The 57,671-nt window shown below is 42.0% G+C and carries 54 protein-coding genes (1 of these 54 cut by a window edge); 15 read left to right on the plus strand and 39 right to left on the minus strand.

The features are described from left to right. Positions 1–488 precede the first annotated feature (488 nt). The 5 genes from AC4CS8_RS06640 (at position 489) to AC4CS8_RS06660 (ending at position 5,824) form a co-directional block, all read left to right on the plus strand. Positions 489–1,934 (plus strand): UDP-N-acetylmuramoyl-L-alanyl-D-glutamate--L-lysine ligase, encoded by a 1,446-nt coding sequence (locus AC4CS8_RS06640; RefSeq protein WP_493892484.1) that lies wholly within the window; start codon positions 489–491, stop codon positions 1,932–1,934. 129 nt (positions 1,935–2,063) lie between these two features. Further along, complete coding sequence (locus tag AC4CS8_RS06645) at positions 2,064–2,849, plus strand: ABC transporter ATP-binding protein (RefSeq protein WP_493892485.1); 786 nt, start codon at positions 2,064–2,066, stop codon at positions 2,847–2,849. A gap of 24 nt (positions 2,850–2,873) precedes the next feature. Continuing rightward, entirely contained in the window at positions 2,874–3,788 is a 915-nt protein-coding gene (locus AC4CS8_RS06650) for an iron-hydroxamate ABC transporter substrate-binding protein (RefSeq protein ID WP_493892486.1), read from the plus strand. Positions 3,789–3,801: 13 nt separating this feature from the next. Then, entirely contained in the window at positions 3,802–4,857 is a 1,056-nt protein-coding gene (locus AC4CS8_RS06655) for a FecCD family ABC transporter permease (protein WP_493892487.1), read from the plus strand. Beyond that, positions 4,847–5,824 (plus strand): FecCD family ABC transporter permease, encoded by a 978-nt coding sequence (locus AC4CS8_RS06660; RefSeq protein WP_493892488.1) that lies wholly within the window; start codon positions 4,847–4,849, stop codon positions 5,822–5,824. The genes AC4CS8_RS06655 and AC4CS8_RS06660 overlap by 11 nt, the downstream gene beginning before the upstream one ends. Positions 5,825–5,830: 6 nt before the next feature. Here AC4CS8_RS06660 and AC4CS8_RS06665 read toward each other — a convergent pair whose 3' ends face one another. Further along, a complete protein-coding gene (locus tag AC4CS8_RS06665) occupies positions 5,831–6,319 on the minus strand; it encodes a glutathione peroxidase (RefSeq protein WP_493892489.1) in 489 nt (162 codons plus the stop codon). Between the two features lie 10 nt (positions 6,320–6,329). Beyond that, positions 6,330–7,046, minus strand: coding sequence for a pseudouridine synthase (locus AC4CS8_RS06670; protein WP_493892490.1), 717 nt, complete (start codon positions 7,044–7,046; stop codon positions 6,330–6,332). Between the two features lie 130 nt (positions 7,047–7,176). Between AC4CS8_RS06670 and AC4CS8_RS06675 the strand changes: the two genes are divergently transcribed. Beyond that, complete coding sequence (locus tag AC4CS8_RS06675; protein WP_493892491.1) at positions 7,177–8,139, plus strand: glutathione S-transferase family protein; 963 nt, start codon at positions 7,177–7,179, stop codon at positions 8,137–8,139. A gap of 388 nt (positions 8,140–8,527) precedes the next feature. Continuing rightward, a complete protein-coding gene (locus AC4CS8_RS06680) occupies positions 8,528–9,643 on the plus strand; it encodes a low temperature requirement protein A (RefSeq protein WP_493892492.1) in 1,116 nt (371 codons plus the stop codon). An 80-nt stretch (positions 9,644–9,723) separates the two neighbouring features. Here AC4CS8_RS06680 and AC4CS8_RS06685 read toward each other — a convergent pair whose 3' ends face one another. Beyond that, a complete protein-coding gene (locus AC4CS8_RS06685; protein ID WP_493892493.1) occupies positions 9,724–10,428 on the minus strand; it encodes a glucosamine-6-phosphate deaminase in 705 nt (234 codons plus the stop codon). Between the two features lie 103 nt (positions 10,429–10,531). On the opposite strand from AC4CS8_RS06685, the gene AC4CS8_RS06690 reads away from it, so the two are divergent. Genes AC4CS8_RS06690 through AC4CS8_RS06700 form a run of 3 tightly spaced genes read left to right on the plus strand, consistent with a single transcriptional unit; the run spans position 10,532 to position 12,248 of the window. Beyond that, positions 10,532–10,705 carry a hypothetical protein gene (locus AC4CS8_RS06690; protein ID WP_493892494.1) on the plus strand — a complete coding sequence of 58 codons (174 nt, stop codon included), beginning with the start codon at positions 10,532–10,534 and terminating at the stop codon, positions 10,703–10,705. 9 nt (positions 10,706–10,714) lie between these two features. Next, complete coding sequence (queA, locus tag AC4CS8_RS06695) at positions 10,715–11,743, plus strand: tRNA preQ1(34) S-adenosylmethionine ribosyltransferase-isomerase QueA (protein ID WP_493892495.1); 1,029 nt, start codon at positions 10,715–10,717, stop codon at positions 11,741–11,743. A 22-nt stretch (positions 11,744–11,765) separates the two neighbouring features. Next, positions 11,766–12,248, plus strand: a complete 483-nt coding sequence (locus AC4CS8_RS06700) for an arginine repressor (protein WP_493892496.1) — start codon at positions 11,766–11,768, stop codon at positions 12,246–12,248. Between the two features lie 28 nt (positions 12,249–12,276). On the opposite strand, the gene AC4CS8_RS06705 is transcribed toward AC4CS8_RS06700, so the two are convergent. The 13 genes from AC4CS8_RS06705 to AC4CS8_RS06765 form a co-directional block, all read right to left on the minus strand. Beyond that, positions 12,277–13,617, minus strand: coding sequence for a dipeptidase (locus tag AC4CS8_RS06705; protein WP_493892497.1), 1,341 nt, complete (start codon positions 13,615–13,617; stop codon positions 12,277–12,279). 70 nt (positions 13,618–13,687) lie between these two features. Then, entirely contained in the window at positions 13,688–15,190 is a 1,503-nt protein-coding gene (locus tag AC4CS8_RS06710; protein ID WP_493892498.1) for a YfcC family protein, read from the minus strand. A gap of 249 nt (positions 15,191–15,439) precedes the next feature. Further along, positions 15,440–16,387 (minus strand): carbamate kinase, encoded by a 948-nt coding sequence (gene arcC / locus AC4CS8_RS06715; RefSeq protein WP_493892499.1) that lies wholly within the window; start codon positions 16,385–16,387, stop codon positions 15,440–15,442. 202 nt (positions 16,388–16,589) lie between these two features. After that, entirely contained in the window at positions 16,590–17,603 is a 1,014-nt protein-coding gene (gene argF / locus AC4CS8_RS06720) for an ornithine carbamoyltransferase (RefSeq protein ID WP_493892500.1), read from the minus strand. A 48-nt stretch (positions 17,604–17,651) separates the two neighbouring features. Next, the gene (gene arcA / locus AC4CS8_RS06725; protein WP_493892501.1) at positions 17,652–18,881 is read right to left on the minus strand and encodes an arginine deiminase; all 1,230 of its coding nucleotides are present in this window, start codon (positions 18,879–18,881) and stop codon (positions 17,652–17,654) included. Positions 18,882–19,288: 407 nt separating this feature from the next. Next, positions 19,289–20,218 (minus strand): permease-like cell division protein FtsX, encoded by a 930-nt coding sequence (gene ftsX / locus AC4CS8_RS06730; protein WP_493892502.1) that lies wholly within the window; start codon positions 20,216–20,218, stop codon positions 19,289–19,291. Next, positions 20,211–20,903: a cell division ATP-binding protein FtsE gene (ftsE, locus tag AC4CS8_RS06735; RefSeq protein ID WP_493892503.1), complete on the minus strand. Its 693-nt coding sequence runs from the start codon at positions 20,901–20,903 to the stop codon at positions 20,211–20,213. Before ftsE ends, ftsX begins: the two co-directional genes overlap by 8 nt. 47 nt (positions 20,904–20,950) lie before the next feature. Beyond that, a protein-coding gene (gene prfB, locus AC4CS8_RS06740) for a peptide chain release factor 2 (protein WP_493892504.1) occupies positions 20,951–22,046 on the minus strand; the annotation gives its coding sequence in 2 pieces (ribosomal slippage) (positions 20,951–21,973 and positions 21,975–22,046; 1,095 coding nt in all). Between the two features lie 38 nt (positions 22,047–22,084). Continuing rightward, positions 22,085–23,212 carry a tRNA epoxyqueuosine(34) reductase QueG gene (queG, locus tag AC4CS8_RS06745; RefSeq protein WP_493892505.1) on the minus strand — a complete coding sequence of 376 codons (1,128 nt, stop codon included), beginning with the start codon at positions 23,210–23,212 and terminating at the stop codon, positions 22,085–22,087. A 39-nt stretch (positions 23,213–23,251) separates the two neighbouring features. Next, the gene (locus AC4CS8_RS06750; protein ID WP_493892506.1) at positions 23,252–23,743 is read right to left on the minus strand and encodes a VanZ family protein; all 492 of its coding nucleotides are present in this window, start codon (positions 23,741–23,743) and stop codon (positions 23,252–23,254) included. A 116-nt stretch (positions 23,744–23,859) separates the two neighbouring features. After that, on the minus strand, positions 23,860–25,011 hold the full coding sequence (locus AC4CS8_RS06755) for an alpha/beta hydrolase family protein (protein ID WP_493892507.1): 1,152 nt from the start codon (positions 25,009–25,011) through the stop codon (positions 23,860–23,862). Positions 25,012–25,075: 64 nt separating this feature from the next. Continuing rightward, positions 25,076–25,474, minus strand: coding sequence for a TM2 domain-containing protein (locus AC4CS8_RS06760; RefSeq protein WP_493892508.1), 399 nt, complete (start codon positions 25,472–25,474; stop codon positions 25,076–25,078). Positions 25,475–25,560: 86 nt separating this feature from the next. After that, positions 25,561–26,247 (minus strand): TM2 domain-containing protein, encoded by a 687-nt coding sequence (locus tag AC4CS8_RS06765; protein WP_493892509.1) that lies wholly within the window; start codon positions 26,245–26,247, stop codon positions 25,561–25,563. A gap of 133 nt (positions 26,248–26,380) precedes the next feature. Here AC4CS8_RS06765 and AC4CS8_RS06770 point away from each other — a divergent pair, with 133 nt between their 5' ends. Beyond that, a complete protein-coding gene (locus AC4CS8_RS06770; protein ID WP_493892510.1) occupies positions 26,381–26,767 on the plus strand; it encodes a hypothetical protein in 387 nt (128 codons plus the stop codon). 20 nt (positions 26,768–26,787) lie between these two features. On the opposite strand, the gene AC4CS8_RS06775 is transcribed toward AC4CS8_RS06770, so the two are convergent. Both AC4CS8_RS06775 and AC4CS8_RS06780 read right to left on the minus strand, forming a co-directional pair. Beyond that, positions 26,788–29,475 (minus strand): cation-translocating P-type ATPase, encoded by a 2,688-nt coding sequence (locus tag AC4CS8_RS06775; RefSeq protein WP_493892511.1) that lies wholly within the window; start codon positions 29,473–29,475, stop codon positions 26,788–26,790. 371 nt (positions 29,476–29,846) lie between these two features. Further along, on the minus strand, positions 29,847–30,233 hold the full coding sequence (locus AC4CS8_RS06780; protein WP_493892512.1) for a YwiB family protein: 387 nt from the start codon (positions 30,231–30,233) through the stop codon (positions 29,847–29,849). A gap of 158 nt (positions 30,234–30,391) precedes the next feature. On the opposite strand from AC4CS8_RS06780, the gene AC4CS8_RS06785 reads away from it, so the two are divergent. The 3 genes from AC4CS8_RS06785 to AC4CS8_RS06795 are packed head-to-tail and all read left to right on the plus strand — an operon-like array spanning position 30,392 to position 31,758. Next, positions 30,392–31,141 carry a tRNA1(Val) (adenine(37)-N6)-methyltransferase gene (locus tag AC4CS8_RS06785; RefSeq protein WP_493892513.1) on the plus strand — a complete coding sequence of 250 codons (750 nt, stop codon included), beginning with the start codon at positions 30,392–30,394 and terminating at the stop codon, positions 31,139–31,141. After that, entirely contained in the window at positions 31,131–31,400 is a 270-nt protein-coding gene (locus AC4CS8_RS06790; RefSeq protein WP_493893875.1) for a GIY-YIG nuclease family protein, read from the plus strand. The genes AC4CS8_RS06785 and AC4CS8_RS06790 overlap by 11 nt, the downstream gene beginning before the upstream one ends. After that, a complete protein-coding gene (locus AC4CS8_RS06795) occupies positions 31,387–31,758 on the plus strand; it encodes a potassium channel family protein (RefSeq protein WP_493892514.1) in 372 nt (123 codons plus the stop codon). The genes AC4CS8_RS06790 and AC4CS8_RS06795 overlap by 14 nt, the downstream gene beginning before the upstream one ends. A 40-nt stretch (positions 31,759–31,798) precedes the next feature. Here AC4CS8_RS06795 and AC4CS8_RS06800 read toward each other — a convergent pair whose 3' ends face one another. The 12 genes from AC4CS8_RS06800 to metK form a co-directional block, all read right to left on the minus strand. Continuing rightward, positions 31,799–34,342 (minus strand): G5 domain-containing protein, encoded by a 2,544-nt coding sequence (locus tag AC4CS8_RS06800; RefSeq protein ID WP_493892515.1) that lies wholly within the window; start codon positions 34,340–34,342, stop codon positions 31,799–31,801. 290 nt (positions 34,343–34,632) lie between these two features. Next, positions 34,633–35,244, minus strand: coding sequence for an FMN-dependent NADH-azoreductase (locus AC4CS8_RS06805; protein WP_493892516.1), 612 nt, complete (start codon positions 35,242–35,244; stop codon positions 34,633–34,635). 119 nt (positions 35,245–35,363) lie between these two features. Continuing rightward, complete coding sequence (locus tag AC4CS8_RS06810) at positions 35,364–35,774, minus strand: GNAT family N-acetyltransferase (protein ID WP_493892517.1); 411 nt, start codon at positions 35,772–35,774, stop codon at positions 35,364–35,366. Between the two features lie 140 nt (positions 35,775–35,914). Further along, a complete protein-coding gene (gene cshA / locus AC4CS8_RS06815; RefSeq protein ID WP_493892518.1) occupies positions 35,915–37,486 on the minus strand; it encodes a degradosome RNA helicase CshA in 1,572 nt (523 codons plus the stop codon). A gap of 341 nt (positions 37,487–37,827) precedes the next feature. After that, the gene (locus AC4CS8_RS06820; protein WP_493892519.1) at positions 37,828–38,532 is read right to left on the minus strand and encodes a hypothetical protein; all 705 of its coding nucleotides are present in this window, start codon (positions 38,530–38,532) and stop codon (positions 37,828–37,830) included. 13 nt (positions 38,533–38,545) lie between these two features. Then, positions 38,546–39,424: an ATP-binding cassette domain-containing protein gene (locus AC4CS8_RS06825; protein WP_493892520.1), complete on the minus strand. Its 879-nt coding sequence runs from the start codon at positions 39,422–39,424 to the stop codon at positions 38,546–38,548. Positions 39,425–39,583: 159 nt separating this feature from the next. Then, on the minus strand, positions 39,584–40,162 hold the full coding sequence (locus tag AC4CS8_RS06830) for a YitT family protein (RefSeq protein WP_493892521.1): 579 nt from the start codon (positions 40,160–40,162) through the stop codon (positions 39,584–39,586). Positions 40,163–40,259: 97 nt separating this feature from the next. Continuing rightward, positions 40,260–40,643: a PH domain-containing protein gene (locus tag AC4CS8_RS06835; RefSeq protein WP_493892522.1), complete on the minus strand. Its 384-nt coding sequence runs from the start codon at positions 40,641–40,643 to the stop codon at positions 40,260–40,262. A gap of 69 nt (positions 40,644–40,712) precedes the next feature. Then, positions 40,713–42,308: an ATP-binding cassette domain-containing protein gene (locus AC4CS8_RS06840; protein WP_493892523.1), complete on the minus strand. Its 1,596-nt coding sequence runs from the start codon at positions 42,306–42,308 to the stop codon at positions 40,713–40,715. A 322-nt stretch (positions 42,309–42,630) separates the two neighbouring features. After that, entirely contained in the window at positions 42,631–44,175 is a 1,545-nt protein-coding gene (locus tag AC4CS8_RS06845; protein ID WP_493892524.1) for a peptide chain release factor 3, read from the minus strand. A 175-nt stretch (positions 44,176–44,350) separates the two neighbouring features. Then, the gene (locus AC4CS8_RS06850) at positions 44,351–45,046 is read right to left on the minus strand and encodes a YwaF family protein (RefSeq protein WP_493892525.1); all 696 of its coding nucleotides are present in this window, start codon (positions 45,044–45,046) and stop codon (positions 44,351–44,353) included. Positions 45,047–45,434: 388 nt separating this feature from the next. Continuing rightward, positions 45,435–46,625 carry a methionine adenosyltransferase gene (gene metK, locus AC4CS8_RS06855; protein WP_493892526.1) on the minus strand — a complete coding sequence of 397 codons (1,191 nt, stop codon included), beginning with the start codon at positions 46,623–46,625 and terminating at the stop codon, positions 45,435–45,437. A 327-nt stretch (positions 46,626–46,952) separates the two neighbouring features. On the opposite strand from metK, the gene AC4CS8_RS06860 reads away from it, so the two are divergent. Next, a complete protein-coding gene (locus AC4CS8_RS06860) occupies positions 46,953–47,876 on the plus strand; it encodes a hypothetical protein (protein WP_493892527.1) in 924 nt (307 codons plus the stop codon). Between the two features lie 189 nt (positions 47,877–48,065). On the opposite strand, the gene AC4CS8_RS06865 is transcribed toward AC4CS8_RS06860, so the two are convergent. From AC4CS8_RS06865 to AC4CS8_RS06905, 9 genes are all read right to left on the minus strand, one after another. Further along, entirely contained in the window at positions 48,066–48,533 is a 468-nt protein-coding gene (locus tag AC4CS8_RS06865; protein WP_493892528.1) for a deoxycytidylate deaminase, read from the minus strand. Beyond that, entirely contained in the window at positions 48,523–48,969 is a 447-nt protein-coding gene (locus AC4CS8_RS06870) for a CoA-binding protein (protein ID WP_493892529.1), read from the minus strand. The genes AC4CS8_RS06865 and AC4CS8_RS06870 overlap by 11 nt, the downstream gene beginning before the upstream one ends. Before the next feature lie 11 nt (positions 48,970–48,980). Further along, complete coding sequence (locus AC4CS8_RS06875) at positions 48,981–49,247, minus strand: hypothetical protein (RefSeq protein ID WP_493892530.1); 267 nt, start codon at positions 49,245–49,247, stop codon at positions 48,981–48,983. Between the two features lie 15 nt (positions 49,248–49,262). Continuing rightward, a complete protein-coding gene (gene polA, locus AC4CS8_RS06880) occupies positions 49,263–51,899 on the minus strand; it encodes a DNA polymerase I (RefSeq protein WP_493892531.1) in 2,637 nt (878 codons plus the stop codon). 154 nt (positions 51,900–52,053) lie between these two features. Next, positions 52,054–55,416 (minus strand): ABC transporter permease, encoded by a 3,363-nt coding sequence (locus AC4CS8_RS06885; RefSeq protein WP_493892532.1) that lies wholly within the window; start codon positions 55,414–55,416, stop codon positions 52,054–52,056. A gap of 9 nt (positions 55,417–55,425) precedes the next feature. Further along, on the minus strand, positions 55,426–56,127 hold the full coding sequence (locus AC4CS8_RS06890; RefSeq protein WP_493892533.1) for an ABC transporter ATP-binding protein: 702 nt from the start codon (positions 56,125–56,127) through the stop codon (positions 55,426–55,428). A 90-nt stretch (positions 56,128–56,217) separates the two neighbouring features. Then, positions 56,218–56,553, minus strand: a complete 336-nt coding sequence (locus AC4CS8_RS06895; protein ID WP_493892534.1) for a helicase BlpT — start codon at positions 56,551–56,553, stop codon at positions 56,218–56,220. 95 nt (positions 56,554–56,648) lie between these two features. Then, on the minus strand, positions 56,649–57,134 hold the full coding sequence (gene tpx / locus AC4CS8_RS06900) for a thiol peroxidase (RefSeq protein WP_493892535.1): 486 nt from the start codon (positions 57,132–57,134) through the stop codon (positions 56,649–56,651). An 82-nt stretch (positions 57,135–57,216) separates the two neighbouring features. Next, on the minus strand, positions 57,217–57,671 hold the 3' end of the coding sequence (locus tag AC4CS8_RS06905) for a heavy metal translocating P-type ATPase (RefSeq protein WP_493892536.1). It continues 2,002 nt past the right edge of the window; only the last 455 of its 2,457 coding nucleotides appear in the window; its start codon lies off the right edge, out of view; its stop codon occupies positions 57,217–57,219.

Below are 57,671 nucleotides of genomic sequence, written 5' to 3' on the forward strand. Positions count from 1 at the left end.
TTTAAGATAGTTTGTGAAAATTGCCTTGAAAATGGATATAGAAAATTTCCTAGGAGTCTTATAGAAAATCCTTATAACCTAACTTATATTTCCTTGCTCCTTCTTTGTCTTTGATATATAATCATATAGAAAGGAGGTTTACTATGTTCCAGCAGTTCAATCGTCAATTTTACCGAAATTTCTATTTTTACAGTGGTATTTTTTGGACCATAATGGCAATAAAACAGGAATTTTATCTCTCCAGTTTTGGACTATTGGTGTGCTTACTCACCCTTCTTCATTACTATTACGCCTTCTTTCAATCTAAGCACAATATAGAGGAAACTTGGAAACTGGCTTTGGTAATCGCCTTTACTCTAGTTTTTTCTATTTTTATTTTCTGGCCATAGTCCGATATTCCAGTCTTGAATGTTGCCCTCTCGTGCATTTCCGAGAGGGTTTTCTTGTCCTGACTTGTCAAATGTCTCTGATAGGTTTACAATAGAAACATGATAAAAATTGAACGTGTAGTAGACATCTTAAAAGCGGATGACAACTTCCGCTACATTCATCAAAAAGAGCAGGCTGACAACACTTGGACTGAGGTGCAATTTGACGCCCTCAGCTATGACAGCCGGACTGTTACCCCAACGACCCTCTTTTTTGCCAAGGGCTTGGCCTTTAAGAAGGAATTTCTGGAAAAGGCTATCGAGGCTGGTCTTGCTTTTTACGTGTCTGAAATCGACTATGAGGTCGGCATTCCTGCTATCATCGTCCAGGACATCAAGCAGGCTATGAGCCTGATTGCTATGGATTTTCATGGTCATCCCCAGAAACAGCTCAAACTCCTGGCTTTCACCGGCACCAAGGGTAAGACAACGGCGGCTTATTTTGCTTTTAACATTCTCAAAATCAGCCACAAGCCTGCCATGCTTTCGACCATGAACACCACACTGGACGGTAAGACCTTTTTCAAGTCCACCCTGACCACGCCCGAAAGTCTGGACCTCTTTGCCATGATGGCGGAGGCGGTCCAAAACGGCATGAGCCACTTGATTATGGAGGTGTCCAGCCAAGCCTATCTGGTCAAGCGGGTTTACGGGCTGACCTTTGATGTCGGAGTCTTCCTCAACATCAGCCCTGACCATATCGGACCGATTGAGCACCCGACTTTTGAAGACTATTTTTATCACAAACGTCTCTTGATGGACAATAGCAGAACAGTTATTGTCAATGCTGGCATGGACCATTTTCAAGTGGTGAAAGATCAAGTTAGCTCCAAAGACCATGACTTTTATGGGCCGACTTCTGAAAACCAGATTAGCCAGTCAGCAGGTTTTGACTTCACAGCGACTGGAAAATTAGCTGGCCATTACGACATCCAGCTGATCGGTGGCTTCAACCAAGAAAATGCTATCGCAGCTGGACTGGCCTGTCTTCGTTTGGGAGCAAGTCTGAAAGATATTCACACAGGAATTGCCCAGACCAGTGTTCCTGGTCGTATGGAAGTTCTGACCCAGCAAAATGGTGCAAAAGTCTTTGTGGACTATGCTCACAATGGCGATAGTGTGAAAAAACTGATTGATGTCGTTTTGGAACATCAGACTGGCAAGGTTATCTTGATTTTAGGAGCACCGGGTAATAAGGGGGAAAGTCGGCGCAAGGATTTTGGCCTCCTATTAAATGACTATCCGCAGGTTGAGGTCATTCTGACTGCCGATGACCCCAACCGTGAAGACCCTGCTGAGATTGCTGAACAAATTCGTTCTCACATGACTCGTCCAAGTGACTTTATCTTGGATCGGGAAGAGGCCATTCAAACAGCGATGAGCCTAACTAGTGCTGCGAAAGATGCAGTCATCATCGCAGGTAAGGGAGCAGATGCCTACCAGATTGTCAATGGGAAAAAAGACGCCTACGATGGCGATTTAGAAGTGGCGAAAAAGTATTTATAATAAATGGTCCTTGTTCACAGAACGAGGACTTTTTATAACTATTCTTATTAAATTAAAATTGTCAGAAAACTCTTTGTTTCTTCTAAAAAATATGCTATAATGGGTGTCAATGTGAGTAAAGGAGTACTTATGGTAGCCATCTCAGCCAAGGATTTGGCCGTTTCTTATGGAGAGAAAACAATTCTATCTGATTTATCTGTTACCTTTCCTACTGGAAAAATCACCAGCATTATCGGTGCCAATGGTTGTGGAAAATCTACACTCTTAAAAACCCTTAGCCGTATCTTACCAACAGAAAAGGGAGTTGTTTACTTAGATGGAAAAGATATCCGAGAAGTTCCGACAAAAGAAATTGCCAAACAACTAGCCTTACTTCCACAGCTACAGGAAAGCTTAGACGGAATTCGGGTTTATGACTTGGTATCCTACGGACGTTTTCCTCATCAAAATGCCTTTGGAAGACTGACAGACTTGGATAGAGAAAAAATTTCCTGGGCAATGGAAGAAACTCAAACAATGGAGTTTGCGCATCTCCCAGTCCAATCACTGTCTGGAGGACAGCGACAACGAGTATGGATTGCCATGGCTCTAGCGCAAGATACGGATATCATCTTTTTAGATGAGCCTACAACCTATCTAGATATGCACCATCAGTTAGAGGTTCTTCAATTGTTGAGAAAGCTCAATCAAGAAAGCGGGAAAACAATTGCCATGGTTCTCCATGACATCAACCATGCCACCCGCTTCTCTGACTATCTCATTGCAATGAAGGATGGGCAGATTATTCAAAGTGGAAGTGTTGATGAGGTCATTACAAAAGACAATCTGAGGCAGATTTTTGATATTGAGGCAGATATTCTTCCATCTAGTCATTATGGTTACCCAATTTTAGCTACCTATACTCGCACACACTAATGTAAATAAATTTAAGGAGTTTTTATGAAAAAGTTCATTCTTTCACTTAGCCTTGCTCTGTCAATCCTTGTCTTGACTGCCTGCTCTGCTATTTCCCAAAAGGAAAGCCAGACAAGTCTTTCAAGCATGCCGACCATCGAAGGAGTAGCCTACTATGGTGATATTCCTGCTCAGCCTAAAAAAGTGGTCAGCCTAAACTTTGCCAACACTGGTTATTTGTTGCAACTGGGCTTTGATGTTGTTGGGGCAACTTCCTATGATTTGGAAAATCCAGCCTTTACAGATAAACTTGAAGGTGCTACTGCCGTTACCAGTGAAGATTTGGAAGCCATCGCTGCGCTTGAGCCAGATTTAATCGTAACAGGCTCTACAGACGAGAAAATCGAGCAACTAGCTGAAATTGCTCCTACAATTTCACTTGAATATGGTAAACACTCATACGCTGAAACCTTGACAGTATTCGGTCAAATCTTTGGTCAAGAAGCAAACGTAGAAAAATGGCAGGCTACTTGGAAAGAAACAGTTGCAAGTGCTGCGACAGATATCAAGGCAAAAACTGGAGATACAGCAACCTTTACTATTATGGGCTACCTTGGTCAAGACCTCTACCTCTTCGGTAATAACTGGGGACGTGGTGGTGAAATTATCTACCAAGAACTTGGTTATGCTGCACCACAAAAAGTAAGGGATGAAGTCTTCGGACCAGGTTTCCTTGCTGTATCACAAGAAGTGCTACCAGAATATGCTGGAGACTATATCATCCTTGCTGTTGAAGACGAAAGTGTCGCAGCTGGACTATTGAACAGTGATGTATGGAAAAATCTTCCAGCTGTTCAAAACAATCAAGTTATCAAAGTAGACAGTAAGGTATTCTACTTCAATGACCCAATCTCACTTGACTACCAATTGAACGTTCTCAAGGAAGCTATTACAAAATAAGGATTCTTTCTCTATGTTTCAAAAACAATTAGGGAGAAAAAATAGGGAACTGGTTTCAACTAGTCTAAAAGCTAGTTTGGCACCTTTCCCTCTTTTTTTCCTCCTTCTGCTATTTCTACTAGCCGGTTGCTACTGGGGCTTGCGCTTAGGAGCTATCTCCTACTCTCATAACCAAGTACTCTCTATTCTTAAAGAACCCCTAGTCCAGTCCGATCTTCAAGATATTTTAATTGATTTGCGTTTACCGCGCATACTTGCTGCTGGGCTGGTTGGGGCAAGTCTTGCAACTTCAGGAACCATCATGCAGGCTGTTACGCGCAATCGTTTAGCTGACCCTGGGCTACTTGGAATTCCCGCAGGAGCCGGACTTTTTCTCATTTTAAAAATGATTTTCTTTCCCGACTCATCTGAGTGGTTAACCATATTTGCCTGCTTACTGGGAGCAAGTCTTGCTGCCTTTCTAATAATCTACCTGAGCCAGCAAAATCGGAAAAATAAAGGACCTCTCCATCTAATTTTGGCTAGTATCATGGTAACTGCCATAATGCAAGCCTTGGGACAAGGCATTGCCGTACTACATGACATGTCCAACCATATCGTAGGTCTTGAGGCAGGTAGTCTGACGTCGATTAGCTGGAAAAGCCTATTCTTACTAGCTCCATTCATTTTCATAGGACTTATGTTGGCACAGATTTTTGCACATTCTCTGACCATTTTGAGTTTGGATGATACCGTAGCTACTGCTTTAGGGCAAGACACTCAAAAAATGACCGTATTTTTCTTAGCTATCGTCGTTCTCTTATCAGCTTCTTCTGTTGCCCTTGTTGGCTCACTGTCCTTTGTCGGCTTGATTATTCCTAATCTTTTGACCGCCCTTCTACCAAAAGATTATCGGTATATTTTACCTTTTTCATCCTTGGCTGGTGCTGGCTTTCTAATCTGGGTGGACTTGGTCAGTCGAACACTCCATCCTCCTTATGAAACACCCTTAAGCACTCTAATTAGCTTTATCGGACTTCCAATATTTCTCTTACTTATCCGAAAGGGGAATTTCAGCTATGAAAAATAAAGGTTTATTTCTCCTTTTCTCACTCCTTCTAATCCTTTTATCCTTACTATCTGTCATTGTCGGCTATAGTAAGTTAGGATGGACAGACCTTTTGGCTACAATGACTGGTCACGCAACTGCAGCAACTCAACTATTTTTTTTGAAAATCCGCCTACCTCGCCTCCTTGTATCTATTCTTGCTGGCGGTGCTCTTGCTATCAGTGGTCATCTATTTCAGACCCTGACACGTAATCCTCTGGCAGATTCTGGCATTCTTGGTGTCAATGCGGGTGCGGGGCTCCTACTAACTCTTGCACTCACTTGGAATATCAGCACCCCTACTTTACAGCCCTTGCTTGCTCTTACAGGGGGATTTATGGCAACTGGCCTCGTCTACCTATTGGCTTATAAAAAGGGAAAGGGACTGGAACCTACTCGCCTTGTATTAACTGGGGTGGGGCTCGCTACTTTATTTTCAAGTTGCATGATTAGTTTGATGGTGCGCTTTGACCGCTACAAGTTGGATAGTATTATTGGTTGGCTATCTGGAAGGTATGTCGGTGATGATTGGCAAACCATCAGCCTTGTTGGTCCCTTCTTACTTCTAATCTGTGTTTTCAGTATCTTACGCTTTCAAACGCTCAATATCCTGCAATTAGATTCTAGTCTTGGAATTGGATTAGGATTAAATCGCAAAAGAGAGAATCTGATTGCCTTGCTACTGGCAACAAGTCTTGCTAGCCTAAGTTCTTTGCTGGTCGGAAACACTGCTTTCATCGGCTTGCTTGCAGGTCACTTAGCCAAACAATTAGTCGGCAAGCAGCACCAATATAGCTTACCTCTTTCTTTCCTAATTGGTAGCATTCTAATGATCATGGCTGATATCCTTGCTCGATCATTCTTAGTGGGAACGGGTATCCCAACTGGTCTGGTCGTGATCGTCATCGGTGCTCCGTACTTTCTATACTTACTAAAACAGCAAGGCTAGCGTACACTAACCTTGCTGTTTTAAACTTTCCTCTATATCCTGCTTCAACTTACGCGGACTGGTCGTTGGTAAATAGCGTTTAACCACGCGCCCCTGTCTATCCACCAAAAACTTGGTAAAATTCCATTCGATACGACCTCCTAATAAGGTCGTTTTTTCTTTCTTAAGATAGCGATAAAGCGGACTGGCTCCGGACCCATTTACAGCAATCTTAGCAAATCGTGGAAAAGTTGTTCCGTAGTTCAAACTGCAAGTTTGATTGATTTCTTGAGCAGAACCGGGTGCCTGATTTAAAAATTGGTTACAGGGAAAATCTAACACTACAAATCCCTGGTCTTTATAGGTATCATATAATTCCTGTAATTCCTTGTATTGAGGCATCAAGCCACAGCCTGTTGCCGTATTGACAATCAAGAGTACCTGTCCTTGAAAGTCTGCCATAGACTGCTCTCTTCCATCTTGTTTTTGTACCGTAAAATCATAAATGCTCACCATACAATTCTCCTTAATCAAAATATGTTTTTAAGAGTTCACTTTCTTTCGGAGTGAGCGTTCGGTAGGTTCCACATTCTAAATCTCCTAGTTCAAATCCTCCAAAGGAAATGCGTTTGAGGTAGGTGACTTTGACACCATAGGCTAAAAACATCTTCTTGACCTGATGAAATTTCCCTTCTGCCAGCTTGATGGTCGCTCTGCTATGTTCCAAAGAAGACTCCAAAATCGTCAAATCGGCTGGCTGGCAGCGAGTGCCGTCCAAGAAGGTCACACCAGAAGCGAAAAAATCAGGAGCGTCCTCAGCTAAAAGCCCATTGACCTCAAGGTAATAGACCTTATCTACATGGTGGCTGGGGTGGAGCATGCGGTAGCCGAGCGGACCATTATTGGTCACCAGAACCAAGCCTTCAGTATCTCTGTCTAGTCGTCCTACCGGATATAGACCTTCTTTTCGGTCTTCTAAGGCAATAAGGTCAATCACAGTCTGATGTTCTTTGTCTGTTACTGCTGACACTAGACCAGCTGGTTTATGGAGTAAATAATAGACTGAACCTGCTAGCTCAATCTTCCGTCCAGAAACTTGTATGTCTTGTAAGTCAGGGTCTACAATCTGATTGAGGGCTTGAGCAAGTCTGCCATCAATTGTAATTTGTTGAGTTTTGAAGAGTTTTTTTACTTGCTTGCGTGAACCAATCTTGGCATTTTCTAAACACTTGTCTAATCTCATACATGTATTCTATCATAAAACATTTGACTTGACTTTATTTTAAAAGAAACTATAATACTAATTAGTGATATGCAACATGGAATTCCATCATCAAATGGATTTCCGGCATTTTCAGCAAAGGAGAAATTTTATGGGACTTTTACAAGATGGAAAATGGGTGGACCAATGGTATGACACCAAATCCACAGGTGGAAAATTTGTCCGCACAGTGACACAATTTCGCAACTGGATTACACCTGATGGACAAGCAGGTCCAACAGGAGAGGGTGGTTTTAAGGCAGAATCTGGTCGCTACCACCTCTACGTTTCTCTAGCTTGCCCTTGGGCCAGTCGGACATTGATCATGCGAAAATTGAAGGGCTTGGAAAATCATATTTCCCTATCGATTGTTCATCCCTTAATGTTGGAAAATGGTTGGACCTTTGCGGACGGACCTGGTGTGATCAAGGATACTATTTTTAACAGCGACTATCTCTATCAAGTTTATTTACAGGCTGACCCAAACTACACAGGTCGTGTCACTGTTCCTGTCCTTTGGGATAAGCAGACCAACACTATCGTCAGCAATGAATCGGCTGAAATCATGCGTATGTTTAATACTGCCTTTAATGATATCACTGGTAACTACGACGATTATTACCCAGAAAACTTACAAGCTGAGATCGATGCTATGAATGACTTTGTCTATCCCAACATCAACAACGGTGTGTATAAGGCTGGTTTTTCAACTAGTCAGGAAGTGTATGAGGAAGAAGTCAAAAAACTCTTTTCTGCTTTGGATAAATTAGAAGCCCATTTGGGGAATAAAGACTATCTGGTTGGCAATCAGCTAACCGAGGCAGACATTCGCCTCTTTACCACCTTGGTGCGTTTTGATTCTGTGTACTTCGGACATTTCAAGTGTAATATCAAGGCTCTGGTATATTATCCAAACTTGTGGAACTATACCAAACGTCTTTACAATCATGCTGGGATTGCGGAAACGGTTGATTTTGATCATATCAAACAACACTACTACGGTAGTCACAAGACCATCAATCCGACAGGAATTGTACCTATCGGACCAGACTTGGATTGGTCACTTGAAAACTAGGGACAAGTGTGTTATACTGATAGTGCTTAAAAGTTCAAAGAGATAAGCGCATAAAGAAAAACACCCATGGTTGCAGCCAAGGGTGTTTTTTGTGCTTGCTTAAGGCACTCAGGCTATTGTTTTTATTTGTCGCATTTGTCTGCTAATCGGATTAGCCATTCCGAAATCATGTTTGCCAGTACTGACACTAGCAAAGGTAGCAAGACAAGTTCAAAGAGAATACGCATAAAGTTCTCACCTCCCAACTTGCGCTGTTTAGTGAATGCGACTTAGATATTATACCATGAAATCAACAAAGTCTGTTATTAGAAAAAACTTTTGAGAGGTTTGCAGCCTCTCTTTTTCTATGGTATGCTATTTTAGATTTTCAAAAAGGAGATGTGATAACATGTCAGCAATCATCGCCAAACATGTATCTAATTATGAACTATTTTATGATTTGATCTTTGTCCTTGCTACCTCGTCACTGACGGGACTTTTGCACGGTGACCATGTTGGCTTTAAGGAAATTCTTTCCTTCATCACCGCCAATATCATTATTATGACCCTGTGGAGCAATGAAACCATCTATCTGAATAAGTACGGTGAACGAGATTTTCTGGATATTTTCACCATTATTCCAGCCATGTACTTGATTGGTAATCTGTCCCTTAATTTCAATAACGAATTTGAGCTGACTGCTCTGCCATTTAACGCCTTCTTAACACTGTCCTATGTCCTTATTTTCCTTCAATACTTTCTGAGAGGACGTAAAATTGGTTTTAATGAAGACATAAAAGCAACTATGCACATGCTAATCTATTATATAGCAACCTTTGCGATTGCAACCCTTCTGGTCAGCTTAAATCTATGGAGCTTTGATGAGCGCATACTTTGGGTTTATTTTATTCCAATGGGGATTTCCTATCTTTTCCAAGGTAAAATTAGTCACGACCCCATCAATTTCCCTCATATTGTTGAACGGTGTCAGTTGATTACTATCATCACTTTTGAAGAAACCGTTATTGCCATCATTAAAAACTATCCCTTCGCAGATCTTCCAATAGAGGGTATTTTACTCTTCCTCGCTATGGCGACACTTTTCATTTTCTATATCTCACAAACCTATCTGAACATTGACCATCATCGCAAGGTTGATGTCACAATTTTGCTCTATGCTCACTTGATTATCATTCTCGGATTAAACTTCTTTACCGTAGCTATGGAGATGTTTCCTTCTAGTCACGGTGAATTGGCAACACCTCTTTTAATTGCAGGAAATCTTCTCTTTTATGGTGGGATTTTGGCAACTTCTCTCTATAATCAGGAACTCTACCGAGTGGATACCAAAACCTTGATAATCTATGGATTGTTACTTGTAGTCGGAAATCTAGCAATTTATCTATCCAGCCATCACCATATCATTTTATTCATTTTCCTCAACCTCATGACACATGCCATCATCTTAATCAACGCACGACATCATCGCTTAGCTAACCAATCTATGGTAGGAGAAGGGCAATAAAAAATAGCTTAGAATCAGCGTTTCTAATAACGCAATTCTAAGCTATTTCTATTATTAATACTTAAAATCTAGCCTTATTTCTATGCTAATTTACTCGCTGCCGCCTCATCAATGATAAGAACCACATCTTCATGGTTTTGTAGGACACTTGCTGGAACTTCCTCAGTCACTGGTCCTTCCACCGTCGCCTTAATGGCGTCAGCTTTTTCAGGACCGTAAGCCATAAGGACAATCGTTTTAGCTGCCATGATATTGGCAATTCCCATAGAGATAGCCTGCTTTGGCACATCTTCTGGATTATCAAAGAAGCGAGCATTGGCCTCAATCGTAGATGGTGCTAAGTCAACCAAGTGAGTCTGTCCATCAAATGGGGCACCTGGTTCATTAAAGCCGATATGGCCATTACGTCCAATCCCTAGAATTTGGAAATCGATGGGATGCTTTGCCAATACTTGATTGTAGCGTTTCGCTTCTTCTAAAACGTCACTTGCCAAACCATTTGGCAAATAGTTCTTCTTAAATGGCTTAGCATTAAATAGATGCTCTTTCATAAAATAAACATAGGATTGGTCACTTTCTTCACCTAATCCAACATACTCATCCAAGTTAACAGATGTTACTTCAGAAAAATCCAAATCGCTTTCGCGGATTTTTTTGTAAAATTCGATTGGACTAGAACCAGTTGCCAAGCCAAGAACCTGAGCACCAGTTTGCAATTTATTTTTTAATATTTCAAAGGCAATTGCTGCCCCTTCTTGTTGGTGTTTAACGACATGAATTTTCATAAAAACCTCCTTTTGGTCTATACCATTCTTCTATGATTCTATTATATGGTATAGACCGATTGTTGTCAACCCTAAATTCTCGCAAATATGCTATAATGGAAGTATGTTACAACAATTATTTTTATTATTTTTCACAGGGCTCGTGCTCTGTCTGATTGCTTACTTCTTAAAAGAACAAAAGGTTCTCCGGCGCATCCTCTTTGCAGTAGGTGGTTTGCTTATCGCTCTGCCATTTCTCCTACTCATCTACTTTATCGTCATCATCGTAACTGCTTAAGGAGAAATTATGAATACTGCAGATTTTGATTTTTACTTACCGGAAGAGTTGATTGCTCAAGTCCCTTTAGAACAACGGGATAGCTCGCGGCTTTTAATTGTGGATAAAACCACAGGTAATATGATGGATAGTCACTTCGATCACATCATCGATGAGTTGGAACCCGGTGATGCCTTAGTCATGAATAATACCCGCGTACTACCAGCCCGACTGTACGGCCACAAGCCCGATACGCAGGGACACGTCGAATTGCTTCTTTTGAAAAATACCCAAGGTGACCAATGGGAGGTTCTTGCTAAACCAGCTAAGCGTCTGAAAGTCGGCGCCAAAGTCGCCTTCGGAGACGGTAGACTAATGGCTACTATCGTAGAAGAACTGGAACACGGTGGACGGATTGTCGAATTTTCTTACGAAGGTATTTTCTTAGAAGTCCTTGAGAGTTTAGGCGAAATGCCCCTACCGCCTTATATCCACGAGAAACTAGAAGATCGCGAACGCTACCAGACCGTCTATGCTAAGGAGAACGGATCTGCTGCCGCACCAACAGCTGGTTTGCATTTCACCCAAGAACTACTGAAAAAAATTGAGGCCAAAGGCGTCAAATTGGTCTATTTGACTCTGCACGTTGGATTGGGTACTTTCCGTCCTGTGTCAGTCGATAATGTCGAAGAACATGAAATGCACTCAGAATTTTACAGTCTATCTGCTGAGGCTGCCCAGACTTTAAATGATGTCAAAGGAAAAGGTGGTCGCATCGTTGCAGTTGGAACAACATCTATTCGCACCTTGGAAACTATTGGGAATAAGTTCGATGGTCGTCTAGAGGAAGATTCTGGTTGGACCAATATCTTTATCAAACCCGGCTATAGCTTCCGTATTGTTGATGCTTTTTCAACCAATTTTCACCTTCCAAAATCAACCTTGGTTATGTTGGTTTCTGCCTTTGCTGGGCGGGAATTGACTTTATCAGCCTACCAACACGCTGTAGAGGAGCGCTATCGTTTCTTCAGCTTTGGAGATGCCATGTTTATCAAATAGACTGCGATATGAGGAACTTGTCATGAATAAGATTGAAAGTCGTCATCAATTGATACTCTCCTTAATTTTGGAAAAGAAGATTCACACCCAGCAGGAATTGCAAAATCTGCTTGAAAAAAATGGAATTTTCGTCGCGCAATCAACTCTATCGCGTGATATCAAGCTTCTCAATCTCGTCAAGGTCAATGACAATGAATGTTCACATTATGTCATCAATCCTATCGCACCTTCTCGTTGGGAAAAGCGCCTCAGACTCTATATGGAAGATGCCCTCATCACCATGCGTCCCGTTCAGCATCAAGTTCTATTAAAAACTATGCCCGGACTTGCTAGCTCTTTCGGCTCAATCCTCGACGCTATGGAAATTCCTGAAATCATTGCAACTCTCTGCGGTGATGATGTCTGCCTTATCATCTGCGAGAATCAGGTTGCCGCCCAAGCCTGTTTTGACAAACTCAAAGAATATGCTCCTCCATTTTTCTTTAGCAACCAAAAACTTCCCTAGTTTAGTAGATTAGGGAAGTTTTCATATTTTATTGACCTGCCAAGCGATAGACTGCTTCAGCATATATGTCCATAGTTTTATAAAGATCATCTAGAGGCATACATTCGTTTTCTTGGTGTTCAGTCTGGGGCGTGTTTGGGAAACAAGCTCCGAAAGCGACACAATTTGGCATAGTGCGCGCAAAGGTTGCCCCACCTGATGAAATCGGTTGACTGGTCAGGTCTCCCGTCTTTTCCTGATAGACAGCCATAAGAGTAGAGACCAACTCACTGTCTAATGGGACATAGAGCGGTGCTAGATAGTCATACTCTTCATAGGTCAAGCCAAGGGATTCTGCTACTTGTGTCAGACGGGCCACCAGTCCTTCCTTGTCTGCCAAGACTGGTATGCGGATATCCAGACGGATTTCAGACTTGTGATGGTTAAGCGTCAAGCCTGCAATATTAAAACTGAGGGAACCAGATGGTTGATCTGAAACATCCCCAAATAACTTCCTTCCTGTAGTATCTTGGCCAATTGTTTTTGCTATAAAAGCTAGGGTTGGATGGTCTGTCAAAGCCTCGAGGGCTGTTGCCAAGCGAACAAGGGCATTGATACCTTCTGCCGCATCTTTGGAGTGTCGCGATAGTCCTAAAACAGTAACCAGATCATCACTGCTTTCGTAGACAAAACCTTGTTTTTCCAGCTCTGCTATGACCCCTGCAACCAAATGTCCTGAATAACTAGCTTTAGCGGGAACAACATTGTAGGCTGTACCGACTTCCAAGTGTAAGGCAGGGTCCCCAGGTCCATGTAGCTTAGCCTGTAAGAGACCTTTTTCTGCATAGGTCAATGGGAAGGAGGAATCTGGTGCAAAGCCCATTGTAGCTGTTTCTTCTAGCTGGTTATAGCGATTCATGCAGCGCCAGAGGTTTTCTTCGTCTGTTCCGAAAATAAACCGAATTCGTTTTGTGAAGGTCACACCTGCATCCATGAGGGCTTTTACAGCAAAGAGGGCTGCCATAGAAGGTCCCTTATCATCTTGAACGCCTCGACCATAGAGTTTACCGTCTTTGATAACTGCCTCAAACGGTGGGTTCTGCCATTTTCCTAGGTCTCCTGCAGGAACCACATCTAGATGACAAAGAATCGCTAACAATTCATCACCTTGACCAATCTCTGCATAGCCATAATAACCTGCCCTGTCTAAGTAGGTCCTGAAACCCAAGCTCTCCGTCAAGGCAAGTGTCTGTTCTAAAACTTCTTGAATGGACTGCCCAAAAGGAGTCTGTCCACCTTGCTCCTGTAAAACAGAGGGATAGGAAACCAAATCTTGAATCGCTGCCAGACAGGCCTGTTTGTGCTCTTCCTTTATAAAGGTTTGTGCCATAATATTTCCTTTTCTGAAATCAAAGAGGAAAAACCAATATCCGAGCTACAGTAGCTCGGATTTGGATTTTCTAAAAGAAAGTAGCAACGACAAGAATGATTATACTTGCTACTATAATGCCCGCAATCAGTTTTCCAACAAACTTGTACCATGTTCCGATTTCAATACGACCAAGTGCCAGAGCCCCCATGACAATTCCTGAAGTTGGAGATACTAAATTCAGTACACCTGACGCTGCTTGGAAAGCAGTGATAATTAAGCTAGCTGGTACATTGACAAATTCACCCAGTGGCGCCATAATCCCCATGGAGGCACCTGCTAAACCTGATGACGATGGAATAAGGAAGGACATTGGCAGATAGAAGATATAGGTTAAAGTAATAAAAATTTGTGGGGAGAGTCCTTTCAGTCCCACTTCACCCCAATGTAAAATAGTTGCAGTGATCATACCATCATTCATAACTACTTGGATACCACGCGCCACTGCACAAATAAGAGCTACACTAAGCAAATCTGCTGCTCCAGCCATGAAGGATTTGACCAAACGTTGTTCTCCCATACCATAGACAATACCAATGGCCACTCCCGCAACCGCAAAGAGCATAGCACCTTCTGGGAAATACCACCAACCAAATGGGTAGGTCGTTATCCCAACGATTTGACCAAGAACAGGAATAGAAATCAACCATTCTTTTATCTCAGTAAATAGTGTAATCCCCAAATCTTCCCACGGGATAAAACTCAATACCATAAAAACGAATGTCAAGAAAAACAAGACTAATACACGTTTTTGAGCTAGAGATAAGGTCGCGTTGATTTCACGATCTGCATGTACTTTGAAATGTTCCATGTCTGCTTCACGTTGTTTATAAACTAGTGATTTGGTCGGATCTTTTTTAACCTTGTCGGCATAGTTTGCTACAAAGAACATACCTAAACCAAGAATTACGACAAAGAAAACCAAACGCCAGATCATACCATCTGCAATACTAACACCTGCTGCCGCAGAAGCTACACCTGTTGCAAACGGATTGACAGTGGAAGCCAAACAACCTATCTGTGAACCAAGAAGAATAATAGCTACTCCAGTAATACTGTCATATCCTACCGCCATCATCACTGGTATGAGGAGCGGGAAGAAAGCCATTGTTTCTTCGCCCATACCATAGGTGGATCCACCCAAGGCAAAGAGGAACATAAGGATATAAATGAGCCACTTTTCATGCCCTTCAAAGCGTTTCACAATAGAAGCGATCCCTACATCTAGAGCACCTGTTTCATTGACAACACCAAGAAAGGCACCAACCATCAGAATAAAGAAGGCAACATCAATAGCAGCTGACGTCGCTCCATGTCCTAACATAGCTCGTACAGGTGCCATAAACACATCCCAAATCCCCTGAGGATTTTGATTAACTGTTTCATAAGTTCCTGTGATAAAGTTACCAGCATCGTCCACCTGGTACTGCCCCGCAGGAATAACCCATGTCATCACAGCCATAAAGGCAATAATAAGCATCAATATGGTATAAGATGATGGCATCTTAAACCCGGTTTTGTCTTTTTTGCTCATAGCAAAACCTCCTAAAATTTTTTCGATTGATTTATGTCCTTATAATTTATAACCCCTTATATTTTATTTTTTAGAAAAACCTGCCCAACAAGTATTCCTTTCCTACTCTTTGAAAATCAATTTAACTATTAGACAACAATAATTCTCAAAGAGAGGTGTTTCTTGAATGAAGGAAGGACGATAATTCCTTCAAAAATTTTTTACTATTGTTTTTTCTTACGATACTTATTCAATTAAATACTATAAAATTCAATATTTACTGATAATCGTACCTCTTTCAGAGGAAAGTAGCTCTCCTAGGTTTTCAAGGGAGGTAATCACTGCTTTAGCTCCTGGTTTATTATTTACAAAGGAGATAGCAGCTTCTACTTTCGGTAACATAGAGCCTGGAGCAAATTGTTCTTGTCTGATATACTCTTCCAATTGCTCAACTGTCACATGTTCGACTTTTTCTTGATTCGGTTTATTAAAGTTGACATAGACATAGTCGACTCCTGTCAGGATAATGAAAATATCTGCATCAACCATTTTTGCTAAACATTGAGAAGCGAAATCCTTGTCAATAACAGCTTCTACACCCGTTAAAGTACCATCACTTTCTTGCACAACTGGGATCCCTCCTCCACCAGCTGCCACAACGACTTCCCCAGCCTGTAGCAAGGTGCGAATCGTGCCGATTTCCTTGATACCAATCGGTTTTGGTGAAGCAACAACTTTCCGCCATCCTCGTCCAGCATCTTCTTTGAAGGTCGCTCCTGTTTTTTCGATTTCGATCCTCGCCTCTGCTTCGGTGTAGAAAGGACCGATCGGTTTTGTGGGGTTATCAAAAGCCGGATCGTTCTTATCAACAATCACTTGAGTCACAACAGATACTACATCTTTTTCAATCCCTTCTTTTACTAATTCATTTTCTAAGGCACTTTGTAACCAAAATCCAATAGAACCTTCCGTCATAGCTACAAGACTATCCAGTGGAAGAGCTGGATTTTTTTCCGAATTAGCTGCTAGATTCTGAAGTAAGAGATTACCAACCTGAGGGCCGTTTCCATGTGTAATAATGAGATCATCACCATTTTTAATCAATTTTACCAAATGCTTGGCCGTGTTGACCAAAGCTTTTTTCTGTGCTTGGGCTGATGGGTCTGAAGATAGAATCGCATTACCGCCCAAGGCTACAACTACTTTACGATTTGCCATAATTTCTCCTATCAAGAGGAAGGGAAACAGGGTGCCCCCTTCCCATAGTCCGCTATCTTATATAGTCTTTTAATTTACTTTTACTACTAACTCTAACTGTCTTAGAGGTTGGAAATGAAGCGAAGAAAATCCGTATCAAAAACTGCTGTACTAATGTACGGCGAAGCGAAGTTAAGGCAGTAATAAAAGATAAACTAAATGACTATACTTTTGGAATGAATAGATCGCCCAAAGTCACCGCCATCACTGCTTTAATAGTGTGCATACGGTTCTCTGCCTGATCAAAATGACGAGCATACTTGCTACGGAAGACCTCATCTGTTACTTCCATTTCTTCTACACCAAATTTCTCAGCAACATCTTTTCCGTAAATGGTATTTGTATCATGGAACGCTGGTAAACAATGTAAGAAAATCAAATCTTCATTGTCTGCTTTTTTCACCAGGTCCATATTCACTTGATATGGTTTGAGTAAGTTGACACGTTCTTCAAACTTAGCTTCTTCACCCATAGAAACCCAAACATCTGTGTAGAGTACATCTGCTCCCTTAACTGCTTCGTCTGCATTGTCCGTAATCAAGACACGCGCTCCGCTTTCTTTTGCAAAACCTTCTGCTAGAGCAACAACTTCTGGATCAGGGAAGAGTTCTGTTGGTGAGAAGACATGCACGTTGACACCCAAAATTGCACCTGTTACCAAAAGACTATTGGCCACATTGTTACGACCGTCCCCACAATAAACTAGGGTCAGTCCCTCTAATTTACCGAAATTTTCTTTGACTGTCAGGTAATCAGCCAACATTTGAGTTGGATGCCAAGCATCTGTCAGACCATTCCAAACAGGAACACCTGAAAACTCTGCTAACTCTTCTACCATGGCTTGACTGAAACCACGGAACTCGATACCGTCAAACATACGTCCTAAGACTCTGGCAGTGTCTTCTGTAGATTCTTTCTTACCTAGTTGGATATCGTTGGCACCAAGATATTCAGGATGGGCACCCAAATCAATTGTAGCTACTGTGAAAGCTGCCCGTGTTCGAGTCGATGTTTTCTCAAATAAGAGGGCAATATTTTTTCCTTCCAAATAGCGATGTGAAATATTGCGTTTCTTCAAATCTTTCAAATGGGCAGCAAAATCGATCAAATATTCTAATTCTGCTCGTGTAAAGTCTTTTTCTGCTAGAAAATGTCTACCTTTGAATACGTTTATCATCTCTTTATCCTTCTATTTATCTTTTTATACTAACAACTTGTCTATCCATCACAAATCTTCCCGTTCGAACGGCATAGACATGCAACGCGGTCCACCACGGCCACGAACTAGCTCGCTTCCACTAATTTTTATCAAACGAAGACCTTTGGATTCAAGAATCGCATTTGTAATAGTATTGCGCTTGTAAACAACAACGACACCGGGTGCAATAGTCAAGGTATTAGAGCCATCATTCCATTGCTCCCGACCTGCCGCAACAAGGTTATCACCGCCACAACGAATTAGCTCAACCTTTTCAAGGCCTAGATTACTTGCTAAGACTTCCGCTAATTCCCCATACTCTTCTTCAATATGCAAGGTTTCATTTTCATAAGTCACAGAGAATACTCGTAAGGTTCCCTCAATTTCCGGGTGAATAGTAAACTTATCATAGTCCACCATGGTGAATACTGTATCTAAGTGCATGAATTTACGACTATTTGCGAATTCAAAAGCCAAAACTTTCTTGAAACCTACTCCTCGTTCAAAGATATTCACCAAGAGTTTTTCAATAGATGCCGCATCTGTCCGTTGCGAAATTCCTACTGCCAATAAGTCCTTAGAAAGAATTAGCTCATCACCACCTTCGATACGAGTAGACTCATCACGGTTATAGACCAATGGTACCTTACCTGCATAGTCTGGATGATAAGTGAAGATATACTTACCATACAAAGTCTCTCGGTTACGAGTTTCAGCATACATACGGTTGAGCGAAACCGCATTTCCAATCGTCGCAAATGGATCCCGAGTAAAATAAAGATTAGGCATTGGATCAATTGCAAATGGATAACTAGACTCAACTAGATCTGTCAATCCAATTTCTTCGGTAGGAAGAGCTGGTAATTCTGATTTTTGTACCCCTGCCATTGTCTTTTCAATCAATGCTTGATCATCATCAATGGCCAACAAGAGCTTACGAATTGCTTTCTTGGTAGCACGCCCACGAATATTTGCCTCATTCAAGTATTCATCAATGAATTGCTCACGTACTTCTTGATTAATAAGTGATTCCGCAGCCAAAGTTTCCAAGTAAAGGACTTCCACCCCTTCGTCACGCAGAGCCTGAGCAAAGGCATCGTGCTCACGCTGTGCTTCTTCCAAAAAAGGGATATCATCAAAAAGCAACCGATCTAGGTAGTCAGGCATCAGGTTTTCAATTTCCTTTCCTGGACGGTGTAACATAACTTTTTTCAGCTTGCCAATTTCTGAAAAAACATGAATTGGATGTTGTGACATCTCAATACCTCCTTTATTTTTTTGTGATTTTTTTACAGTTCTCTTTACAATACGATTATATCATCTACAACCTAGACATTTAGGAAGAATCATACAAATCAAATGATAATTTTTTCACATTTTCCTAGAAACAAAAGAATACTTATTAAATATTTTGATGTTTAAATTGATATTTTTTCATATAATAGTCATTCTATGAATAAATATTTTCTAACAATAAAACAAAAAACTCTTTCGAGCTTCCGAACGTAGGTATACAAACTAATGATTTGGATAAATCTTACATGAGGTAGTAAACTATAAAATTAGTAGATACAATAACTTTTTTAAATTTCAAATAAAAAAGATTGAAGGAAATTATCCAAAATGGACTTTTTCTTCAATCTAAAAATTCTTTTGGACGCTTCTTATATCTTCAAGAAACGACGCATGGAAATAACTGATCCAAGAGAACCAATAACGATTCCAATAAGGAATAAACTACCAACCATCAGTGGTACAAATAATTTGATGTCAATCAAGGATAGATTTTGTGTCGCTAATCCTTTATTGAAAGAAGCATAAATCATCTGGTAGATGAAATAAATGAGAGTTGCCGGTGCAATAGCTCCTAGTAAACCAACCCAAGCTCCCTCCAAGAGGAATGGACCACGAATATAACTGTTCTTAGCTCCAACTAGACGCATAATCTGAATTTCTCGACTACGAGAGATAATCGTAATACGGATCGTATTCGAAATCAAGAAAACAGCTGTGAAAAGAAGTAAGCCAGTTGCGGCTAATCCCCATGTTTGAATCAGATCTGAAATTTGGAACAAACGCTCTGTCTGTACTTCACCATCTCGAACCTCTGTAACACCATCGATCTTTTTAACCGCTTCTCCAACAGTTTTCACATATTCTGGACTTGTCGTATCGATAATATAGGCATCGTAAAGTGGATTGGCATCACCTTTGAAAAGGTTCCAAGTATCACCCATCGTTTCTGTTAACTTGGTCAACTGTTCATCTTTACTTGAGAAAGTTACGGTGGATACATTATCAACTGCCATAATTTGGTTATACACCTTTTGGTAGTCTGGATTATCCACTGTCTCCCCCTGATCATTTACGATAGTAGCTAAATGATCTGTCGAATTAGCACGTAAATAAACCGTAATCCGAACATTTTCTTTTAAATCAGATGCCAACTTCGTTGTATTCAAAATAACAGAAGCAAAAATTCCTACAAGAGTAAGAGTAATAGTTACTGAAGAAATCGCTGCAAGGGTCATCCAACCATTTCGTTTCAAACTCTTCAGTGACTCTATAAAGTGTCTAAAAAATCGTCTAATCATCGTATCCGTATTCTCCTTCTACTTCATCGCGTACCACTCGACCGTCTTCAATTGCGATTACGCGGTGGCGAAGGGTATTTACAATCTGGCTATTATGGGTTGCCATTAGAATTGTTGTACCTTGAAGGTTGATGCGCTCCAAAAGATTCATAATTTCCCATGAGTTTTCCGGGTCTAAGTTTCCAGTTGGTTCATCCGCAATCAAAACTTTAGGATTGTTCACAATCGCACGCGCAATCGCAATCCGTTGTTGCTCACCACCAGAAAGCTCATTTGGGAAAGAACGAATCTTATGTTTCAAGCCAACCAAGTCCAAGACTTCCATCACACGTTTTTTTATATTGCGTGGTTTTTCACCGATAACTTCCATAGCATAAGCAATGTTCTCAAAAACAGTCTTCTTCGGTAGAAGTTTGTAGTCCTGGAAAACAACTCCTACGCTACGACGTAGCATTGGTACATCTTTTTTCTTGATACGAGCCAGGTCAAATTTCCCAACTTTTAAACTTCCCTTATCTAGTTTTTCCTCACGATACAAGAGCTTGATAAAAGTTGATTTCCCGGCACCAGAAGGTCCTACGATATAGGCAAATTCGCCTGGTTCCACATTGATGGACACACCACGAAGTGCAGTTGTTCCGTTTCCATATTTTTTGGAAACGTCTTTCATTTCAATAATTCCCATAAGGTCTTCTGTCTGACGACAGTCCTTTCTTTAAATTTTCAGTAAGTCTAGCTAATGCGCCACTTGAGGTAAGCATCGATAAAGCCATCCAAATCGCCATCCATGACCTTGTCCACTTGGGCAACTTCATGACCGGTTCGGTGATCCTTCACCATGGTATAGGGTGTAAAGACATAGGAGCGAATTTGGCTACCCCAAGTAATCTCCTTCTTGTCGCCCTTAAGTGAATCTACCTCTGCTGCTTTTTTTTCCTGCTCCAACTGGTACAATTTGGCTTGAAGCAGTTTCATCGCGCGATCACGGTTACCATACTGAGTACGGTCAACTGTTGATTGAGTTACAATCCCTGTCGGAATATGGGTCAAGCGCACACCTGTAGAAACCTTGTTGACGTTCTGTCCACCTGCTCCACCACTTCGGAAGGTGTCCATCTTGACTTCATCATCACGAATCTCAATCTCAATGGTGTCATCCAACTCTGGCATGACTTCCACTGAAGTAAAGGATGTGTGGCGACGCTTGGCTGAGTCAAATGGAGAGATTCGCACCAATCGATGCACACCCATTTCTGACTTGAGTAGACCATAGGCATTTGGACCTGTAAAGCTAAGCGTCACAGACTTAATCCCTGCCTCATCACCAGCTTGGTAATCCAGTGTTTCTACTGTAAAACCTCTGGCATTACCAAAACGTTGGTACATCCGTAGGAGCATTTCACCCCAATCCTGCGCCTCTGTCCCGCCTGATCCTGGATGAATCTCCAAAATTGCATTGTTGTGGTCATAAGGCTCTGATAGGAGAAGCGTCATCTCATAGCTGGTCATGAGTTTGTCCAGCTCGGTCAACTGTTCGACCAACTCATCACGAACAGACTCATCTTCTGCTAGAAAGTCAAGTAAGATTTCTGCCTCGTCGTAGGTATCAATCATCTTATGAAAATTTCCATAAGTTGCCTTCAGTTCGTTTAGTTCCTGCGAGGTCTTTTGAGCTGCCAAATTGTCATTCCAGAAATCTGGCTCGGTCATCTTGTTTTCCAAGATAGCAATTTCTTCTTCTAAGCCCTCTAAGTCAAAGAGACCCCCTAAATGAATTTAGTTTAGTGTTTAATTCTTCTAATTTCTGTCGAATTTCTGCTGTATCCATATTATCTTATCCTATCTAAAGACTTTCTCATTATTGTATCATATTTGCAGGCTTTTCGCCATTTTAATAAATTCGGTTTGCTCGTGTAAAACATCTGGATGGTCTGTTACAATCCCCTCGATAAAAGCTATCATCTCCTCATTTGGTTGTTTAACCAGCTGACTCAGTGCCCAAATAGCTGTTGCCATGTGGACTGGATTTTGCTTCTTATCGATGATTTCTAGGAGTTTGGGAATGGCAGAGCGGTCATTGCTATTTGCCAAAGCGATGATGGCATTGCGTTGAAGGATATTTTTCCCCCGCCAGGAACCAGCAATCATTCCAAATTTTTCCTTGAACTGTCCATTAGATAATTCTAAAAATGGAATAAGTTCCGGTTGTGCCAGATCAGGATCGATTGCTACTACCTCTGGGCTGGAAATACCTTTGTTATAAGGACAACAAATCTGACAAATATCACAGCCGTAGATAACTGTCTTGATTTTCTTTCGAAATTCCAAGTCCATCATTCCCTTATCTTGCGTTTGAAAAGACAAACACCGGCGGGCATTCATGGTCCCATCTCCCAATAAACAAGCTGTCGGACAAGCCGCTACACAACGATTACAATCTCCGCAATCATAGTCAACTGGACTATCAGGCTCTATTTCTAAATTGGTAATCAATTCCCCTAGAAACATATAGGAGCCATACTCCTTAGAAATAACTAACCCATTTTTTCCTATGAAGCCAATCCCTGCTCGTCTAGCAACAGCCGTATCTACCAAGGCCCCAGTGTCTACCATAGCCTTGTATTCCAAACCGTCTGTTAATTTTTCAATCCCACGAGCTAGGCGTTCTAGCTTATCCTGCAAGATATAATGATAATCTAGCCCCCACGAATTTGGCGTAATCTTTCCTCGCTTATATTGAGTCTTCTGTGGTTGCTGAGGAAGATGCCTAGGGTAGGCAACAGCTATTGAGATAATGGTCCGAGCTGATGCCAAGCTTAGCTTAGGATTGATCCGCTCCTCAATATTCTTATGCTCAAAACCTGTTGTCCTTCCTTCTTCTACTCCAGCCCTTAAAGATTGTTCTAAATATGAAAAATCATCTGCCGTCGTAAAACCGATTTTGGAAATTCCCAATTCCTTAGAAAGAGCAATTATTTCTTCTTTTATGTTCATCAATTTATATTCTAGCAAAAAAGCGTTTTCTTGCCAAGGTTACAGATATAAAATAACCATCACTAACACCAAAATCGTTGAAGTTGTAGCGATGAGATTCATTCGACCGTAAGTCTTTTCTCGCCAAATACTCGTTAAAACATACATGATATTGATACCAATCGCCCCTCCCAGACCATTAGCCAAGAGATCGGTGATATCAGTCATTCCAATCATGAAGACATATTGAATTACTTCATAAAACAAACTAACAAAGCAGATGATACTGAGGTTCAATAACCACGGAGCTCGTCGAAGAAGCATTTCCATGTAAATTCCAAAAGGTATGAAACAGAGCACGTTGAGCCCGATTTCCTGATAATCCAGTACACCATTATAAACAGCTGTACCTGCAAAAGGAATCAGATTCAAACTTCGGTAGCTATACCGTCCGATTAGTAGGGTAGATAGGTCCATCTTGAAGACAATAATCCAAGTAAGCACTGATAGATATATCATGAATAACAACTTGGTCAAGTTTTTAGATCCCATCTAGCCCTCCTTTAGGTATAAACATTGTTCCATTATATCAGAAATGCCCTCTAAAGAGATTACAAGTTGATGACGAATAAGCTTATCAAATTACAATTCCTTTACAACAATAGAAGTTATTTTAAATCTGCAATTGTACGAACAATCGGCATCAATAGTAGTAGACCTACCCACGGAAACACCATCCAGCCAAGTAACAGATTAATTGCTAAAAATACATATTTCCAATTTGAACTAACATAGAAGACAGGAAGAAAATAAAGTATTGGAAGTATGAAAAACAGAACTGGCACTATAGGGGAGTGTGAAAGAGAGCCTAACTGGATAATCGATTGTAAATAAGATGTTCCATAGAAAAATAGTAGTGTTAACAAAGTCGCTAAAAATAGAGCAAAAATTATCAAAACAGTATTCATTCGACCATGATGAGAACAAGGTCTATTTAACCAACTATAAAGACGCTCCAAAGAAGAGGTTTCATCTGATAGCCGAATGTCTCCTTTTTTATCATAGATATAATAATTAGGAACATGAGCCCAATAAATACGCTCCAAAAACGTAGCAATAACATTGGTTCTAGACTGAAAAGGTTGTAACAACACATTTTTCTGTTGACCGATATTCCTTCGGAAGAATGGAAAAATCCGAAACGGATCATGTGCAGAGTAGTAATTAATCAGTTGCTCATCGTTTTTAAAAAAATCCTGACTCTTTAGTATCTTATGAGCACCAGTTGGAAAGGTCCACCAAGGAGAAAGAGCAGCGAAGGTTATGCATTTCTGAATATCACCAACTAGTATGTACAATCGTTGAGCCAACAAGCCACCTAAAGAATGACCGGCTACAAGAATAGTAGCATTTGGATAGTCCTCTCGAATCTTACGGTAAAACAGTAAAAGACTATCGAATTGGTGCAAAGGAACCAAGCCTAAGCCACCCAATAAAGAGGTGTAAAACCAGTCTTGATAAGAAGTTAACCACTCATTCTCAGCATTGGACTTAGGAATAAAACGTTCATCTGCCTTCGTCCATTGAAAAATACGCCTTCCCAGTCCAACATCAGCACCACGAATAATTAGATAAAGTGTTTCAGTGTCATGATTAGCTTGGTAGACAGCCGCTTGCAACCCATTATTCCATTTTCGAGTTTCATCTATAAAATCCAAACAGGTAAATTGGCTACCATCTACATTGATTTGTTTGTTTTTCATTGTATCAGAATCATAAATCAAGGCAGTCAACTGAACAATAAATTTATTTTCTTTCACTCATTCTCCTCTTAAAAAAATAAAGTTACACCGAAGTGCAACTTTACTTTTTATTATTCAACTATTAACGTCCCAAAGTTGCAGCCGCAATAGCTGTATTTAATGTTTCTAGGTTTGCTTTTTTAGTAGCATTCATAATCAAGAACCAGTCAACCATAATCCAAATGAATACTGGCGAGAATAATAGACCAATACCAATCCAAATTGTTAACCAGTAGAGAGTAACAAGGCCTAATTTAGCAGCGCCCAAACCAGCTTGACCGATGTAGAAACGATCAGCACCAAAGCTTCCCAATAGAATTGAAAAGATAAGCGCTGTAGTTGGATTTTTCAAATCCGCTGCCAAAACATAAGAAGTTTGCGCCTCATTCAACTCATCCAAACGTTGACGAATCATTGGAAGTGACTCAGCAGGAAGGTTAGAAGCGTTTGCTGCAAGGTAAGAATCCGTAAATTGTGACATCATAATCTCCTTTGTCAAATTTAATATTACAAGAACCAGTATACGATACTTTTAAATTTCTGTCAAGAGCAGAAAGAGAACTAGAATTACTCTCCAGCTGATTCAGAGACCACTTCTGTAACTTCCTCAGAAATAGATTCTTCTGTAGATTCTCCTTCAGTTTCCACTGCCTCCACGACAACTTCCTCTGCTTCTTCAGTAGATTCAGAAATCACTTCAACAACTTCTTCAGGAATTGATTCTGAAGCCTCTATAGTTTCTTCACTGACTGTCTCTACCTCTGTTACAACTTCAGCTTCTTCAGCAACCACTTCAGATACAACTGTACTAGTAGCTGGAGTTACCTCTGTAGTAGCTGGAGTAGAATCAGTAGTTCTTTGCATCATATTTACCTGATTAATTGCTTGTGTAAAACGCTCAAAGTTTGCTTCTTTACACGCTCCCATAATCAAGAAAATATCAACTACTTGCCAAATAAATGCAGCAAATAGGAAGAAAATACCGATAAAGATAAAGGAAGTAATAAAACCAAAAATCATAAGTGCTAATTTAGCGATTCCTAATTCCTTATTACCAATATAGAAACGATCAATACCCAAAGAACCTGCAAAAATAGACAACAACAAAGCAACTGTCGGATTTTTGATATCTGCCATCAAAAGTACATTCATTCCTTGGTCATCTAAATTTTCCAATTCCTGTTGAATCATTGGAATCCGTGTCGCAGGAAAAGCGTTCATATTGGTCATTAAAAATGTTTGTGTATAGTTCATAAGTTCTCCTTTTCTTGTTCAATATTTTACCATGTTTCCTAAAAAATCTCAAGAAAGAATCCTTTTCGCCCTCAAAAAGAAAACGTTTCCTCCTATCTGGTTTTATGATACAATAAAGAAAAGGAGGTCTGCTATGTCCATTACCATTACACGCGATACAGGAGCCGTTGGAGCAGCCGGAAAACTTCACCTTTTAGTAAACGAGCAAACGGCTGGAAGTGTCGGAAACAAGGAAACGATAACCATCAAGCTGACAGGTAAGACAGCCCTGTTTGCTGTTAGAGGAGATAAAAAATCGACCATTGAAGTGCAGAGTGGCGACCATATCACCATACAGCCAAATAAACGTTACTTCAGCATCTACTTTATCAGCATGCTCGCTATTATTACCTTAGCCTTTCTAAACTTTTCACCAAATGTAGAGATGGTTATTGCAGGAGTAGCTTTGGTAGTATTCCTAGTAAGTAACTTCCTCCTGCCCCATTACCAATTATCCAAACAAACAAAACACTCAGGCTAAGCCCGAGTGTTTTTGAATGATTAAATAGCTTTGTCATCCAATCCCATTGCACGTTGAACAGCTTTAACAATTTCAACTATGACAACCATGAGCCCTGAACCAATAATAGCTACCAACCATTGAGTTGGTGTCAAGATTGAAACCTTGAAGAAGGTATTAAATCCTGGAATTACCAAGGTTGCCATCAAGAGCAAGAAGGCAGCCACGATTGACCAGTTAAAGAGTTTATTCTTGAATGGTCCTACGGTAAAGATTGATTGGTAAACAGACTTCACGTTGAAGGCATGTACCAATTGGATCAAACCAAGCGTCAAGTAAGACATAGTAAGAGCATCTGCGTGGATAGCGTGATCATCACCCGCATGCTCTGGATAAAGAAGGGCAAAGCCATAAACACCCAAAACAAGAGCGGTTTGAAGGATACCTTGGTAAACGATAGAACTCAATACACCACCTGAGAAGAAGCTTGAGTTACGTCCACGAGGTTTGTGTTGCATCACACCTGGCTCAGCAGGCTCAACACCAAGAGCAATAGCAGGAAGCGTATCTGTTACCAAGTTAATCCAAAGAAGGTGAACCGGCTCCAATACATCCCAACCAAAGAGGGTTGCAAGGAAGATACACAATACTTCAGCAGTATTAGCTGACAAGAGATACTGGATTGTTTTCTGAATGTTTGAGAAGACTTTACGTCCTTCTTCAACCGCAACGATAATGGTCGCAAAGTTATCATCAGCAAGGACCATATCAGAGGCACCTTTAGACACTTCCGTACCTGTGATACCCATACCGATACCGATGTCGGCTGTCTTCAGTGATGGTGCATCGTTAACACCGTCACCAGTCATGGCAACAACCTTACCATCATTTTGCCAAGCCTTAACGATACGAACCTTATGTTCTGGAGATACACGAGCGTATACAGAATATTGTTTGAAGACTTTCTGGAACTCTTCATCCGTCAATTCGTTGAGTTCTGCACCTGTAAATACATGGTCTTCTGTATCGTTTGGATCGATGATACCAAGACGTTTGGCAATGGCTTCCGCTGTATCTTGGTGGTCACCCGTAATCATGATTGGACGGATACCAGCTTCCTTCGCAACACGAACCGCTTCAGCTGCTTCAGGACGCTCAGGGTCAATCATACCAACCAAACCTGAGAAGACAAGGTCGTTTTCAACAATGTCAGATTCCATTGCAGGCACAGCATCTACATACTTGTATGCCATCATCAAGACTCGAAGCGCTTGTTTAGCCAACTCTTTGTTAGTAGCAAGAATGGCTGCTTTATCTGCATCTGTAATCGGACGGATTGTTCCGTTTTCTTCGATTTGCGTTACACGTTTGAGCAACTGGTCTGGAGCCCCTTTAACAGCTACGAAGAAATTCCCAGCAGCTTGTTGGTGAACTGTTGACATCAACTTACGTGTTGAATCAAATGGCAATTCTGCCACACGAGGTTCAGAAACCAAGACTTCACGAACATCAAAGTTTTGATCTAAACCAAATTGAACAAGTGCTGTCTCAGTTGGATCACCAATCAATTTACCTGAAGGATCCACCTTGGTATCATTGGCAAAGTTCATAACACGAAGTGTTGAATTAGTCGCATCAAAGGCTTCTTTGGCGTCCAACAGTTGACCATTTGTATAAACCTTCTCAACAGTCATCTGGTTCATGGTCAAGGTACCAGTCTTATCTGATGCGATGATTTCAGTTGATCCAAGTGTTTCAACGGCTGGCAATTTACGGATAATAGAGTTACGCTTAGCCAAGACCTGTGTACCAAGCGAAAGCACAACTGTAACGATAGCTGGCAAGCCCTCAGGAATGGCTGCAACCGCAAGGGCAACAGAAGTCATAAGAGCTGGCAAGATACCCTCACCACGTACAAAGACTGAAACAGCCATCGTGATAACAGCAATCACCAAAACTGCGTAGGTCAAAACCTTAGACAATTGGTGCAAGTTCTGTTTCAAAGGTGTATCCGTTTCATCTGCATTGGCAAGCATGCCCGCGATGTGGCCAACCTCCGTGTACATACCTGTATTGGTTACAACTCCCAAACCACGGCCATAGGTAACGTTTGAGTTTTGGTAGGCCATGTTGACACGGTCACCAATTGGTGCATCTTCAGCCAAAACTGCTGACAAGTCTTTATCAACTGGTACAGACTCACCTGTAAGAGCTGCCTCTTCGATTTTGAGGGAGTTAGCCTCTAACAAGCGCATATCAGCAGGAACAACATCACCTGCTTCCAGAAGAACGATGTCCCCTGGCACTAAGTCTTTTGAGTCCACCTCTACCACATGGCCATCACGACGAACACGGGCAACTGGGCTGGACATATTCTTAAGTGCCTCAATAGCTGCTTCTGCTTGCCCTTCTTGATAAACACCAAAGGCAGCGTTTAAGATAACAACAGCTAAGATGATGATCGCATCCGTCAAACCACGAGAACCTTCTGTAATCACCGTCAAGATAGCTGCTGCAATCAAGATGATAATCATCAAGTCTTTAAACTGATCCAAGAATTTAGCCAAGAGTGTGCGCTTCTCACCCTCATCCAATTCATTCCGACCATAGTCCGCTAGACGCTTGCTCGCTTCACTGCTAGACAAACCGTCTAAAGAAGACTCCATGCTTGACAATACTTGCTCTTCGCTTTGTGTATAAAACAAATCGCGTTTTTGTTCTTTTGACAATTTCCTTCTCCTTTTCGGTCCCTTTTTTACCTAATAAATAAAAAAGAGACCTGTTTAATGAGAACTTCTCTTCACAGCTCGGCACTTCCAGCTAAGGCTAGTTTTCCGTCACTCATCGTTAGTTTTTTTCGAAATACAGTCAGTATTCCTTCAAAAAACTGCCTTGATAGACAAAAAACTAGCTCTTACCTAAAAATACCTTACTTGCGAAGACAGGTTCTAAAACAAGTCTCGCTATTTAATATATTGCCGGAAACGATTTCGGATTGACGACAATATCACGGATAACCCGCTAGCTACTCCCTCGATTTGTGTTCTATTATAACAAATTTTTGAGGGATTTCAAATAATAATTTTTATGAAAACGTTTTTCATTTCCAACCAATGCTCATCTTATAGCTAGCAAACTTTTGCTGGTTTTCAAGTCCTTTCAAATCATAATGAAGCAGCAATTCTTGTTTGTCAACATCTAGTTTATATAAGCTAGTTTGTGTCACAAAATGCTGAATTCCCATAGGAGTAGGAATGGTCACAATCGCTTCTTGATTGTTCACAAATCTCATTATTGATTTTGGAGTAGAAAAACGTGTCATGACTAGCTCATTGTCATCGCACTTGATAACTACTTTTTCATTCTCATCATTCTTGTAAATGAGATAGACTTTGCCTTCCTTTTTCTTAACTTCTACTGGAAAGGCCTGATCTATCACTTCCAACTGTCCATCTAAATCAATTTCATTTTTTAAATATATATGCATAAACTTTCCTACCTAAGCATTTCAATTACTATCTATTAACTTCATCATAGTATATCATAATCTGATAAATATCAACAACCTGATATTTTCCTAAAATAAGCCACTTTAAAATATGTTAAATGGTATCTGTTTAAACCAAGCTATGCTATACTATTCTTATGCGAAAAATAGAATTACTTATTGGTGAACGGATTGACCAACTTTTTTCAACCGATGTTCAGATTATTCAAAACCGTGAGGTCTTTAGCTATTCTATCGACAGTGTCCTCCTCTCACGCTTTCCAAAAATGCCTACCCAAAAAGGGCTGATTGTTGACCTTTGTAGTGGAAATGGAGCGGTGGGCCTCTTTGCCTCAACTCGCACCAAGTCTCAGATTATTCAGGTCGAGTTACAGGAGCGCTTGGCAGATATGAACCGCCGTTCCATTACTCTCAATGGACTGGAGGAACAGGTTTCAGTTATTAATGATGATTTGGCTAATTTGCCGCAACATGGTTTGCGGTCCAAGGTTGATTTGATGCTCTGCAATCCTCCTTACTTCAAGGTGGACGAAACATCTAATCTAAATGAAAGCGAGCATTATCTTCTAGCCAGACACGAGATTGCGACCAACCTAGACAGTATCTGCCAGGTAGCTCAACAGGTGCTCAAGTCTAATGGTCGCTTAGCTATGGTTCACAGACCTGACCGATTTTTAGATATTTTGGACACACTAAGAACCTACAAATTAGCTCCCAAACGCATCCAATTTGTCTATCCCAAGGCTAGCAAGGAGGCTAATATGTTGCTGATTGAGGCTATCAAAGACGGCTCAATGGACGGTCTACACATCCTGCCACCTCTGGTTGTCCACGAGGAAAATGGCGACTATACACCTGCTATTCATGAGATTTATTATGGAAAATAAGGCCTATTTTTATGTCCTGGAATGTGCCGATGGAAGTCTTTATACCGGCTATACGACTGATGTGGAGAAACGGCTTGCCACCCATAATCGTGGGAAAGGAGCCAAGTACACCCGCGGACGCTTGCCCGTCAGCCTGCTCTATCAAGAGGGCTTTGCTAGTAAGCAGGAAGCCATGTCGGCAGAAGCATTATTTAAAAAACGCAATCGACAGAGTAAATTAGATTATATCGCAGAAAGAAGAGAACATGACACAAAATAAAAAACAAATCCATCGCCTGAGAATCCTCTGGCATATCCTAAAAGTGACTGGTTTTTCAACCTTCCTTACATCCTTTGTCAGCTTCATCTTCCTAGCAGCTGGTTTACTACTCTGGTTGGAGCCTGAATTCACTAACTATGGCGATAGCCTCTGGTACAGCTTTGTAACAGCAACAACTGTTGGCTATGGAGATATGCTAGTGACTACTGCTTTTGGACGGATTATTAGCATCGTATTAGCTATCTATGGCATTCTCTTTTTGGGAAGCTTATCAGGTCTAGTGGTCAGCTATTATACTGAGGTCAGCAAACACTATTCGTTGGCAGTCGAAAATGACAAGCAAAAAGCTGGTTCTTAGGAACCAGCTTTTTTTAGTTTTTATGAACATTCCAAAACGATTATCGTGGCTGAACAAGCTCAAGCATGGCTACAGTCACACCCTGGTTAAAGGTGGCCTCGATAGCTTTGTCACTAAGTCCGACCCCTACTGCCACCTGGAGGTTGTTCAGGTTCTTCATCATGACAGCCTTGTGGCCAGCGGAGTTCATCCACTCGTTGAAAAGGCTGTTGGCGATGCGGCTCTCGTCGATGGCGCTGTACGCGCTAAGAGCTGAGCCCATTTGCAGTGCATTCTCGCCGCGCCAACTTTGCTGCGCACTTTGAGCAGCAGTATAAACGGTTGTCCAGTGAGAGCCATCTGGACGCTTGTGAGCCCCATCTGGTACCCCTTGATAGCTCAAGCTACCGTGGTCAGCCATCTCGTTAGCACGCTGAGTTGCTGCAGCTTGGGCTACAGAGTTCCTACCTGCGTAGGATACAGGAGAGAGACCTTCTGCCGCACGGGCTTCGTTAAGCAGTCGAACGAACTCAGCATTTAGCTTGTCGAGGTTAATTAGCTGCTCCACCTTCTCAAGAGTGTCCTTGGTCGCTCCAGTTCGGATAGTCGTGCCCGGCACCTCCCCGCCCTTAGCGATGAAGGCGTCCTGCTGTTCCTCTGTGAGGCTCATGAACTCATCCAGCGTCAGTGTCTTCTTGTCGAGCAGGCTGACTGGCTTAGAACCAACCGCAATGACTTCTGTAGTCGGCTTGGTTTCTGAAACCACTTCTTCCCTTGTGGAGATTTGGCCGGTTCGGTGGTTGGTCACTGTGATAACACGTACTGTCCGAACACCATTTACACCTTTTGTTCGTGTCTCTGTCTTACCAAGTTCTAAATTAGGGTCTGTTATCTGTTGACTGCTATATGGAAGGGAAACTGTCTTCGTTGTGCTAGTTGTAGTAGTTACCTTTTTGGTTCCATAACGAATTACTTCTATAGTCGGTTTGACCTCAGACAAGACTTTTTCAGTTTTTGTGACCTTACCTGTTACAGCATCAGTGATAGTTGTCACTTCTATCGTCTTACTACCATTCTTCCCTTTGGTTTGAACCACTTCTTGACTATCTTCCCAAAGCGTCGCATCTGCAATACGTTGAGTTGTGTACGGAATCGTCTCAACTCGTTGCGTTTTTTCAACCTTGTTTTTAGGCTGCTGGGTCGATGAGGAAGAGGTAGTACTTGAAGAAGAGGTGCTACTCGACGATGAAGTCGTATCCTTGCTGTAGACGACTGTCCATTGATAATACTCTGTGCTGTTCTTTAATGGATTGGAGGCAAGTTGCTGATAGGTCACTTCAGCCTTTCCACCTAAAGCAGATGAAATATCCTTTACTGTCGTCCAAGTTTGACTACTCCTAATCTCCAACTTCACAGACTTGACCTTATAACCAGAAACTGTTGGCGCTGTCAACTTTTTCCCTTCTCCTAAGTCAGTAATCCCATATTGGTGGTTCACCATACCTGATGAAGTTGAAAAGACTGACTGAAAGTCTTCTGTATGATAGGAATAGCCGACAGAAATTGGCTTTTTCTGGCTTGTCGAAGGTTGGGTAGTACTCGGCTTCGTACTTGAAGAAGGAAGAGTGCTACTGCTTGACTTCGTACTTGAAGAAGGAAGAGTACTACTACCTGGTTTCGTACTTGAGGAAGGAAGAGTACTACTGCCTGGTTTCGTACTTGAGGAAGGAAGAGTACTACTGCCTGGTTTCGTACATGAGGAAGGAAGAGTACTACTGCTTGGTTTCGTACTTGAGGAAGGAATCGTTGTCACAGCTCCTGTTGAACTACCTAAACCATAAAAAGCCACTCCTTCTTGATTCCATCCTCTTCTTCCTAGTACCTGATACTCATTGATATCTTTGGTATACAGATGGCGTTTTAAGCCATTATGATAAAGACGGTAGATAGGTAAGGTTCCGTATGAACGAAAAGCAACCCCTTCCTGAGTCCATCCCCTTGCACCTAGAGTTCGATACTCATTGACATCCTTAGTATATAAATGAACCTTCAGGCCTGAATGATAGAGTCGATAGACAGCATCTCCATTCTTAGAATCCACCTGCCAGGCAAGTCCTTCTTGATTCCATCCTCTTTGACCTAGAACCTTATATTCATTAGCATCCAAAGTGTAAAGATGGACTTTCAATCCTGCATGATATAAGCGAAAGAGAGTACCAGTCAACTGTGCATTTTCTCTTTCTGAACCAAGGGAGGTTTGTGTCGCCTCCTCTTCTGTTGAAGACGGTAGTGGTAGTGTTTCACTTGAATCGTCTAGTGAGCTTGTTGTAGCTACTGAATGTTGACTTGAGTCCGAGCTTGTTGTGGCAACCGAACTGGGGCCAGAACCTGACAAGTCTTCCGTAGTAGCTGTATTACTTTGACTATTTTCAACTAGATCTTCTGAAAGTGACGGATCTGTTTGGGTGCCAGTCTCAAACTGACTAGTGTTATTCGTTTCTTCTACCTGTTCTTGAGCCCAAATACTAACCGTTGCTTGATTCCCAATAAGTAAAGCAAGCACAATCAGTGAACCAACAACAGACTTTCTTTTCTTCTTGTACATAACATCCCCATATTTGTTATTTCCTATTTATTGTAACTAAAATAGCCTTGTTCGTCAAGGAGCATAAACATATTGCCTCCAATCATAAAGAAAATGCATGTAACTATTTTCAAACTACATGCATTTTTTAAAAATTATTTCATAAAATTTGTCATCAGAACTGTTGCTTTTTGGGATAGTTGAAAAGTACGAATGCGAAGCCTTTATTCTTCCTAGCTTTCAAACTTAAGAACTTGTCCACAAAAAACTATCCTGTATTTTCATAAAGTGAGAGAAGTTCTAGACACTTATTAAAAGATTTCCAAAATCGTCTCAATCTTGTTCATAGCCTGCTCAAAGATTGCTTGTGCCTGACTTGGATCCGCTGATTGCCCTTCAATAAAAACTTGATGAATATCTTCAAAACCAAGAAATTCAAAGATAGACTTGATGTATTGAGCAGCGGGGTCCTGACCTGCGTAAACACCACCATTGGACTGAATATGCAAAAGCTTTTTATCTTTGACCAAGCCGATAGAGCCTTCTAGTCCGTACTTAAAGGTCACACCTGCTACGTTAATAGTATTGACCCAAGAAACCAATTGACTTGGTACATTGAGGTTCCAGAGAGGATTGACGATAACAATCTTGTCAGCTGCAAGAAATTGCTGGGTCAAAGCTTTGTAGCGGTCCAAGCGCACTTCTTGTTCTGGACTGACTTCTTCTCCTTTTTTAACTGCAACCATGGCTTCAAATAAGGGCTTGTCCAAGGCTGGAATCTGGTCCTCAAAGACATCTATTATTTCGATCCTATCTTCAGGATGCAAACTGGCGTAGCGTACTTGAAACTCTTCCAAAGCTCGTAAGGCATAGGATTTTTGAGAATCAAGGGGATGGGCTTTGACAATTAATACAGTAGCCATAGCAGTTCTCCTTTACCACTAATTATTAATAATTATATTCTACTCTTTTTTATTTGAAATTCAAATCATCTGCTCAAAGCAAGAGGCTGGTCACCAGCCTCTGCATTTCAACTTTGCTCTTATTTTCCTAAATAGGTGTAAGCGACACAATCGATCTCCTCGACTGCTGTAAAGCCCAGACTTCTGTAGAAGTTCATGGTCTTTTCCTCACGCCCTGTCAGGAGATGTATTTGGTAAAAGTCTGGAAATTCTGCCAAGGCCATTTCCGTTAGCTTTCTTCCAATCCCTTGTCTCTGGTAATCTGGGTGAACCAAAATGTCTTGGATAAATAGAATAGAAGCACCGTCCCCAACTACTCTAATGAGACCAACAAGCTCATCTCGGTCAAAAGCGGAAATGATTAATAGACTATTGACTAGTGATTTTCTCAGCATATCGGGACGATCTGTATAGCCTGTCCAACCGACAGAACTATAGAGTTCTAAGACAGCTTGAAAATCAAGTTGAGGATTCTGTTTGTAAGTAATCATGATGTTCTCCTTTGTATTATTTTTTTAGAATACAAAGGCTGAGTCCATTGTCAAAATGCCCATGGTCTTACCTCCTATTTTGCTACTTCTAGTATAACAAAAACCGCTCCAATTATGAAGCGGTTTAGAATGCAGTCTTCTTATCTCTCACCCTTATTACGAATAACAAATCCTGTTTTCTTTTCGCTTGAAGTGCGTTGGTGTGGTTTTTTATTGTCTTGACGGCGGTTGTCACGCTTGAACTTATCATCGCGACGGTTGCGGTCATTACGACGTCCTCCACGATCACGATTCCGGCCACCATCACGACGACCACCACGGTCACGATCGCGACCACCACGTCCACCTTTACCCTTGGCTTGACCAGGTGCAAACTTGAATGGCAGTGGTTTTTCACGCGCAATCTCCACCTCTGGCAAGCTATCTGGATCTTGTACAGTCAGGCTGAGTACGTAAAGTGCTAACTCCTCAGGTGTAAATTCAGCTGCCAACTTGACTGCATCCTTCTTGAATTTATCAAAATTGCTACGGATTGTTTCGTCAGCCATTTCACGCTCAATCTTCTTCAAAGCAACTTTTTTCTTGGCCTCAAACGCTTCTTGAGCAGTTGCAGGCTTCATACCTTTCATGCGTTTCTTGGTCAAATCTTCAATGATAGCCAAATAACCCATTTCATTTGGTGAAACAAAAGTGATTGACTGACCTGATTGACCTGCACGACCTGTACGCCCAATCCGGTGAACGTAGCTTTCTGGGTCCTGTGGAATATCGTAGTTATAGACATGCGTTACACCTGAAATATCCAAACCACGCGCCGCAACATCTGTCGCAACAAGGACATCAATCTGATCGTTTTTAAAATCACGTATGACACGAAGTCGCTTGTTCTGATCTAAATCACCGTGAATACCTTCTGCACGGAAGCCACGAAGTTTCAAACCACGAGTCAATTCATCGACACGGCGTTTTGTACGACCGAAAACGATAGATAATTCTGGCTGGTCCACATCCATCAAACGTGTCATAGTATCAAATTTTTCATTTTCTTTGACACGGATGTAGTATTGATCCACTAGCTCAGTTGTCAATTCCTTAGCCGCAATCTGCACGTGTTCAGGCTCTTTCATAAATTGGACACCGATGCGTTTGATTGGATCTGGCATGGTTGCTGAGAAGAGTAGGGTCTGGCGACTTTCTGGTACACGCTTGATGATAGCTTCAATATCATCAAGGAAGCCCATGTTAAGCATTTCATCTGCTTCATCAAGAATCAAGGTTTCAACGCCGTCGAGTTTGAGGGCCTTGCGTTTAATTAAGTCAAGTAAACGACCCGGTGTACCAACAACAATATGGGCACCTGAGCGAAGGGCCTTGATTTGCTTCTCAATACTAGAGCCACCGTAAACCGAACGAACTTTCACTCCTTTTTCACGACCAAATCGGAAGAGCTCTTCCTGACTCTGCACCGCCAACTCACGTGTTGGTGCAATAATCAAGGCTTGAACCGCTTGATTGTTGATGTCAATTTTGTTGAGGGTTGGCAAGCCAAAGGCTGCGGTTTTCCCTGTTCCCGTTTGGGCTTGACCAATCACATCTTTTCCTTCCAGAGCAAGTGGAATGGTCTGCTCTTGGATTGGTGATGGCGTTTCAAAACCTGCCTTCTCAACGGCAAGCAAAATGTCTTCTGACAAATTTAAATCAGTAAATTTCAATTATGATACCAAGTGCGTTAAGAAAACAAGGTGAAAATAGGAGACTGACGCAGTGTGACAACACACTAGGAAGTCTATCTTTTTCACGAAGTTTTTAGCACGGGTTCGAGTACTCTTTCCGAACTAGTTTCCTAACGCATTTCCTTTCTTTTACAAGGCAGTGCGAAGCTACCTTATCTAACTTTTTTGTAACAATTATTTCCACTGGCAGCGAACTAACCAGTATCAGACTTGCAACTTACCTAGTATAACACATTCTAGGCGTAAAGGTTGGCTTTTACCTTGAAAATCAAAATAATGCGTTTTCATAAAAAAGCAACCCCTTTCGAGATTGCTTGATTTTACTTCAATTCCTTTTTGTAAAATAGCAGAGCACCGCAGATGAAGTAGCCCAAACTAAAGATCCGTGCCAAGATTGACGGCCAAGAGAGCAAGTTCTCCAAGTCAGCCGCAACTGATAATTGTGAAAACATCATAAAGTCCGCAAAAAAATCCGTTTTAAGAAGAATACCTGTCGCCATCATGAATAGTTGATCAAACAAGAAGGCAATCAAGATATAGACCATGTAAGCCTGGTAGATTTTTGGGAAAATGACAAACAAGATTGTACAAAAACTAGCAATTACGATATAAAAGGGCAACTGATAGACAAAACCTTCCAAAAGAACTCCATAATCTGCTGCCCCATTCATCATCTGACGAGCAAAACCAGTCAGCATATAGGCAAACAAGACATAGAAGACGCAAAGCCCTACACTAGACAACCACTTGTGAGTAAAAATCTTCAAACGGTTCTGAGTACGCACCAGACTATTATTAACTGTCCGAAACTGGAAATCCTCCCCAAAGAAAATCTTGGCTGGGGCCACGAAAAAGAGTGGCAACAAGTTTGTCCAGTTAGACAGAATATCCTCAGCCCCAACAGCAGTCAGTTCCTGACTACTGCTATAAGCCAAAATCAGACTGAGGACAATCAAGATTGCCAGACTAACCAAGGACAATTTTTCCTTACGAATACGATACCAGTCCGCTTTCACCAAATTCATTTTCCATTTCCTCCTAGTTCAACAAGCTCAAATAATACTCTTCCAAATGCTGACCCTGACGGTAAATCTCCATAATTTCAACCCCTGATTGACCAACCAGATTAATAACCGACTGAACATGCAGTTCCGCGTTCAGAACCAAACCTGATTCTTCCAAACCGACTTCAACACCTTTTTCTTCCAAATAAGCCTTCACACGAGCATTGTCCGCCGTATCCAGATAGAGCTTTCTAGCCACAACCGCTGCCAAATCAGCCCTGGTCAGATCACGAATAACCTTCCCCTTGTGCATGATGACAAAACGATCCGCCAACAACTCCAACTCCGACAAGATATGACTAGAAATCAAGACCGTCATCCCATACTCATCCCGCAAGCGCAAGATAATGTCCCGCACCTCCTTAATCCCAGATGGATCCAAACCATTGATTGGCTCATCCAAAATCAAAAATTCTGGAAAATCAATAATCGCCAAGGCAATGGACATCCGCTGCCGCATCCCAAGCGAAAAATTTTTGACCTTCTTCTTCCGATCCACATCCCCCAGACCCACCAAGTCCAGCACCTGTTGGATACGCTCCTTGGGATTTTCTAGGGATAATTGCAGAGCTGCATACATGAGATTGTCACAGGCAGACATGTTGGGATACAGAGTAGGCGACTCAATAATAGCCCCCATCTTAACTGGTTTTGGAAAGACCAGTTGACCAGCCGAGGGAAAAATCAGCCCTGACAAGATTCGAATCAGAGTTGTTTTTCCTGCACCATTTTGTCCAACCAAGCCACAAATCTCTCCACGCTGGATGGCGAAAGATACCTGATCCACCGCCGCCTGCTGACCATAGACCTTACTCATCCCCTCAATCCGCAACAAGACATTCTCTCTATTCATACAAGTCTCCTTTTTTGTATCTTTGTTTTGATGTATTAATTGTATAATACAAACGATACAGTGTCAAGCCAAAAAATAAAAAAATCTGGAAAGAAGCCAATTCAAAAAATAAAACCTATACTCACCGTCCAGTACTGACTGATGAATACAGGTTCTATCCTATTTCCATTTAGCTAAAAACCACTCTAAACTTTTACTGATCAGAAAGACCATAACTAAGGTCCAAAGAAATTTGACCCAACCAATTTTGACAGCGAGAGGGGTCACTACAAGAATATCGAATATCAAAATAACCCTAGAAATCTTCCAGTTGAAATACTTGTTGCACAGCAGGGCAATGATGTCACTGCCTGCTGTGGAGCCATTTCCATGAATAACAAGTGCCATGGACAAACCAGTTATTAGTCCCGCTACTATCGCTGAGGGAATCAGAGGTAGCCACTGGGCTTGTAAAAAGCTAGTCAGATACATGGTCCCAGACATGACACCAACCGCCAAAAATGTGTAAAACACAGTTATCTTATTCAGATAACGATAGGCTAATAAAATCAATAATCCATTTAGAATAAAACTTGAAAGCCCTGCTTCAATCCCTGTCGTGCAATACAAGAGTAGCGTCACTCCTGTAATACCACCCTCTCCAAATTCATGCGGGATGATGAGCATATTCAAGACAAGAGCATACAAGATCCCACCCAAAACAATCAGCAAACAATCTTTCAATCTATTGCGTGACATATAAACCTCTACTCTTGTGGTCTATATTTAGTATATCAAAAAAAGTAGAAAGCGGATACACTTTCTACTCCTTATAAAAATATATTTTATGATTAAATTATTTTGCCAAAACTGCAGAGGCCAAGGCTTTTTGAATGGCGATAACACTCTTGTCACTCTTGAATTGCAAGGTTTCTGCTGGTTCTGCCGCAGAAGAAATCCAAATCTTCAGTTCAGCATCCATATCAAAATGACCGGAGGTTTCTACTGTAAATCGTGAAATGGAACGGTAAGGAATAGACTTATACGAAACCTTCTTACCCGACATTCCCTGCTTGTCCACCAAAATCAAGCGGTGCTCTGTGAAAACAATCAAGTCGCGTACCAGACTGAAGGCCATTTCTACTCGTTCGGTGTCTAGCAAAATATCCGACAACTCTTGTTCTACCTTATCATTGTCCTTTTGGGAAGCATTGCCCATTAAACCTGAAAATAAGCCCATTTGATAACTCCTTTTCTAATTTTCTACTATTGTATCGAAAAATTTGCAGGAAACAAAGTAAAAACTAGCCTATAATACAAGCCTCTCATCAAACAAGCCTAGAAATTCTTCATTTTGCGAATGGGTGACGACGATGACTAACTTATCCTCAATCTTGGACAAGGTCTCCGCAACCAAGTCCTCGTTTCTAGCATCTAAGCCCGTCGTTGGCTCATCAAATAACAAGACTTCCGCATCACGATAGAGGGCTCTAGCTATATCAAACCGCCGTTCCTCACCTCCCGATAATTGCTGGGCAGAGGATAGCAGGGTGTCGAAACCATTTTCCTGGCGCTCAAACCAGTCTAGCAGACCAACCCTGCTCAAGCAAACTAGGGCCTTGGCCTGATCCAAAGGGCCAAATAGGCTCAGATTTTCCCCAATACTAGCTGAGAAAATAGCCGTTTTTTGAGGAAGATAATAGATTTTTCCAAAAACCGAGGTCTGTTCTAGGTCCGCAAGATTGGTCTGGTTGACCAAGACCCGTCCCTCATCTGCTTTCTGAACACCCAGTAGCAGACGGAGCAAGGTCGTCTTGCCACTACCACTCTTGCCTAGAATAGCATATTTTCTATTGGCAAGAAAACGATAGGAAAACCTGTCAAACAAACGATGATTGTTCTGCTCATAGGTAATCGTTTCCAAGCTGATGCTATCAATGGTTTCAGTCAGTTCTTCCTGGGCTTCATTTTCCTGGCATTGCCCCTGCAAAATCGCCGTCAAATCCGCCACAACAGTCCGACTGGCCAGGTAATTCGTCACCAGTCCAGACATGGTTTGGATAGGCCCCGCCACCGTTCCCATGAGGGTGGTCATGGCAATCAGGTCTGAAATCTTCAACAGGCCTTGAAAGACAAAAATTCCGCCAATAATCCAAGCACCCGAATAGACCACACTGCTCAAACCATAGGACACGGCGTAGGTCTGGGATTGTTTTTTGGAAAAATGGTTGGCTCGCCTAGCATATTCCTGACTGGATGCTTGGAGTTTCTCTTCAAAAATTGGCGTTATGGTACTGATTCGGATAAAGGTCAGAGAATGAACAAACTCACTAAAGAGCTTGAGGTAGGCATTCTTCTCCGACTGAGTATCTTGAGTGGCATGAGCAAGGATACGATTATTGATCAGGGGTGCTAGGAAAGGAATGAAGCACAAAGCCAGCATAATCAGCGTCATGGTCCCTTGCAAATAAAGGGCACCAATTAGTGAAAAGGTAAAGACAAGAAGACTGGTCAACATGGACAAGAGCGGTGTTAGATAACCATTTTCCAAGACATCCATGTGGTTGACCAAAATGTGAATCTTGTCAGCACTCTTTTTGTCATCATTTCCTGAATCATCGCCAGCTGCGTAGACAGCTACCAGCTGATTGCGAGTCCTTTCCATGACACGATTAACCAACTTGGCCTTGAGATAACGAGGCAGGTAGTCAAAGTAGGTATCGCAAATGAAAAAGCCCACCGCTATGAGTGAACTGGTCACAAATGCCTTTTGGTCACCGGACAGAGCCGCCTCTGAAACCCTAGCATAAACAAAACCTGTCGCTGCCAAAATCAGAGCATAGACAAAAGCTACCAAGACATAGGCCAGCACCTCCGACTTACACTTTCTAAGGTAGTAAAACATGGGATAAGACCTCCAATCCATTTCCATTTATATAACTATAGTATATTATAATAATACTTTTTTTTGCAATGATAACAAAATTAAAAAAAGCCAGGACTTGCCTGACTTATTATAGAGTTAATTGGGTTAGATGAAGATTGAACTAGAGGTTCATCGAAGCAACTTAACGAAGTTTTAACTTGATTTTCAAAGCTGAACAGCTGTAAACTGACTGGCGTCAGTTTCTATTTCCAACTAGAAAAGGTCCACTGGACCTTAGTCATTGGTAAGCCGACTCCCGTCGGCTCTCATCTCCAACTAACAACACTCCCCCGGACTGTTGCTACATCTTCTCTTCCAGCGCCACATCCGGATATTTGTCCGCAAACCAGCGGAGGGCAAAGTCGTTTTCAAAGAGGAAGACGGGTTGGTCAAAGCGGTCTTTAGCCAAGATGTTACGGCTTGAGGACATCCGTTCATCCAGGTCTTCTGGCTTGATCCAACGGACTGTCTTTTTACCCATTGGGGTCATGACCACTTCAGCATTGTACTCACCTTCCATGCGGTGTTTGAAGACTTCAAACTGGAGCTGACCAACAGCCCCCAGCATATACTCGCCAGTCTGGTAGTTCTTGTAGAGCTGGATAGCTCCTTCTTGCACCAGTTGCTCGATTCCCTTGTGGAAGGATTTTTGTTTCATGACGTTTTTAGCAGAAACTTTCATGAAAATTTCAGGCGTAAAGGTCGGTAGCGGTTCGAACTCAAACTTGTTCTTGCCTACGGTCAAGGTATCTCCTACCTGATAGGTTCCTGTATCGTAAACCCCGATAATGTCCCCCGCTACTGCATTTTCCACATTCTCACGAGATTCTGCCATGAACTGCGTCACGTTGGACAACTTGGCTCCCTTGCCTGTACGAGGCAGATTAACCGCCATGCCGCGTTCAAATTCACCTGAAACCACACGGACAAAAGCAATACGGTCGCGGTGACGCGGGTCCATGTTGGCTTGAATTTTGAAGACAAAGCCTGAAAAATCTTTGTCAAGTGGATCAATCACATCGCCAGTTATCGTCTTGTGACCATGTGGCTCTGGAGCAAACTCCAAGAAGGTATCCAGGAAGGTCTGGACACCAAAATTTGTTAGGGCAGAGCCAAAGAAAACAGGTGTCAAATCGCCGTCCAAAATCGCCTGTTCTGAAAATTCATTCCCAGCTTCCGCCAAAAGTTCAATATCATCCAAGACCTGTGCGTAAAAAGGGTTGGAGCCAAAGAGCTTGTCACCCTCGTCCAAACTTGCGAATCGCTCATCACCACGGTAGAGTTCCAAGCGTTGATTGTAAAGGTCATAGAGTCCCTCGAAGGATTTCCCCATACCAATCGGCCAGTTCATCGGGTAGCTAGCAATACCTAAGACTTCTTCCAACTCTTGAAGCAAGTCAAGGGGTTCACGACCATCACGGTCCAACTTGTTGATAAAGGTAAAAACGGGGATGTTACGGTGCTTAACAACTTCAAAAAGCTTTTTGGTCTGAGCCTCGATACCTTTGGCTGAATCCACCACCATGACAGCCGCATCCACCGCCATCAAGGTCCGATAAGTATCTTCTGAGAAGTCCTCGTGCCCTGGTGTATCTAGGATATTGACACGTTTGCCTGCATAGTCAAACTGCATGACAGATGAAGTGACTGAGATACCACGCTGCTTCTCAATATCCATCCAGTCAGACTTGGCAAAATTACCAGTCTTTTTCCCCTTTACTGTCCCCGCCTCACGAATTTCTCCACCAAAATAGAGCAACTGCTCGGTAATGGTTGTTTTACCCGCGTCCGGGTGAGAGATAATCGCAAAGGTGCGGCGTTTCTTAATTTCTTCTTGTAATGACATACTATTTCCTTTTCATTTTCTTTTTTTTGATTCATAGCAGAGCTGAGCTCTTATCTTATTGATTTACATTGGATTTATCCTCATTCTATAACTTTCAATTCAAAAACAAAAGAGCTGTTTCTACAACTCTTAATTATATCGAATTTTCCTGAATTTAGCAAAAGCGGTTTTGGTCTTAAATTGATTTTTTTACCATACCAGCGGGATTGGTCTGTAGATAACGAATTCCAAAATCAATCACCACCATACTAGCCGTCAAACAGATAGATACTACCACGTAACGAATCCAGAGGGATTGGTCTGCAATAAAGGGTGTTGATCGTAAAATCCCATAATTTCCACCCGTGAATTGATTCACTAACAAGAGTAAAGCATTGATAACAAAGGTATAAATAGTGATTTGCTGAATACTCAATCTTTTTTTGTCATAGAAATTGTAAAGGTAAATAAAAGAATTAGCGAAAAGTAAGATATGACTCAAAATAAAATTAAAGGCTGTAATATGTGGAAAGGTATAATGATCCATAACTGGATGGACGAAGGTTAAGATAGATCCAGATAAACCCATAAGTGCAAAATACTGTTTATACTTACTTTGGTCTGGCAAAAGTAACAGGGCCCACATGGCCAGTCGGCAATGGAAAAGGGGCAAGCTAGACTCCCAACTAAAAGCTACAAACAAATGCCAACTGTTAAAAATCACGAGCTGGATAGCTTGAGCATATAGAAAAAAATAACGAAAAACCTTTTTCTGTCCGTTTCGAAGAGTCAATAATACGAAAAGTATTAATCCGATAAAAATTAAAACTTGAGCAACAAGTGGCAAGGTTGGTGCTTGCTCAATTTGTTGATTTGTAAAAAAATTCTTCATTTTGATTTTCCTTTAATTTTATGTAAAGAAAGTTATTCAGTATCAATTCTTCTATTATAGCCGACCATCCCGCTTTTTTCAAATAGAGAAATAGTATAAAATCTCTCCACTGATTGAATTTCCTTAACCTTAATAAGGAAATCAGACTGAGCCAAACAATGCGCTTCAATCACATTACTTACGATCTTATACTCAATGAAAATCAAAAGTAGTATAGAAACGAATCCGACGATAGAACTGGAGTTCATCAAGGAAAGTTGACAACGGAAAATTTTGATTTTCGAAGAGTATTAAAGAAAATATTTATCACTACTATAATCTTTACGACCAAGAATAAACCCGGCAGTGCCATCGGCGCTGTCGGGTTTTCTCACTTCCTACTCTGCATTTAGCCTACGGCTGATTTCAGAGCTTCAACTTTATCTAGTCGTTCCCATGGCAAATCAATATCTGTACGTCCCATGTGACCATAAGCTGCTGTCTGCTTGTAAATCGGACGTTTCAGATCCAACATTTGAATGATACCAGCTGGGCGCAAATCAAAAATCTGGCGAACAGCTGCTTCTAATTTGCTTTCTGCAACTGTACTTGTACCGAAGGTATCAATACGAACAGAAACTGGATGAGCGACACCGATAGCATAGGCCAACTGTACTTCTGCTTTCTTGGCCAAACCGGCTGCCACGATATTTTTGGCAATGTAACGAGCCGCATAAGATGCTGAACGGTCTACTTTAGTCGCATCCTTACCAGAAAATGCACCGCCACCATGTCGTGAATAGCCACCGTAGGTATCAACGATAATCTTACGACCTGTCAAACCAGAGTCCCCTTGAGGCCCACCGATTACAAAACGACCTGTTGGGTTAATAAAATATTGGGTTTGGTCATCAAGGTAATGAGCTGGGATAATTTCTTTAATCACATGCTCGATAACATCCTGACGGATTTGCTCTTGGCTAACTTCTGGATCGTGTTGGGTCGAAATGACTACAGTATCTACACGAACAGGGCGATTTTCCTCATCGTATTCAACTGTTACCTGAGATTTTGCATCCGGACGTAGATAGCTAATTTCCCCTGATTTTCTTAACTCAGCCAATCGACGAACTAATTTATGGCTAAGTGATATAGGAAGGGGCATTAATTCAGGTGTTTCATCAACGGCAAAGCCAAACATGAGACCTTGGTCACCAGCACCAATCAAATCCAATGGATCTTGACTGGCATCTTGGCGAGTTTCCAAAGCTTCATTGACACCTTGAGCGATATCTGGTGACTGCTCTACTAGTGATGGATGAACACCAACTGATTCTGCAGCAAAGCCATACTCTCCCTTAGTATATCCAATTTCCGCTATCGTATCACGTACTACGCGATTAATATCAATATAGGCAGTAGTTGAGATTTCACCGAAAACATGAACACTTCCTGTATAAACAGCCGTCTCTGCGGCTACATGCGCTTCTGGATCTTCTGCTAAAATAGCGTCCAAAATCGCATCTGAAATTTGGTCTGCAATCTTATCCGGATGCCCTTCCGAAACCGACTCAGACGTAAACAACTTACGTTCTGACATAAACATGTCCCCCTTGATAATATAGTGTTACTAGGTTACAAAGAACCGACTGAAAGGAGGGATTTGCGAGAGATACCTATCTCGAGCAAAGAAGTCATTCCATTTGCGGACTATTGAAATAGTGAGCAAATTGGAAAAACTGCATCCATTGTACGCAACCTCATTTTCCAGTCGCCTTTTCGGGACTTAATAACGTTCCTATTGTACCATAATGTCCGTAGCGAACACAAGAAACAGTTGCTGATGGTTTTGACACTGTATTGGGGCAACAAAATTTTTCTATTTTCCTCAAAAAAAATGATACAATATAACTAAGGAGGAACATATATGCGAAAGATATTTTTATACAGCTGTTGTATTCTGTCATTATCATTTATAACTGCTTGTAGCTCCTCAGCTACTTCCACAACTCCTACCACCGAGGAGATTGATGTCACAGAAAATACCGCAGCTTACTCAAAAACATACAGCGGGTACACCGTTACAGGAGAGCCAGCAGCAGATGCCAAAGACCTTGTCGTAGAGGACACTGAGCGGAAAAATGCTTATGATCAGCTACAGAAATACAAGGAAGGGGTAAAAGACAAAGCTATTTTGAATGCACTATCCATCGTGGATGAATTTTACATTTCTAACAATACCCTTCAAGCAACTCGAAAAGCCTATAACGTCTCCTCAGAAAACGATGTTTACAGAAACCTATTTGCAGAGTTTGTAGAAAATATGGGTGTAGATATTGACTACTCCATGAAATACCAAGGAACAACTTATAAACTCTCTGAAGTTGGTCCCAAAGCTTTAAAAGTCAATGTCAATTCGTTACAGGAAAGCGCAGCTTATGAAGTCGTCTATTCCAAGTTTGAAGACCAGAAGGTGTACTTACACCTTCGTGTACCAGGCGTTGATAGTTTCCAATACTACGCTCAAGCAACCTATCACAACAATTACCAAGACTTCTTCCAACCATTAGAAGAAGAGCTAACCATCGCACAATCAGAGGGTGATATGGATAAAAGTTTACTTGTTCGCCTTCTTTATTATCTTGAAGCTGTGGGAGGCGAAGAAGGAAGTGTTAGTCTAAAAGGAATGACTTGGGGAGAGTTACGAGATATCTATTTGGTATTCGATGTTAACAAGGATAATTCTATTTCTCTTTCATATGAAATGCTAGCTGCGATTAGTCAAGTTGATGCTTCTTCCGTTAATGAAAAATGGGAAAAAACATTCCAAGAATGGGAAGAAGATGTGTAAAATAGATATGAAAAGAGGCTGGGCCAAAAGTCCTGTCTCGCTTCTCAGAGTTCGTGTCAACATCTCAGCGCAGTGGTTGATTGGCAGATTTGTTCGTATTTCATACTCCAAATCTGACCTAATCAACTGTGCGGGGGTGAGAAAACGAACTCTTTTTTTGATCGATTGAGTTCTTTCTCACTCCCTTTTTTAGATAAATTCTGCATCAGCTATAGCCTGCTTGACTTCTTCCAATGGAAGATGGATTAATTCACAGTTCTTTTCTTCATAGAGATAGCGCGCATAATCATCCATTCTGTATTCATTAATATAAACAACGCGTTTACAACCGACTTGCAATAATTGCTTGGAGCAATTCAAACATGGAAAATGCGTTACATAGGCTGTAAAACCTTTTGGAATCCCGCGCTCTGCTCCTTGTAAAATAGCATTAACTTCCGCATGTAACGTTCGAGCACAGTGCCCATCAATCATCAAGCAATCTTGATCCAGGCAGTGCTCTGTTCCAGAAACAGAACCATTGTATCCTGTTGCTACCACTTTATTGTCTTTAACGAGCACTGCGCCAACTTTGGCACGTTTACAGGTTGCTCGATTGGCAATTAATAGAGCCTGGGCCCCAAAATATTGATCCCATTCCAGTCTTTTATCTACCATCTTCCCCCTCCTTCATGGTCAAATATTCAATTTTAATGCATTTGTTCATGACAATGTCATTGCGACCTGCTTGGCGGAGAAGCTCCTCTGCTTCTTGATTTTCCAGCCCTAACTGAGCCCAGAAGACCTTAGCATCTGTTTCTAAAAAATCATGTGCTACTTCGGGTAAAAATTCGCTTCGGCGAAAGACATCAACAATATCAATCAATTCCTTGATATCCTGCAAGCGTGCATAAACTTGCTCTCCTAGAATGGTTTGTCCAGCAGCTCTAGGATTGACTGGAATAATTCGGTAACCAGCTTCCTGCATCAGTTTTGATACACGATAGGCTGCTGTTTCTTCCCGACTGGAAAGACCAACAACTGCAATCGTTTTTGCAGTTTTGAGATAGTCAAAAATGACTTCTTGTGATGGATTTTGAAATGAATAGGTCATAAGTTCCTCCATTAAGATAAATCAAATTGAAACACAAACAGAAATAATATAAGAGCAAGTAGGGAAACCAAACGGATGATTTTTTCTTCTTTCTCCGTCAATCGTGTCCGATTGGGCATTTTTGGAAACATCAACATCACTAGAGCATGGCAGGCACAACCAAGATTTGCTATATAATTGATTTTCGTGATCCAAGCTAGGAACATGCCTAATAGGATACAAGCTAACCCAGACCAAACCTGCTCTCTAAAGCTTCTCGTTTTCAACCAACTAATCATGAACAATCTCCAATCTTACTTCGCCTCATACCAGGTCGCTCCTGCATTTTCATCTGCAAGCAATGGCACTACCAGTTGAATAGCACTTTCCATAATGGTCTTAACAAGCTGGCGAACGGTTTCTAATTCAGACCGTGGTACTTCCAAAACGATTTCATCGTGTACTTGGAGCAACATTCTAGCTTCAAGCCCTGCTTCTACAAGTGCCTTGTCCAAGTTAATCATAGCTACCTTCAGAATATCGGCTGCTGATCCTTGAATTGGTGAGTTAATAGCAGTACGTTCCGCAAAATTACGGACATTAAAATTGCGAGAGTTAATGTCTGGTAATTCACGACGGCGTTTGTAAATCGTCTCTACATACCCTTTGTCACGCGCTTCACGAACAATGGTTTCCATGTAATTCTTTATACCAGGGAAGCGCTCAAAATAAGTCTCAATATAGTCCTTGGCTTCCTTACGTGTAATACCCAAGTTATTGGATAGACCGAAATCTGAAATTCCATAGACCACGCCGAAGTTTACAGCTTTCGCATTGCGACGGTCATTAGCGGTCACATCTTCTTCCTTTTCGATACCGAAGACCCGCATGGCTGTTGACGTATGAATATCCGCTCCATTCTGGAAAGCCTCAATCAAATGTTGGTCTTGGGAAATATGAGCCAATACTCGTAACTCAATCTGCGAATAATCCGATGCCAAAAGCACACTATCTTCAAGCGACGGCACAAAGGCCTTACGAATGAGACGACCTTGTTCTAGACGAACAGGAATATTTTGCAGGTTAGGGTCCGTCGAAGACAGGCGACCGGTCTGGGTCAAATCCTGCACATAGCGGGTATGAATCTTGCCATCTTCTAAAATAGCATCTTGTAAACCGATAACGTAGGTCGATTGAAGTTTGGTAATCTGGCGGTATTCCAAGATTTTGGAAACGACAGGAGCAATTGGTGCCAACCGTTCTAAGACATCTACCGCTGTTGAATAACCTGTCTTAGTTTTCTTGGTAAATTCCAATGGCAAGCCCATATCTTCAAAAAGAACAGTTCCCAGCTGTTTGGGCGAGTTGATATTGAATTCCTGACCTGCCAGTTCATAAATTTCTTTGGTTAACTGATCAATTAAGCCTTCGTTTTCCGCCTGCATGGTCACAAGGGCTTCTTTTTCTACCTTAATACCTGCGATTTCCATCTTAGCTAGGACATTTGCTAGTGGCAATTCCATGTCAAACAACAGATTTAACTGCTGGTTCTCTTCTAATTTGGCCAACATTGGCTCTTCTGTCTCAATCAAGACCTGAACCTTACGTGCCAGGTGCGGGAAAAAAACTTCGCGTTCTGGCAAGACTAATTTAGCACCCTTGCCATAAACTGCCTCATCAGGAATAAGACTGGTCTGACCATAGAGGTTGGCAATGGTTGTTAGAGCATTGTCTTCAACGGTAGAAAGCAAGTACTTAGCTAAGCGACTATCGAAAGTAGCTGGAGGTAGTGTGATCTCTTTTCGGTTAAGAAGGACCTTTCCACGCTTGAAGTCGTAGGTTTTAATGGCCTGATTTTCTAGGAAATCACGTAAAATTGGACTATCGAGGAGTTCTGGTCCTCCGACATAGATTTGCTCCTTATCGCCCCATGCTAAACCTACCAAATCTTCTCGGTGATAATTTTCGCCTAAAATTTCAAAATAGAAAAATTGGTCTTGATGAAGCATGGCTGGGGTGACTTCGGTTACGATTTGAAAGTCAAGCACTTCTTCCTCTTGTGAGCTTGTCGTACCTAACTGAGCTCGTAGTTGCTTGAAGCCCATATCATCATAAAATTGACCTAGTTCTTCCAACTTAGGACCTTGGTAAACAATGTCTTCTAAACCAATTTCAATTGGTGCTTGAGTATCAATGGTAGCAAGTGTCCGAGATAGGAAGGCTTTCTCCTTGTCAGCAATCAAGTTTTCCTTCATCTTAGAAGCCTTCATGCCATCGATATTTTCGTAAATGCCTTCCAATGAGCCAAATTCAGTCAAGAGTTTGAGCCCTGTTTTTTCACCAATTTTGGTGACGCCTGGGATGTTGTCGGACTTATCTCCCATCAGAGCCTTGAGGTCAATAAACTGAGTGGGGGTGATGCCCATTTTTTCCATGAGGTAGGCTGGGGTAAATTCTTCGAATTCGGCCACCCCTTTTTTTGAGATTTCGACAACGGTATTTTCATCAGTCAGCTGAATCAAGTCCTTATCACCGCTGACAATGGTCACATCGAAAGGCACTTCTGTCCGCTCTGCTATTTTATCCAAGGTACCGATAATATCGTCTGCCTCGTACTGGGCTAGTTCGTAGTACTTAATCCCCATAGCATCCAACATCTGACGGATAAAAGGAAATTGCTCGCGGAACTCGTCTGGAGTCTTAGCACGACCAGCCTTATAGTCTGCATACATCTCTGTACGGAAGGTCGTCTTGCCCGCATCAAAAGCCACCAAAATATGGGTCGGGTCAATCCGCTTCATCATGTGGTCCAACATAAGGTTAAAGCCATAAATAGCATTGGTATGGAGACCAGTCGGACTCTTAAAACGGTCAATTTGATTATAAAGTGCAAAGAAAGCACGGAAGGCTACCGAAGAGCCATCAATGAGTAATAATTTATTTTTTTTCATGACTCTATTATAGCACGCTTTATCTGTTTTGGTATCTGGGAGTCTTGGAAATAAGCAAAAATCCCAGTCAGTGAACTGCACCCCAAAAGTTAGATTTTTTCTGTCTAACTTTTGGGGTGCAGTTCACAACTAGGATTTTTCGAAAACACTTGACCTATTCTACCGACTTGAGCGCTTCTAACATGTCCACCTTGCGTAAGGTGCAATTGACGTACCAGCCCAGACCTGCCAGAATACCTACGATTGCCACAATCGGAATCAAATAGACTTCTAGTGTTACACTTGGATTAAAGATGATGGTCGTAGAGCCAATCATCTCTAACAAGACACGATGGAGTAAAATCCCTCCAAAAAGACCCAGAATGACACCAATTACCGAAAGGGCAATGGTCTCACGATAAATATACAATGTTACTTCACGATTATGAAAGCCCAGTACCTTAATGGTCGATAACTCCCGAATCCGCTCCGCCACATTGATATTGGTCAAATTATAAAGAATCACCAATCCAAGCAGAATAGACAAGACCACCAGAATAATCATGATGGACTGGAGCGAATCCGCTACCGTCTCCAGCATAGCTACCAAAGATGTATTTTGCACCAGAGCTGCGACGGCTGGTTGGTTCAATAGCTGAGCGGCTAAGTCTTCCACCTGACTGGCAGAGGATTTGGAAGTCTTAACCAAGCTAGCATTGGCTTGATAAGTCTGACCAGTCACCTCCTCATAATAAGCTGCAGTCATATAGATAAAATGACCTGCGTAAAGCTCCGATACTCCTGCTACTCTGACAGTAACCGACTGCTGATTAAGGGTCAAAGTCAAGTCATCCCCTGCTGCGACACCATACAAACTAGCTAATTTTTTAGATAGAATGACGCCTTTGTCTGACAGGCTAAGCAGGGCACCTGTTTCTGCCTGACGGAGCTGGATATAGTCGGACAAGTTGGTTTTATCAGTAACTAATAGACTGATTGTCAACGGTTGGCTGAGTCCTTCTACCTCTTCTGTCAACTGTTCATAAGCTATAGGAAGGTAAGAGGCAACTGCCTTAGAAGTGAGTAAGTCATCAACTGCATTCTTTTCTTCCTCAGTAGCTCCGCTATTGTCCACCACAATCATATCGTAGTGCATGATGTCACCAAACTGGCTATCGACCACACCTGATATAGAGGAGCGAATCCCTAGTCCACCAAAAAGAAGGGCAACAGAGCCAGCAACACCAAAAACAGTCATGAACATCCGTTTCTTGTAACGGAAAATGTTGCGAGCCGTCACCTTGTGGGTGAAGCTGAGACGATTCCAGATAAATGGCAAGCGTTCCAATAGAATAGTGGAGCCTTGAACAGGAGGCTTCGGAAGCAAGAGACTAGCAGGCTTTTCTTTTAGTTCCTTACGAGCCACTAGATAGGCCGGCAAAACTGCTGAAAGAAGTGCAAAAGTCAACGCGAGGAAAATCCAGAAGGGATACACCTGCTGTTGGATATCTCCAATAACCATACTTTGGGTAATAATAATACTAATCATTGGGGAAAGGATGAAATTCCCAGCCAGAATTCCCACTAAGGTACCGACTAAAGCTGCAATCAAACCGTATAAAACGAACTTGAACATAATTTGCCAATTTGTATATCCTAGAGCTTTAAACAAGCCTGACTGAGTTCGTTCTTCATCCACAAAGCGAGTCACTGTTGTGAAGGTTACAAGGGCTGCTACTAGGTATAAAACAATAGGAAAGACATTACCTACTGCTGCAATACTTCCTGTTGCATTCTTATAAGTCGTATAGCCATCTCCACCAGATAGGCTCGACCGGGTATAGGTCTGGTAATTCGGCTCTGATAGATTGTCTAGATCCGTCTGGGCTTGCTCTAAGTCAGCCTGAGCTTGAGCGATATCCTCTTCCGCTGCAGATTTTTGTTCGTTAAAATCTGCTTGGGCTTGGTTTAGTTGGTTCTCTGCCTGACTAAGCTGGGTGGTCTGTTGAGCTAATTCCTTCTTGGCTTGTTCTAGCTGGGAAAGACCTGACTGGTAGCTTGCTAGACCAGTTTGGTATTGATTTTCTCCCGACTGATACTGGATTAAGCCTGCTTGATACTGCTCCACCCCCGACTGATAAAGTGAATAGCTTGTTTCATAGGTGGTTAAACCGATTTGATATTCATTTGCTTTTTCCTGATAGAGTTGATAGCCTGCTTGGTACTCAGCTTGAGCTTGATTGTAGGCAGCTAGTGCCTGATCTAATCTAGCTTTTTCTGTATCAAGTGCTTCCTGAGCTGTGAGGAGGGCTGGATGGTCTGATAAGGTCTGACCTGGTTGAAGGGCGGCTGCAATCTGTTGGTCTAAAGCCTGCTGGGCTTGGTACCAGCTAGCATGTCCTTCTGAAATGGTGGCTGCCACTTGATCTAATTGGCTCTGCGTTTGTTCTAGCTGTGACTTGGTGGAGCTTAAGGTTTGAGCAGCCTGTTCCAATTTTGTTTTACTGGTCGCTAATTCTTGACCAGTAGCATCCAGTTTTGCTTTTGTTGCATCCAGTTCTGCCTTTGCTTGTGCGAGGCTAGCTTTTGTCTGGTCCAAGGTCGCTTTAGCAGTTGCTAGCTCTGCTTCTTTTTCTACTAATTGGGCTTGAGCAGTCGCCAGCTGTTCTTGACCTGCTTGAAGATTTGCTCTGCTATTTCCCAACTCTGCTTCCCCTGTTGCCAAGTCGGTCTGGGCAGTGGCAAGCTCTTCTTGACCTGTCTCTATTTCTTCCTGACCTTGTGCTTGAATACTGGCTAAGCGTTCTTTTCCATTATCAGCAAGAAGCTGATTTAGTTCTCTCTGGTAAACAGCTACTTTTTCTTCATATCTTTCGTCATAGTAGGGAATCCCTTCCAAATCCTTATAAGATAGGCGGGCAATCATATAAACCTCTGAATCAAACACGGTCGGCTCTACTAGCGCATAGCCTGCCAGTTGTCCGTTGCCACTTGAAGCCATGCCCATGGTAACATTGTCCCAGATTTCTGCTGAAGTGACTATGCCGACAAGGGTAAAGCTGGTCTTTGTCAGAACTGTCCCATTCTTGTCAGGCTCGGTTAGGCTAATGGTATCTCCCAGCTTATAGTCCTTGACTAAGGACGGTGAGAGGGCGATTTCATCATCTGACTGCGGTAGGCGTCCTGACTGGACTTGATAGAGGGACATGGCTGTCGGTTTCGAAAAGACTCGAATGGCTTGCTGGTCGGTTTCTAGGGTAACATCTTTAAAATCCCCCATCTCCAGTTGGGCGCCCTCAATAGTTTCTAGCTCTGCTATGTCCGCCTCGTCTAAGCCCATATCAGACATAACCGCCAAATCCATGGTTTGAGCTTTTTCAATATAGGTCTGGGCAGTTTTTTCCATGTTTGGTGAAGTGACCTTTAATCCAATTAGGGCCAAAGCCCCAAGCATCATCAAGCTACATATGGATAAAAAGCGCCCTTTGGAAGAAAGAAGCGCTTGCCCTATATCCTTCCAATAGATTTTTTGTTTCATGGGCTCCTCCTAGTATTCCAAACCTGCAATATCCTGAGGAGTCGGGTTGAGTTCTACCGAATGCACACGCGCATCCCGCATCCGAATCACACGATCAGCAATGGGTGCCAGTGAACTATTGTGTGTCACAATAATGACCGTTGCACCATTTTCTCGGGACATGTTCTGAAGAATTTTCAAGACTTGCTTGCCTGTTTGGTAGTCCAAGGCTCCTGTCGGTTCATCGCAGAGGAGAATTTTAGGCTTTTTAGCAACGGCACGCGCAATGGCTACGCGTTGTTGCTCACCACCTGAAAGCTGGGCTGGAAAATTATTGATACGATGGCCAAGTCCAACCTGTTCCAAAACCTCCTTCGCATCAAGCGCATCCTTGACAATCTCTGCCGCCAACTCCACATTTTCCTTGGCGGTCAAATTGGCAACCAAGTTATAAAACTGGAAGACAAAACCGACATCATCTCTTCGATAGTTGGTCAATTCATGACTTGAAAGCTTGGCAATGTCCACACCGTCAATCCAAACCTCTCCCTCGTCATTGCTGTCCATACCACCTAATATATTGAGCAGAGTGGACTTGCCAGCACCAGACGAGCCAAGAATGATAACCAGCTCACCTTGCTCAATTTCAAAGGACACACCCTCATTGGCCACAATGGTCGCATCCCCCATTTGGTAGTATTTTGACGAATTCTTTACTTGGATGTAGGACATGGCACACCTCTCTTCTTCTCTTCCTAACAACTGTATTCTTACTACTTATTATAGCACAAAAGAGGGATTCTCACCCTCTCTGATCATCTATTATACTTGGGCAATAGCAGAGCCACCATAGAGTTTTAACTCTTCTCTGATCGTTTGGTAGTAGTAGCGGTCAAAGGCCTTCCAAGCCTGCCTGCTTTTCTCACTCAATCGCAGATCGCCCAGTCCAACCAAAAAACTGGTTGAACGGTAGAATTTCTCAATCGCAATCAGTTCTGAATTGGTGACCGACTTGGCCTCCGACAATATGCGTATCGTCTCAGTCACATTATGCTGGAACCGTTGTTCATCAACTGTCCCTCGTTTGTCTGCTTGAAAGACCTGATTCAAGTCGTAAATGAGGGCCAAAACGTCTTGAATAATCTGTGTCTTTTCCATAAAGACCCTCCTTGTTTTTGATAAATTTAGTATATCAAATTAGACAAAAATATTCTACCAAAAAACGATGCCTATTCAGGCACCGTTATATTCTTTTATTTAACAGCCTCCAAAGCCGCTTCATAATCTGGATGTTCGTTGACATTGTCCAGGTATTCTACATAGGTGATTTGGTTGTCTGCATTAAGGACAAAGACCGCACGCGCCAGCAAATTCCATTCCCGCATGAGCAGACCATAGGATTTACCAAAGGCATGGTCATAGTAATCAGACAGGGTGATGGCATCTTCCAAACCAGCTGCACCACACCAGCGTTTTTGGGCAAAAGGCAGGTCTGCTGAAATCGTCACGACAACCGTATTGTCACGGTCAGCCAGTTCCTTATTGAAGCGACGGGTCTGCATGTCGCAAATACCTGTATCAATGGACGGAACGACACTAATCACCTTGGTCTGTTTGCCAAAGTCCTTCAAACTTTTCAGACTCAAGTCGTTAGCCATGAGCACAAAATCAGGGGCAGTATCTCCCACTCTTAATTGCGGACCTACCAAGGTCACTGGTTTTCCAATAAAGGTTGTCATAAATATCTCCCTTGCACTTAATATATCTATTGTAAGTGTTTACGAGAAGAATATCCAATAATTTGATTATCTTTTCTGTGAGCTAGTCTTTTAAATCTAACCCTTTCAATCGAAGAGCATTCAAGACAACAGACACAGAACTGAGTGCCATGGCTGCACCTGCAAACATAGGATTGAGCAGAGGTCCACCAAATACATGTAAGAGACCCATGGCGATAGGAATGCCAATCACATTGTATGCAAAGGCCCAGAAGAGATTTTGCTTGATGGTTCGCATGGTTGCCTGACTCAGTTGGACAGCCTTGACCACATCTAAAATGTCACTATGCATGAGAACTAGGTCGGCAGACTCAATAGCAATATCTGTACCCGAACCAATAGCAAGTCCTACGTGGGCTTGAGCGAGAGCTGGGGCGTCGTTGATACCATCTCCCACCATGGCAACGGTTTTTCCTTGTTCTTGTAGGTCTTTGACTTGGTTAGCCTTATCATCTGGTAAGACTTGACTGATAACCTTTTCAATTCCGACTTCCTTGG

Source organism: Streptococcus sp. NSSLK0004 (assembly GCF_059039125.1).

Excerpts from the sequence above, each read along its gene's own strand:
- argF (WP_493892500.1), bottom strand. The coding sequence starts at position 17,603 with ATGATAAACGTATTCAAAGGTAGACATTTTCTAGCAGAAAAAGACTTT.
- AC4CS8_RS06845 (WP_493892524.1), bottom strand. The coding sequence starts at position 44,175 with ATGTCATTACAAGAAGAAATTAAGAAACGCCGCACCTTTGCGATTATC.
- AC4CS8_RS06750 (WP_493892506.1), bottom strand. The coding sequence starts at position 23,743 with ATGGGATCTAAAAACTTGACCAAGTTGTTATTCATGATATATCTATCA.
- AC4CS8_RS06660 (WP_493892488.1), top strand. The coding sequence starts at position 4,847 with ATGAAAAATAAAGGTTTATTTCTCCTTTTCTCACTCCTTCTAATCCTT.
- AC4CS8_RS06820 (WP_493892519.1), bottom strand. The coding sequence starts at position 38,532 with ATGAATTTGGTGAAAGCGGACTGGTATCGTATTCGTAAGGAAAAATTG.
- AC4CS8_RS06835 (WP_493892522.1), bottom strand. The coding sequence starts at position 40,643 with ATGGGCTTATTTTCAGGTTTAATGGGCAATGCTTCCCAAAAGGACAAT.
- AC4CS8_RS06885 (WP_493892532.1), bottom strand. The coding sequence starts at position 55,416 with ATGAAACAAAAAATCTATTGGAAGGATATAGGGCAAGCGCTTCTTTCT.
- AC4CS8_RS06865 (WP_493892528.1), bottom strand. The coding sequence starts at position 48,533 with ATGGTAGATAAAAGACTGGAATGGGATCAATATTTTGGGGCCCAGGCT.
- AC4CS8_RS06805 (WP_493892516.1), bottom strand. The coding sequence starts at position 35,244 with ATGGCTACTGTATTAATTGTCAAAGCCCATCCCCTTGATTCTCAAAAA.
- ftsE (WP_493892503.1), bottom strand. The coding sequence starts at position 20,903 with ATGGGAATTATTGAAATGAAAGACGTTTCCAAAAAATATGGAAACGGA.
- AC4CS8_RS06710 (WP_493892498.1), bottom strand. The coding sequence starts at position 15,190 with ATGAGCAAAAAAGACAAAACCGGGTTTAAGATGCCATCATCTTATACC.
- AC4CS8_RS06875 (WP_493892530.1), bottom strand. The coding sequence starts at position 49,247 with ATGATTAGTTGGTTGAAAACGAGAAGCTTTAGAGAGCAGGTTTGGTCT.
- AC4CS8_RS06770 (WP_493892510.1), top strand. The coding sequence starts at position 26,381 with ATGTCCATTACCATTACACGCGATACAGGAGCCGTTGGAGCAGCCGGA.
- AC4CS8_RS06860 (WP_493892527.1), top strand. The coding sequence starts at position 46,953 with ATGCGAAAGATATTTTTATACAGCTGTTGTATTCTGTCATTATCATTT.
- AC4CS8_RS06790 (WP_493893875.1), top strand. The coding sequence starts at position 31,131 with ATGGAAAATAAGGCCTATTTTTATGTCCTGGAATGTGCCGATGGAAGT.
- AC4CS8_RS06690 (WP_493892494.1), top strand. The coding sequence starts at position 10,532 with ATGTTACAACAATTATTTTTATTATTTTTCACAGGGCTCGTGCTCTGT.
- AC4CS8_RS06650 (WP_493892486.1), top strand. The coding sequence starts at position 2,874 with ATGAAAAAGTTCATTCTTTCACTTAGCCTTGCTCTGTCAATCCTTGTC.
- AC4CS8_RS06810 (WP_493892517.1), bottom strand. The coding sequence starts at position 35,774 with ATGATTACTTACAAACAGAATCCTCAACTTGATTTTCAAGCTGTCTTA.
- arcC (WP_493892499.1), bottom strand. The coding sequence starts at position 16,387 with ATGGCAAATCGTAAAGTAGTTGTAGCCTTGGGCGGTAATGCGATTCTA.
- AC4CS8_RS06840 (WP_493892523.1), bottom strand. The coding sequence starts at position 42,308 with ATGTTTTACTACCTTAGAAAGTGTAAGTCGGAGGTGCTGGCCTATGTC.
- polA (WP_493892531.1), bottom strand. The coding sequence starts at position 51,899 with ATGAAAAAAAATAAATTATTACTCATTGATGGCTCTTCGGTAGCCTTC.
- AC4CS8_RS06795 (WP_493892514.1), top strand. The coding sequence starts at position 31,387 with ATGACACAAAATAAAAAACAAATCCATCGCCTGAGAATCCTCTGGCAT.
- AC4CS8_RS06800 (WP_493892515.1), bottom strand. The coding sequence starts at position 34,342 with ATGTACAAGAAGAAAAGAAAGTCTGTTGTTGGTTCACTGATTGTGCTT.
- AC4CS8_RS06785 (WP_493892513.1), top strand. The coding sequence starts at position 30,392 with ATGCGAAAAATAGAATTACTTATTGGTGAACGGATTGACCAACTTTTT.
- queG (WP_493892505.1), bottom strand. The coding sequence starts at position 23,212 with ATGAACATAAAAGAAGAAATAATTGCTCTTTCTAAGGAATTGGGAATT.
- AC4CS8_RS06825 (WP_493892520.1), bottom strand. The coding sequence starts at position 39,424 with ATGAATAGAGAGAATGTCTTGTTGCGGATTGAGGGGATGAGTAAGGTC.
- arcA (WP_493892501.1), bottom strand. The coding sequence starts at position 18,881 with ATGTCACAACATCCAATTCATGTTTTTTCAGAAATTGGCAAGCTGAAA.
- AC4CS8_RS06680 (WP_493892492.1), top strand. The coding sequence starts at position 8,528 with ATGTCAGCAATCATCGCCAAACATGTATCTAATTATGAACTATTTTAT.
- AC4CS8_RS06895 (WP_493892534.1), bottom strand. The coding sequence starts at position 56,553 with ATGGAAAAGACACAGATTATTCAAGACGTTTTGGCCCTCATTTACGAC.
- AC4CS8_RS06640 (WP_493892484.1), top strand. The coding sequence starts at position 489 with ATGATAAAAATTGAACGTGTAGTAGACATCTTAAAAGCGGATGACAAC.
- AC4CS8_RS06765 (WP_493892509.1), bottom strand. The coding sequence starts at position 26,247 with ATGAACTATACACAAACATTTTTAATGACCAATATGAACGCTTTTCCT.
- AC4CS8_RS06830 (WP_493892521.1), bottom strand. The coding sequence starts at position 40,162 with ATGTCACGCAATAGATTGAAAGATTGTTTGCTGATTGTTTTGGGTGGG.
- metK (WP_493892526.1), bottom strand. The coding sequence starts at position 46,625 with ATGTCAGAACGTAAGTTGTTTACGTCTGAGTCGGTTTCGGAAGGGCAT.
- AC4CS8_RS06700 (WP_493892496.1), top strand. The coding sequence starts at position 11,766 with ATGAATAAGATTGAAAGTCGTCATCAATTGATACTCTCCTTAATTTTG.
- AC4CS8_RS06685 (WP_493892493.1), bottom strand. The coding sequence starts at position 10,428 with ATGAAAATTCATGTCGTTAAACACCAACAAGAAGGGGCAGCAATTGCC.
- AC4CS8_RS06645 (WP_493892485.1), top strand. The coding sequence starts at position 2,064 with ATGGTAGCCATCTCAGCCAAGGATTTGGCCGTTTCTTATGGAGAGAAA.
- AC4CS8_RS06655 (WP_493892487.1), top strand. The coding sequence starts at position 3,802 with ATGTTTCAAAAACAATTAGGGAGAAAAAATAGGGAACTGGTTTCAACT.
- AC4CS8_RS06705 (WP_493892497.1), bottom strand. The coding sequence starts at position 13,617 with ATGGCACAAACCTTTATAAAGGAAGAGCACAAACAGGCCTGTCTGGCA.
- AC4CS8_RS06850 (WP_493892525.1), bottom strand. The coding sequence starts at position 45,046 with ATGAAGAATTTTTTTACAAATCAACAAATTGAGCAAGCACCAACCTTG.
- AC4CS8_RS06670 (WP_493892490.1), bottom strand. The coding sequence starts at position 7,046 with ATGAGATTAGACAAGTGTTTAGAAAATGCCAAGATTGGTTCACGCAAG.
- queA (WP_493892495.1), top strand. The coding sequence starts at position 10,715 with ATGAATACTGCAGATTTTGATTTTTACTTACCGGAAGAGTTGATTGCT.
- AC4CS8_RS06780 (WP_493892512.1), bottom strand. The coding sequence starts at position 30,233 with ATGCATATATATTTAAAAAATGAAATTGATTTAGATGGACAGTTGGAA.
- AC4CS8_RS06870 (WP_493892529.1), bottom strand. The coding sequence starts at position 48,969 with ATGACCTATTCATTTCAAAATCCATCACAAGAAGTCATTTTTGACTAT.
- AC4CS8_RS06760 (WP_493892508.1), bottom strand. The coding sequence starts at position 25,474 with ATGTCACAATTTACGGATTCTTACCTTGCAGCAAACGCTTCTAACCTT.
- AC4CS8_RS06675 (WP_493892491.1), top strand. The coding sequence starts at position 7,177 with ATGGGACTTTTACAAGATGGAAAATGGGTGGACCAATGGTATGACACC.
- AC4CS8_RS06890 (WP_493892533.1), bottom strand. The coding sequence starts at position 56,127 with ATGTCCTACATCCAAGTAAAGAATTCGTCAAAATACTACCAAATGGGG.
- AC4CS8_RS06665 (WP_493892489.1), bottom strand. The coding sequence starts at position 6,319 with ATGGTGAGCATTTATGATTTTACGGTACAAAAACAAGATGGAAGAGAG.
- ftsX (WP_493892502.1), bottom strand. The coding sequence starts at position 20,218 with ATGATTAGACGATTTTTTAGACACTTTATAGAGTCACTGAAGAGTTTG.
- tpx (WP_493892535.1), bottom strand. The coding sequence starts at position 57,134 with ATGACAACCTTTATTGGAAAACCAGTGACCTTGGTAGGTCCGCAATTA.